Here is a 56,159-nt window from a genome sequence, read left to right as displayed (position 1 = left end):
CCACCCGTCGACGAGAGCTACAAACAGCACCCGGTTTTCACCGCCGAACAAAAGAAGTCGATTTCATTCTGGCACCTGGCGCTCACCTTGGGTGCTGCTGTGCTGGCGTTCTTCTTCGCAGCCCGCTTGGGTGGCATCAGCAATGGCCTGATCTGGGGCGTGGGTGTTATGGCGGGTGGCTACCTGGTGTTGATGCTACCCGTTTTCAAGGAAGTGCTGGCCTCACTGTCTGAGATGCCCACGGTGATGAAGCAGCTCTGGTGGGTGAAGTTTTTCACCTGGTATGGCCTGCCGCTGATGTGGCAGTACCTCTCACTGGCGGTGGCCAAATACGCGTTCGATGCGCCCGATGCGGTCTCGAACAAGGCTGGTTTTGAGGCGGGTACCAAATGGGGTGGCCTTTGCTTTGCCATGTTCAGCGTTTCCTGCGCCGTCATTTCCATCTTCATTCCCCGTATTGCCAAGGCTATTGGAAGTGCCCGCGCCACCCATGCCGTGTTTCTGTGTATCGGTGCCCTGGGCTTTTTCCTTACCCTGACATCCAACGACAAAATGATTTACCTTGTCGGCATGGGTATTATTGGCCTGGCCTGGGGGTCTATCATGTCGATGCCCTATTTGATTTTGGCCAGCGCCATTCCTAAAGAACGGATGGGCGTGTATATGGGCATTTTTAACGGCTTCATCTGCGTACCCCAATTCATCGGTATGCTCACCGTGCCCCTTTTCTACAAAACCCTCCTCGGCGACGACCCCCGCAACGCCCTTGTCCTGGCCGGCGTCTGCATGCTCCTCGCCGCCGGTTCCTGCTTCCTGGTAAAAGCACCGAAGGCAGTGTAGTTTTAGTGTCTGCGTAGGATGTACGATGTACGAATTACGAATTGTTGCTGACGCCAGAGTAATCATGCTCTCGCGTCAGCAACAAATCGTACATCGTAAATCGTAATTCGTACATCCTAAAAAAATCCCTCATGCCCACCTCTCCCAAACTCATTCTCTCTGTCGGCGAGTTGCTTGTCGATTTTATTGGTCATCACGTCTCGGCGAGTTTGTTCGATTCGCCCGATTTTCGGCGGTATCAGGGTGGTAGCCCCGCCAACATGGGTGCCAATATGGCCCGGCTGGGCAATCGCGTGGCCCTGGTGGCCTGCGTGGGCGACGACAACCTGGGCAAATACCTGGTGCAGCGCGTGGCCGAAACGGGTGTCGATACCCAGTACATCGCCACCGACCCCACCGAGCCAACCAGTATCGTGGTGGTGTCGCGCACGTCGGGAACACCCGATTTCATTGCCTACCGCACCGCCGACTGCCAGATTCGCTCTGACTACATGCCCGACTCGCTGCTGGCGCAGGCGGCTATTTTCCACACTACCTGTTTTGCGCTCAGCCGCCAACCAGCACAGCACGCCATCGTCGATGCCGCCGAACGCGCCGCAGCACTGGGTGCGCAGGTAAGCGTCGACGCCAACTACGCCCCCAGCATCTGGCCCGACCGCACGCAGGCATGGGCTGTGTTGGGTCGCTACTGCGCCACGGGGGCCTTTGTCAAGCTCAGCGAAGATGATGCCACCCGCCTCTACGGCGAACCCCAGCCTACCGAGCGCGTCCTGGCCGACCTCCACGGCATGGGGGCCAAACTGGTCTGTTTCACCCTCGGTGCCGAAGGCAGCCTGGTTTCCTTTGATGGGGGTGCCGACACCGTGCGCATCACGGGCCGCAAAGTAGACGTGGTTGATGCCACTGGCGCGGGCGATGCGTATTGGGCGGGTTTCCTCACCGCCTGGCTCGACGGGCGTACCCCCACCGACTGCGCGCAGGCCGGTGCCAATCTGGCCGCCATCAAGCTCAAACAGGCCGGCCCCATGCCTCCGTCGGTTAACCGGGCCGTGTTGTACACGGGACACCTTTAATATGGGTATGCAAAATACAGTGGCAGTAGGCGGTGGCAGTGAGCAGTGGTCTGAGGGTGTGGCTTCGCGCTCTAGGCCGGAACGCCGGACCGCCCTCAACTGCGCTCGGGGTGACAGGACAATAAGCAATCCTCTCAAACTGATTCAAGGTTGTGTCACCCCGAGCGCAGTTGAGGGCGGTCCGGCGTTCCGGCCTAGAGCGCGTAGCCACTCCAAACCAATACTCGTTGCCACCGCCTGCTGCTTACTGTTTCTCGCGGCCTGCCAGACGAAGCCCAAAGCCACCTCAGCTTATGAAACGCTGCGCGACCGGTATCTGGCGGCGTATTATGCCGGTAATCCCGAAACGGCGGTGTACCTGGGTAAGCACGAATTCGACGGCAAGCTCGACATACCCACCCCGGCGCACTGGCAGCAACAACGCGCCGAACTGGCCCATTTCGACTCGGCCTTTGCGCGATTATATACCGCGCAACTGGCTGTTGATGAGCAGATTGACTTTAGGCTGATGCAGGCACACGTGCAAAGTGAGATCAACGACATCGACAGCATCCGCGTGGCCGAAGACCCGCTCACCTACAGCGTCGATTTCAGTTCATACGTAGAGCGTACGTTTGGTACACCCGTGGGCCGGATGAAGTCGGTGACGGAAAAGGCGCAGCTCGTGCCCGACTGGGTGGCGGCGGTGCTGGAGAATATTGGCCCGCACCCCGCCCGCGAACACGTGCTGGTGGCTATTGACGCGCAAAACGGCACAGCCGATTATTTGCTGGGCGAGGTGCAGGCCGCGTTTGCCACAACGGGCACCCCTGAGCAGCAGGCCGACCTGAAAGCCGCTACTAAACAAGCCGCCGAAGCCCTGCGCGGACTGGCCAACCACCTCCAGAAAACGGTGCTGCCGCAGGCCACGGGTTCGTTTGCCATTGGGCCGGGCAACTTCCGGCGAATGCTCCTGCACAACGAACACCTCGCCGCTAACCCCGACAGCCTGCTGACCGTAGGCCTGACCAACCTCCGCCGCGAACAGACCGAATTTGCCCGGGCCGCCCGCGTCATCGACCCCACCAAAACGCCCATTCAGGTGTTTCGCCAAATGCAGCAGGAACACCCCACCGCCGACAAACTCGTGGCCAGCACAAATGCCCATTGTGAAGCCATACGGCAGTTTTTGGTCGACAAAAAGATCGTGTCGATTCCCTCGGAGGTGCGGGCTACGGTGACTAAAACGCCTGAATTTATGGTGGGCGCTACCGCCGCCATGAACACGCCGGGACCGTTTGAGGATAAAGCCGCGGCACAAGCTTATTACTACGTCACGCTGCCTAAAAAGGCCTGGTCGGCGGCCCAGCAAACGGAATGGCTGACGCAGTTTAACCGCTACGTGGCCGAGGTAATTTCTATTCATGAGGCCTATCCCGGCCATTATGTGCAGTTTTTGCACCTCAACGCCTCGCCCGTGAGCGAGGTACGGAAGGTGTTTGGCAGCTACGCCTTCGTGGAAGGCTGGGCGCACTACACCGAGCAGATGATGCTGGAAGAAGGCTTCGGCAACACCGACCCCAAGACCGCCGCCAAATACAAGATGGCGCAACTCTCGGAATCGCTGCTGCGGTACTGTCGTCTGGTGAGTGCCATCAACCTGCACACTCACGGCTGGACGGTAGCGCAGGCCACTAAATTTATGCAGGACAACTGCTATTACGAAGAAAAACCCGCCTACGAAGAAGCCCTGCGCGGCACCTACGACCCCGGCTACCTGTCCTACTCGCTGGGCAAACTGCAACTGCTGGCCCTGCGTGACGAGTACAAAAAACAAATGGGTAAATCGTTTAGCCTCATGGCCTTTCATAACCAGGTATTGGGGCAGGGCGCGCTGCCGGTCGTTGCATTACGGCGGGCGTTGATGGCTCAGCCGGAATAGGGCTTGCGGTAGTTGTCTACAGGATAAAATTCCCCGATTAACGGCTCTTTAACGTCCAATTTTAAGCCATTTGCGTCCTAATCCGGGTGCAAATGTCATACCTTTATACTAGCTTAAATCGTTTTAATCCAGTACGCTAACTAATCTTACTCCTATGAATAGACGCGATGCCCTTATGCGGGTGGCTACGCTGGTGGGTGCTACCGTAGCACTGCCCGCGCTGGGTCATTCCGCGATGGCCGATACGCTCGAAGCTTCGGCCGCACAACGGGTGGCTACCGGCAAACCCGTGCTTTTCACGGCAGATCAGGATGCCCTCGTGGCCGACCTGGCCGACGTTATCATTCCGACCACCAACACCCCCGGTGCCAAGGCGGCCAAGGTGAATGAGATCATCGACGTGGTGCTGAAAGACTGCTATAAAAAAGCTGACCAACAACGGTTTATCGACGGCCTCACCCAGACTCAGAAAATGAGTCAGGATGCCTACGGCAAAACGTTCAGCCAACTCGACGGTGCGCAACGTACCGACATCATGAAGAAGCTCGAAGCCGACGCCAAGCAGCAGAAAGCTGACATGGCGCGTGCTGTGGCTGGTCAACAGGACGTGCAGATTCCCGCCGAAAAGCGGAACGTAACGCCGTTCTTCAGCATGCTCAAAGACCTGACCCTGATGGGCTACTTCACGTCGGAGATCGGCGCGACGCAAGCCCTTGAGTACGTGGCTATCCCCGGCCGCTACGACGGTTGTGTACCCCTCAAACCCGGTCAGAAGGCCTGGGCAATCTAATGAACAATGAACAATGTATAATGTACAATGGCTCTGCCGGTCCGCCGACGCGGCTCTGATTATACTGCCGCACCGATTCGGCGAGCGGCGGATCGGCGAAGCCATTGTACATTATACATTGTTCATTATACATTCTAAAAACATATGAATCTCAATATCGACGCCCAGAAAGACATGACCTACGACGCTATCGTGGTTGGGTCGGGCATATCGGGTGGCTGGGCTGCAAAAGAACTAACCCAAAAAGGGTTGAAGGTGCTGATGCTGGAACGGGGCCGCGACATTAAACACGTGGAGGGCTACACCACGGCCACCAACAACCCATGGGAGTTTCCGCACCGGGGGCGCGTGACTACGCAGGCTGCCGAAGAGTACTGGGCTAACATGCGCACGGGCTACACCGCCAACGAAGAGTGGCGGCACCATTTCGAGAATGATTCGCTGAATCCATACATCGAAAAGCGCCCCATGGACTGGATTCGGGGGTATCACGTGGGTGGTCGGTCGCTGATGTGGGGTCGGCAGAGCTACCGCCACAACGAGGAAGACTTCATGGCCAACCTCAAAGACGGTATTGCCGTTGACTGGCCCATTCGCTACCAGGACCTGGCTCCGTGGTATACGTATGTAGAGGGGTTTGCGGGCATCAGCGGGTCGAAAGATGGCCTGAGCGTGCTGCCCGACGGTAATTACCTGCCTCCCATGCAAATGAACTGCGTGGAGAAGGAAGTGAAAGCGCGGGTGGAAAAAGCCTTTGGCAAACGCCACATTACCATGGGCCGCACCGCCCACCTCACCGACCCCAAAGCGATACATACCGAGTTAGGCCGGGCGGCGTGCCAGTTCCGCAACCAATGTATGCGCGGCTGTCCATTCGGGGCTTATTTCAGCACCCAATCGGCTACGTTGCCAGCGGCAGTAGCTACCGGTCGCCTTACGCTTCGTCCCGATTCAATCGTTGCCGAGGTGTTGTATGACGACAAAAAAGGCGTGGCCACCGGCGTTCGGGTGATTGACCAGAACACGCTGCAAACCCGCGATTATTTTGCCAAAATCATCTTCCTCAACGCGTCGGCGTTTGGCAGCACCTCGATTTTGATGAATTCGAAGTCGAGCCGGTTCCCCAACGGAATGGGCAACGACTCGGACCAACTAGGCCGCAACATCATGGACCACCATCTGGCGGTGGGTGCCTCTGGTGATTTCGAGGGCATGGAAGATCAGTACTACTACGGTCGGCGGGCCAACGGGGTCTACATTCCCCGCTACCGCAACTGGGACGGCGACAAGCGCGACTACCTCCGGGGCTTTGGTTATCAGGGCGGCGCAAGCCGCAGCGGCTGGAACCGGGGTAACGGCGTAGAAGGTTTCGGTGCCGATTTCAAAGAGTCACTCACCAAGCCCGGCCCTTGGTCGATGGGTATCGGTGGTTTCGGCGAAGTACTGCCCAACCCCGACAACCGCATGACCCTGTCGCCCGACAAGAAAGATAAGTGGGGCCTGCCGCAGATCATTTTCGATGCCGCCTACGGCGAAAACGAAAAGAAAATGCGCAAAGACATGATGAACGATGCCGTGGAAATGCTGGAAGCGGCCGGTCTGAAAAACGTGAAAGGCTACAACGACGAGAGCAAGCACCTGGGCATCGGTATTCACGAGATGGGCACCGCCCGCATGGGTCGTGACCCCAAAACGTCGGTGCTGAACAAGTGGAACCAGATTCACGCCGTGAAGAACGTGTTCGTCACCGACGGTGCCGCCATGACCTCGGCCTCGTGCGTGAACCCGTCGCTCACCTACATGGCCCTCACCGCCCGCGCCGCCGATTTCGCCGTGAAAGCGATGAAGCGGAAGGAGATTTAGAAAGGAGTAACGGAGAAAAGGAGTAATGGAAGAAGGGGTGGTTGACGCAAGTGTAATTGTGCGTTAGCCACCCTTTCGCCGTCCTGGCTTTAATAAAGCAGGAATAAATAATGGCAATTAGTTACGTTGGGTAGCTTAGGCCCAGCGGGCCGTAACGTCGGTAGCAAATAGATGATGCTAGAGTCAACTAAGCCCCAGCGGGGCGCAATGTGCGGATACGCGGGCGACAAATTGACAAGCATATAAATGATCTTTATACCTGCCGGTGCGCGTATCCGCACGTTGTGCCCCGCTGGGGCTTAGTTGACTCTAGCATCATCTATTTGCTACCGACGTTACGGCCCGCTGGGCCTAAGCTACCCCACCCGAACAGTTACGAGTAAATGGTAGCATCATCTGGGGAAAGAGCAGCTGTAGACGAGTTTGCACAGTCAAACCGGAAGGGCGTATATTTATGAGTGGATTAGCTGCTAATACTTAGGACAATTCTTAAATCAAATAATCTGTATTGATATGCTTAAATTTGTTCAATTTGATAATTTTCAATTAGTGGAGTTGCCATATTTAAAAGATGAATTAGGCGCAACCGAAAATCCATGTGTTTTTACAGATAAATCAGGGGAAGTTATTTCTATTGAAATCAATGATTTGGATGTAGAAACGTTACAACCTTTATCAAAATTTAAACACCTCCAAAAGTTAACATTGCCTCTCTTTCCGAAGAGGAATTTTTCACTTGACTTTATTGCTAAACTAGTAAATTTAAAACAGTTAACAATTAGTCATAGTGAGATTACTGATATTGAGCCACTAAAATTTTGTACTAAAATTGAAGCATTGTATCTAAATAATAATAAAATTGAAAACATAAATCCATTGTCAAATTTATTTTCTCTTCACACACTTTTTATAAATTATAATAAAGTATCCGATTTGCAGCCGCTTGCGTTACTTAGTAATTTATTGCTATTTGTTGCTAGTAATAACATGATAGAGGATACAAATGCCTTGAAGGATTTGATTAATTTAGAAAACGTTGATTTAAGTAATAATTTAATTAGAGACATTAGTCCTATGAGATATTTGAGAAAAATTACTGACCTGAATTTAAGTGAAAATAAAATTGAAAATATTGACTCTATTGGTTACATGAAAAATTTAGAGGATTTGAGACTATATTATAATTTGATTGAAGACATTCGAGGATTGACTAATTTAACGAAGCTTAGAAATCTGGGTATGACAGGTAACAGAATAAAAAACATACAGCCTGCTGGTAGCTTAATATCTATCGAAAATATGGGATTCGCGGCTAATGAAATAGAAATCATACCTAATTTCGACAAACTTGTAAATCTTAAAAATTTGTATTTAAGTCACAATAAAATTTCTAATATTGACCAAATAGCAAGTATTCATAATCTTGACTACCTAACCTTGCAAGAAAACAATATTGAAAACGTTGACATTTTATCGAATAACTCTATAAAGAATTTGATTTTTTAATTATTTTAGAAATGGACAATATTTGAACAAAACAAAAACAGCGGTAACCAACATGTGCTTATGGCAAGTAAGGCAGATGTAAGTAATGGATCTGTGTTGGCCTAAAATTCATAATGTCTACTCTGACCATAGTGGGGTATGTCCTTATATTTTATAATCCGAAACTTCTAATTAGTCCAGCGATCCGGCTACGCGGCCAACAGGCTCCCCTTCCTAAGCAATATGATATCCCAAATCGTGCTTAATTTCTTTCAGGACGAAGGTACTGTTGAGGACGCCGATGTTTTCGATTTGGGATAGCTTGTTTTTGACGAAATCGTGGTACTCGCCGAGGCTGCCGACGTGGATTTTTAGGAGAAAATCGACCTGCCCGGCCATGTGGTAACACTCCTGCACCTCTTCCAGCTTCTGCACCTCCTCCTCAAACTTATTGATGAACGCCTTGTCGTGGTAGCGCATGGACACCTGGCAAAACGCCATGATCGATTGGCCGAGCATGGCTTTGTCCAGCACGGCCACGTACTGCTTGATGTAGCCCAAGTTTTCCAGTCGCCGGATGCGCTCGTAGATGGGGGAGAGAGTAAGGTTTAGTTGGGCGGCAAGCTCTTTGGTGGTGAGCTTGGCGTCGGCCTGAAGCAGGCGTAACAAGCGCTTGTCGATGTCGTCTAGTGCATCCATGCCGAAAAATTTTCTACCGGGTGATTTCGTGTAAAAGCAATACCGTAGTATTTGTGGCTAAAGTAGCGAATCGGCGGAATATTTACGGTCTGTGGCCAAAAATCGTCGGTTGTTCGTTGTATAGATACCTTTGTGCCGGAAATAAGTAGTGCGCCAAAACGCCCGTTTATGACCGGAATAGAGCCTATTTTCAACGGAATCATCAACCCACTATGCAACGGGACACGGTATTGATTATTGGAGCCAACGGGCAAATTGGTACCGCGCTGCTGCCCCTTTTGCAGGACCAATTTGGCACCGACAACGTGATTGCCTCCGACCTGCAGAAGCCCGACCATGCCACGGGGCCATTCGAGGTATTGGACGCCACCAACCCCGATGCCCTTACTGATTTAGTGCGTCGGCATAAGGTCACGCAGATTTACCACCTCGCGGCGGTGCTGTCGGCGAAGGGCGAGAGCGACCCGCTTTGGGCCTGGGATTTGAACATGAAAGCCCTGCTCAACGTGCTGGAAGTGTCGCGGTTGCAACAGCTGCGCAAGGTGTTCGTGCCGAGTTCCATTGCCGTTTTCGGCGACGATGCTCTCCGGAATAACACGCCGCAAAACAGCGTGCTGAAACCCAGCACGGTCTATGGCATTAGTAAAGTAGCTGCCGAAAACTGGCTGGCTTATTACCACAAACGGTATGGCCTCGACGTGCGGTCGCTGCGATATCCGGGCGTGATTAGCTACCAGTCGATGCCCGGCGGCGGCACCACCGACTATGCCGTGGCCATTTTCCACGAAGCCATCCAGGGCCACGCGTTCGACTGTTTTCTGGCCGAAGACACGCGCCTGCCCATGATCTATATGGACGATGCTCTCCGCGCTACGATGGAACTGATGAACGCCCCAGAGGACAGCATCAGCGTGCGGACATCGTACAACCTGGCGGGCATGAGTTTCACCCCTGCGGAATTGACCGCCGCTATTCAACGTTATTTGCCTGAACTAACGGTGAACTACAAACCCGATTTTCGGCAGGCCATCGCCGAATCGTGGCCCATGAGCATCGACGATTCTGTTGCCCGCCGCGACTGGGGCTGGCAGCCCGGATTTGATTTATCGCGGATGACCGAAGAGATGATTAACCAATTATCAGTAGTGTATCAACCAGCTTAAGTACCACGGACTTCAGTCCGTAAATAGATCATTGTCAGAATTTTACGGACTGAAGTCTGTGGTACGTAAAACATAAACTAGTATGTACGGAGCTATTAAAGACCAGCTGCAAGAAGAGCTAAGCGGCATTAAAGAGGCCGGTTTGTACAAGACCGAACGCATCATTGTCACGCCACAGTCGTCGGTGATTGCGGTGAAAGACGGGCGCGAAGTGCTCAACTTCTGCGCTAATAACTACCTCGGTCTGTCGTCGGACCCGGCGGTTATTCAGGCGGCGCATGATACGCTCGATAGCCACGGTTTTGGCATGTCGAGTGTGCGGTTTATTTGCGGCACGCAGGATATTCACAAGGAACTGGAGCAGCGCACCGCCGAATTTGTCGGGGCCGAAGACTGCATCCTCTACGCGGCGGCGTTTGATGCCAACGGGGGGGTGTTTGAACCCCTGCTGAACGAAAACGACGCGGTCATTTCCGACGAAATGAACCACGCCTCCATCATCGACGGTATCCGGCTGTGCAAGGCGAAGCGATTCCGCTACAAGCACAACAACATGGCCGATTTGGAAACGCAGCTTCAGGCAGCAGCCGGTTCGCGCCGTATCCTGATCGTAACTGACGGGGTGTTCTCAATGGACGGCACCATTGCCCAACTCGACAAAATCTGTGACCTCGCCGATCAATACAACGCCATGGTGATGGTGGACGAATGCCACGCCAGTGGTTTCGTGGGCAGGACCGGCCGCGGTACGCCGGAGTTTCGGAATGTGCTGGGTCGCATCGACATCATCACGGGCACTTACGGCAAGGCCCTGGGTGGCGCGTCGGGTGGGTTTACGGCGGCGCGGAAAGAGATCGTAGACCTGCTCCGGCAGCGTTCGCGGCCTTATCTGTTTTCGAACACCCTGGCCCCGGCCATTGTGGGCGCGTCGCTGAAGGTGCTGGATATGCTGCAAGGCTCAACCGCCCTGCGCGACAAGCTGGAAAACAACACCCGCTATTTCCGCGAGGCCATGACCGCCGCCGGTTTCGACATTCTTCCCGGCGAACACCCGATTGTGCCCATCATGCTCTACGACGCCAAACTGGCACAAACCTTCGCCGCCAAACTGCTCGATGAGGGTATCTACGTGATTGGTTTCTTCTATCCCGTGGTGCCGCAGGGCAAAGCGCGCATCCGGGTGCAGATTTCGGCCAGTCACGAGCCAGAGCACCTCGAAAAAGCCGTTGCCGCCTTCACCAAAATAGGGCAGGAGCTAGGCGCTATCAAGCAGGAAGTAGAAGCGTAATGTATTGGTTGTCAACAAGTAAGCCCCGCCCTGAGTGAATCAGGGCGGGGCTTGTTTGTGCGTATGGTGTGTGGCTTCGCGCTCTAGGCCCCGCGGCGGCGGACCGTCTCGACTGCGCTCGGGGTGACAGGATAATAACCAACTATCCTAAGTTGATTCAAGGTGGTTGTCACCCCGAGCGCAGTCGAGACGGTCCGCCGCCGCGGGGCCTAAAGCGCGAAGCCATACACGACCATATCCTTTACTTCTTCGATTCAGCGTTTGAATCGCTACCTGAACCGGTGGCATTACCCGAATGACCATGCCCGCCACGCTCGTCGGCGAGTTCAGTTTTGGTTTTACCACCCGGCGTTTGCTGACGGCCCTGCGGTGAATGGTCATCCTCTTCGCTTTGCTTGCTGCTGTGCTTGCCGCGTGATGTTTTGCCCTGCTTTTCATCGGGCAGGTTCGTGTTCAATTCGTGCTTCTTGGTGTCGTCGGCAGTATCGCGGACGGTCGGTTGCGTGGTTTGCTTGCTCATGTTGAGTGTCTTTAATGTACATTACGGTCCGCCGCTGCGGTTCATTATACATTGTACATTAAACCCCCTTCCCGCCGGGTTGTTTACCTTTACCGAGGCAGTTGCCCTATGGCTGGCCAGCCTTTTCCATGCACACCAACTATTATTTCTTGCGGCAGGTGGCCCCTGCGCTTCAGGAGCGGCTGCGGGGGCTGTTTTTCGTAGACTGTTTCAGTCAGGACCGCGACGAGGTGGTGCTGGTGTTTGCGCAGGCACGGGGCAAAATCAACTACTACAAACCGTTTTTCATCAAGGCGTCGCTCCGCCCCGAATTCTCCGGCCTGCTCTTTGCCGACGACGTGCGCCGGGCACGCACCAACAGCGTCGATTTGTTCGAGGCGCTCACGTCGGGTGAGTCGGAAGAGGTTGATGAAACAGGTGAGAAAGTGGCCGAGCAGCCTGGAAAAGCCGTTTTGGGGGTGCGCTCATTTTTGAATGAGCGTTGTCTGGCTATTGATCTGACCGACGGCTACACGCTGCTGTTCAAATTTTTCGGCAACCGGCCTAACCTACTGGCGTTTCACGAAAACACCGTTGTTGAACTGTTCAACCACAAGCTGGCAGGCGATGTTAACCTGCGCCTCGACACGCTCGACCGGCCCATCGATCAGTCGGAGGCGGTGTATGAGGCGGCGGGCGGCGACTACCGAAAGCTGTTTCCTACGTTTGGTAAGGTGGTGCGGGCTTATGTGAATCAACGCGCTGAACAAGCCGGAAAACCTGTAGACTGGCCTCTGTTGCAAAGCGTGGTGGCCGAGTTAGAGCACCCAAGCTATAACCTTGTACGGTTTGAGCACAAGCCCGAACTGAGCCTGGTGCCCATAAGCGAACCGCTGCGCACGTATGCCGAGCCGCTGGAGGCATCGAGCAGTTTTTATATTTCGTATAATGGGCAAAACAACGTCGAGCGGGAGCGGGGCGAGGTGCTGCGGCTGCTAGACAAACGCCTGAAACGGGCGCAGGCGCAACTCGACGCCAACCTGCAACGGCTCATCAGTCGCGACGAAGGGCCTAGCCACGAAGAGTTGGGCAACTTGCTCATGGCCAACCTCCACACTATCGACGTGCGGCCCGGCGGACGATCACCGGAGACGATTACGGTGGCCGATTTTTACCGGAACGACAAGCCCGTGACCATCCGCCTCAAGCCCGAATTATCGCCGCAGCGCAACGCCGAAATGTACTATCGGAAGTCGAAAAATGAGCGAATCGAGGTGGACCATATCCACGAGCAGATTGCGATGCGCGAGACCGAAATAGCCCAAATCAAAGCCGACAGGGCCGTTATTGAACCCATACAGTCGTTGAAGGAACTGCGCAAGTACATCAAGCAACATACTCTGCTCGACGTTGCGACTACGACTGACCCGACCGAATTATTCAAAGAGGTAATCTATGAAGGCTTCACGATCCGGATTGGTAAAAACGCCAAAAACAACGACCTACTCACTCAGCGTTACACCTATAAAGACGACCTGTGGCTTCACGCCCGCGACGTATCAGGATCGCATGTGGTGATCAAATACCGGGCGGGTAAGCCCTTTCCAAAAACCGTTATCGAACGCGCCGCCGAACTGGCCGCCTGGAACTCGAAACGCCGCACCGACAGCCTTTGCCCGGTGATTGTGACACCCAGAAAATTTGTCCGCAAGCCAAAGGGACTGGCTGAAGGCCAAGTAGTTATAGAGAAAGAGGATGTGGTGCTGGTGGTGCCGAAGGGGTAAATGATTTACGATGTATGACTTACGAATTACGATTTTTGCTGACGCCAGAGCATCATTCGCTGGCGTCAGCAAAAATCGTAATTCGTAAGTCGTACATCGTAAATCATTTCACTATCTCCTCGCTCATCTTCCCCCAGGTGATATCCCACGAGTTTTCGGCCAGGAACTTGTCGATGGCGTTCCAGTCGGTGGGGTGTTCGCCGTTTAGCGCTTTTTCAATGGCTTCGATAAACGCATCGGCGGTGGCAGCAATCTGGGTGAAGCCTTTTTCGCCGTAGGTGCGCACTACGTCGCGGATGGGCGTAGACACTGTTGGCAAACCTGCTGCCAGGTATTCAGGCGTTTTGGTTGGGCTAATAAACCGCGTCGATTCGTTAAGCGCGAAGGGCAGCATCGCCACATCCCAGCCGCTAAAGTAGGCAGGCAGCTCTTTGTATGACTTCATGCCCAGGTAATGCACGTTATCGCCTTTAGGCAGGGTAGCCGGGTCGATCTTTACTACGGGACCGATGATAACAAACTGCCATTCGGGGCGACGCTGAGCTATTTCGCGCAGCAGTTGCACATCAAACCGCTCATCGACCACTCCCGAAAAACCGATACGTGGGTGGGCAATATGCGCCTGATCTGTGGGGTCGGCCTGGCGTCGGCGGGCTGTTGAAAAGTGAGCAAAGTCAATGCTGCTCGGAAAGGCATGGACGTTAGCGTGACGGTTGCGCTTGGCTTCATAAAGACTATACCCACCCGTGAACACTTGGTTAGCCCGCGAAATCAGTTTCGATTCCAGATCAATTAATTCGCGCGGCGCACCTAAAAACGCCGACAACTCATCCATGCAGTCATAGACGGTGCGGGTGGGCATAAGGTGGTCGCTAAACATAAGCGCCATGGGCGTGTAGTACCAACTGACGAACTCAGTTATACGCTCAGATTCAATAAGTTGATCGATCATCCGGCGCTGATAGGCCAGCACCTCTTCAAACGGTGTACCGTGAGGAATGTGCGGCACCAACACCGTCAGGTTATCGCCTTCCGACCTTACTTCTACCCGTAGCTCATTACCCCAGATAGGCTCTTCCAGAAACCACACGTTCACGCCCTGGCTGGCGCGGCTCATGAGGTGCTGAGGGCGCTGATACACGAAATTCCAGCGCAGGTGCGAAAAGCAAAGTAGATGTTCGGGCAGGTTGCTCTCGGCAGAAACAAGCTGTGTGGGATGAACGGGCTGTTTGACGGCCACCGGCACACGCTTTGTCCCTAGGGAAGACGCATTGGTTTCGATGCTGGCCGACGAGTCGGCGGAGGAGGCTGTGTAGTCACTGAACTTCATGAAAAAAGGACGTTGAGACGGTTAACAAAAGGTCAATTCCGTTATTTAGGGACAAGATCAGTCTACCGAGAAGCGTGCGAGGCTACCTAGCTGGGAATGCTTACCTAAAAACTCGTTGATATAAATGCCTGACTGGCTGTATATGATCACATAACAATGAAACGACACATATTGTTAACCTGACCCAACAGCAACTTAGGGAATGGCCCTTTTACATTAGGTACTGCCTACTTTTTCTCGTTCAACTCCCACAGGTAGCCGTCGGGGTCAGAGAAGTAGATTTGGGTGACGCCGTCGAAGCGTACTTGCTTATGAAAGGGAATATTTTTGGCCGTCAGAAAGGCTTCAGACTTGGCAATGTCGGCCACGAACAGGGCGAGGTGACTACCGTTTTTGTCGTGATTAATCTGTGCTGTCCGCCCCGATAGCAGGTGGATCATCTGCCCGTTATTCATGTCGAACCAGGCGCGGGTGGCCTTCAGGTTGTCGGGCACGGGAATGGGTTTGAGGCCCATCACGTCGCGGAAAAAGGCGGCGCTGGTAGGGATGTCTTTCACATGCAGGGCCACGTGGTTGTGCCCCGTAATGCCCAGACCAGCCTGAGCTACAGCGAGTTGTGAAATAAGCAGGAGAGGAAGGAGGAAGCGCATAACAAGGTTCAATGTTTAACGTCTAAGCGGTCCGCCGCTGCGGGTCTAAAGTTGCTTCACGCACGGCATATCTAGTGCGCGAAGCAACTTTAGACCCGCAGCGGCGGACCGCTTAGACGTTAAACATTGAACCCTCCTTTTCTACTTCACCAGCACCGATGTGCTCTGCGTACCGTCGGGGGTTTGGAGGCGAAGTATGTAGGTGCCGGTGGCGAGTTGGCGGATTGGGACGGTTCGTTTTTGGGCACCCGCCGCCGCGTTGGTCTCAGACTGGGTGGCCACCGTTTGTCCTAGTGTGTTCACCAGCGAGAGCGTCAGCGGACCCGCCGTTTGGATATTGAAGGTGACCGTAAGCTGGTCGTGGCTGGGGTTAGGATACACCTGCAAGGCATCGGGCGTGGGTTCGGTGGCCAATATGGGTGTGGGACCAACGGGCGGCGCTTCAGACGTGGCTGTCTTCAGAATCCAGTTGTCGGGGTCAAGGAGTACACCCGTGACTGGTCCGCTGCCTGTGACAGTGAAGGACTGCACATCCTGGTTGTTAAGGATCGTGATCGTCTGGTTGCCCGCCGCCGACTGCACCGTCACCTGAATGGGCATTGTAAACGACGCAGGGTTGGTATTGGTGGCCTGGCTGATACGCAAAACCGCCTGGTTGGTGTTGGCAATGGGCGCTACCGAATAGGTGTAGCGGGAGTAACCTGCCCCGTAGACCCACTCCTTGAAAAAGTAGTTGAGATCCTTGCCCGATGCCTGTTCCATCACGCGCTGGTAGTCTTCTGTCACGGCGGTGCTATAGGCTGCTGGCGAGGCCACGTAGGCTTTCATACCCCTGAAAAACGTGCTGTCACCCAATACGCCGCGCAGCATGTGCAGCACCCAGGCCCCTTTGCAGTAGGTCCGGTTATAATCGAAAATGGCACCGACGCTGCTTACGTTTTGGGCATATAATGTACCGGAGGCTGCTTTTGCCCGCGTGGCAAAGGTGTTGTTCATGTAGCTCTGGTAGGTTGTCTTGCCCCCAATGGCCTCCTGGTAAATGGCCTCGCCGTAGGAGGCAAAGCCTTCGTTGAGCCAGATATTTTGCCAGTCGCGGCAGGTGATCTTGTCGCCAAACCACTGGTGCATTAACTCGTGCGACACCACGTTCTTGTCGAGCAGGGCGTTTCGGTCCATCGACGAAATGGTCTGGTGTTCCATGCCGCCCTGGTTCTTGCCAAATTCAGCATGGCCATATTTTTCGCGGAAGAACGGGTACAGGCCAAACTTGTCGGAGAAGACCTTGATCATGTTGTTGGTCTCGTCGATAACAGGCTTGGCAACGGCCAGGTCTTCGGGGAAGACGTAGTGTGTCACGGGCATGGTCTGGCCCTGGTAGGTCAGCGGCGTGTCGTACTGGCTATAGTTGGTGCAGGCAATGGAGATCAGGTACTGCGCAATGGGATAGCTGTTTTTCCAGGCGTAGGTCTTCGTGCCGTCGATGTTGTTGGTCACGCGCTGCAACAGGCCGTTCGAGACTGACACAAACGTGGGCGGGGCCGTAATACTCACCGCCGACGAGTCGGCTTTGTCGGCGGGGGTGTCTTTGCACGGAAACCAGTCGGAGGCTCCATAGGGTTCGCTGAGGCTGTAGATCAGCTGGTCGGCGGTGTTATCGTGGGTGGTAAACGCGAAGGCGCCGTCGGCGCTCACGGGCAGGCCCTGGTAATACACCAACAGGCGCTGGGTTTGCCCCACGGCCAGTGTCTGCGGGAGGGTTATCGTGAGGCGATTGCTTACGTGCGAGAACACCAGACGCCCGTTGCCGACCTTTACCGAGTCGACGCGCAGGGCCGAGTTGAGGTCCAGGAAAAGGCTGCTCAGGCTCGCGCTGGCGGGTTTGAACGCCACCGTGGCCACCCCGCGCAGGTATTTGGGTATGTAGGTCAGGTTGAGGTTCAGCCCGTAGTAGGTCACGTCGATGCTGGGGTCTCCCGCCGACTGGACGTCTGGTGCTAATTGCCGGGCTTGCTGCGGGTTGAACCGCCCCGGCTGCCCGAAAAAACGGGCTTTACCCTGGGCACAAACCTCACCCCCTGTCTGCGCTAACGCATTAACACAGAGACAGCAGGCTATCGAGAAAAGAAAAACGTGTTTCATTTAAGTTGAATATGTATCACTTTGTTGTCGTGGCCAATGACCACTTTGCAGTCGGCAAAACTGGGAGCCGACATACGTGGGCGAACATTATTACTAAAGCCATAAGGCTCTTTGGGAATGCCAAGTAGCCGGGTGTCCAGTTTTCCGTTACTATTTATATCATGGTAGGCGGCCAGGGCATACTCACCAGGTTCAACGGCAAAGACGAGTTGTACGCTGCCTTTGGTTGCCGCAATCATACGCGTGTCGAAAGGCTTGGCTTTGTCAGGAAAACCAGCCGACGGTTTAAATAAGCCTAGTTGAATGCGCCCTTCGTTGTCGCGGATGTTGCGGATCTCTACGGTAAGAGTGGCTTTATTAGGTGGGTTGGGTGCCGGACGTGGTAAGGCTAATAAAGCGGCCAGGAAAATAGACATAAGCGAAACTGTTTTGGAAGAAACGAAATTAACTTGCGTACTGATGCTTTGTTCACCCGCCGCATGATTACGCAACCCGTACCACCCTCGAAACGCTGGCTCTTCAAGCCCTTTCCCGACCAAGCCGACGAGCAACAGGCCGTGGCTGATCTGGTACAGGTGCTCAATATCAGTCCGTTTCTGGCGTCGTTGTTAGTGCAGCGGGGGGTATATACGTTCGACGAGGCCCGCTACTTTTTTCGGCCCGAACTAACCCACCTGCACGATCCTTTTCAGATGCGCGACATGGACCGGGCCGTGGATCGGATTACGCGGGCCATGCAACAGGATGAAAAGATACTTATTTACGGCGACTATGACGTAGACGGCACCACGTCGGTGTCGCTGATGTACGGCTTCCTGCGCACCCATTACGAACACCTCGATCATTATATTCCCGACCGCTATAAAGAAGGTTACGGCATCTCGAAGGCGGGTGTTCAATACGCCGCCGACAACGGGTTTACCCTGATTATTGCCCTCGACTGCGGTATCAAATCCATCGACCGTGTAGCCGAAGCCAGTGCCCTTGGCATCGATTTCATCATCTGTGACCACCACCGTCCAGGCGACGTGCTGCCCGCCGCCGTGGCCGTGCTTGACCCAAAACGGGCTGACTGTCAGTATCCTTACAAAGAGCTGACGGGCTGCGGCGTGGGCTTCAAGTTGCTTCAGGCCCTGTGCCAGCGCTGGAACCTACCCACCAACGGCCTCTGGGCTTACCTCGACTTGGTAGTGGTGAGCATTGCCTGCGACATTGTACCTATCACGGGCGAAAACCGGGCCTTGGCCTATTACGGCCTCAAGCGCCTTAACACCGAACCCCGCACGGGTTTTCAGGCCCTCATGCGCGTGGCCGGGTTCATGCGCGACGACGAAATTTGCCCCCACAAAGACAAACACCTCGACATTGGCAACGTGGTGTTTGGGTTGGGGCCGCGCATCAACGCCGCCGGGCGTATTAAACACGCCCGCGATGCCGTGAACCTGCTCCTGGCCGAGACCTTCGACGAGGCTGAAGAGTTTGCTTACTTCCTCCACGCCCACAACAAAGACCGGCAGGATCTGGACAAGGGCATGACCGAACAGGCGCTGGACATGATTCGGCGCAACGACCTGTTAATTAATGCTAAATCGACGGTGTTGTACGACGCTTCGTGGCACAAAGGCGTTATTGGCATAGTGGCTTCGCGGTGTATTGAACAGTTCTACCGACCCACCATCATCCTGACCCAGTCTAACGACAAGGCGGCGGGGTCGGCGCGGTCAGTGGCGGGGTTCGATGTCTACGAGGCCATTGAAGAATGCGCCGATTTGCTGGAGCAGTTTGGTGGGCACACCTTCGCGGCGGGCCTGACCATGCCGATTGAAAACGTCGACGCCTTCCGCGAAAAGTTTGAGCGCGTGGTGTCGGAAAAGATTTTGGACGAATACCTCATTCCCCGCGTGGAGGTAGACTTGCCGCTCGATTTCAGCGAGATCAACGACAAATTCTACCGGGTCATGAGGCAGATGTCGCCATTTGGGCCGCACAACCTGGCACCGGTTTTCTGCACGGAAGACGTGGTGCTGGTGGGCGAACCGATGCTGATGAAAGAGAAGCATGTCAAGTTCACCTGTCGGCAGCGGCGGTCGGGACATCAGTTTACGGCGGTGGGGTTCGGCCTGGGTGCCTGGGCCGACCACCTCCGCCCCGACGAACCGTTTTCGATTTGTTATAACCTGGAGATGAACCACTTCAACAACCGCTCAACCATGCAGTTGTATTTGAAAGACATAAAGATTTAAGGAGCCGCTGTTCGCCAAGCTGAAGCATGGCGTTCAACTGTTCAGGCCCGGAGGTTGAACGCCATGCTTCAGCTTGGCGAACAGCCCTACACTACATACATGATTCTCAGAACCGAACATTTAGTGAAGAAATACGGCAGTCGGCTGGTCAACAACGACGTGTCGTATCAGGTGGCGCAGGGCGAAATTGTGGGGCTGCTGGGGCCGAACGGCGCGGGCAAAACCACCTCGTTCTACATGGCCGTGGGCCTGGTGAAGCCCAACAGCGGCAAAGTCTTCATCGACAATGCCGACATCACCGACCAGCCCATGTACAAGCGTGCCCGGCTGGGATTAGGCTACCTGGCGCAGGAGGCCTCTATTTTTCGCGACCTCACGGTGGAAGAAAACATCCTGGCCGTGCTGGAAATGACGGGCAAATCGAAGGCTGAGCAACGGGCGAAGTGTGAAGAACTGATTGCCGAATTTAACCTCGGCCACGTGCGGAAAAACAACGGCAAGGTCCTCTCCGGGGGCGAACGTCGCCGCACCGAAATTGCCCGGGCGCTGGCCGTAGACCCCAAATTTATTCTCCTCGACGAACCCTTTGCGGGCGTTGACCCCATTGCTGTGGAGGATATTCAGACCATTGTGGCGCAACTGAAACACCGCAACATTGGCATCCTCATCACCGACCATAACGTCAACGAAACCCTGTCCATCACCGACCGGGCGTACCTACTTTTTGAGGGGAAAATCCTGAAGCAGGGCACCGCCGAAGAACTCGCCAGCGATGAACAAGTCCGCCGCCTGTATCTGGGCCAGAATTTTGAGCTGAAACGCAAGTTTGGTCCACCCGCTCAGCCGCAGATACAGCCCCCGCCAGTGGTGTAATCTACCCCAGCACTTCGCGCAAAACGGCCAGCGATTTAACGTCGCCGAGGTTGTCGAAATGAATACGGTAGTAGCCCACGAGGGCATCGAGCAGGTCGGCACGCTGGGCACGGTTCAGGCGCACGGACGTGCCAATGGGCTGGCTCATGAAGATGTTCAGGGCATCGGTCATCACCTCGTCGGCGAGGAAGGGGAGGGAGCGTTCGCGGAGTTGATTTTCGAACTCGTTGGCGCTTTCGGGGCCGAAGCCCAGGTAGGAAGCCAGTTGCAGCAGAAACGCCAGATGGAAATTTTCGTACTGCTCGGTGGCCTCTTCCAGGTAAACAATAGACGTGAGCAAAAATCGGAATAGGTGCGGGTTGCCTACTTCTTCTTTCAGTGTCTTGCTCAGCACCTCGGTCACAAACAGGGCCAGGCTCGATTTAGCCACCTCAAAGGGGATGTGCTGAAACGGATACGGCGTTTTCACTTCCGACAGCCGGTGCAAATCGCGGTCGTCGCGGTGGTAGACCACCATGTCGAGCAGGGTAAGGGGTTGGAATAGGGCAATCCGGTTGGTTTTGTTTTTGGCCGACCGCACCCCGTTTACGATGTAGCTTTGCAGGCCAAACGCCTCGGTATAGACCCGCACAATAATGGATGATTCGCGGTAACGAATGTAGCTAAGGGCAATTCCTTTGGTTTTATAGAGCATGAACAAACGGGTATATACGGCTACTGAAACAACACCAGAACACCGAAAAAAGTACCGGGCAACAATCCGACCTGACCGCGTGTTTGTGAATGCAGTTGCCACCTACTTTTCACGCAATCTTTTGATACGCACCTGTTTAATTAGCTGGTTAGTAGTGGGTTTGCTAACCACCGCCCACGCCCAGCGTGATACCTCCTTCTACCGGACCACACCCATTCCTACGCACCTGCGGCCTATTGAACGGGCACTGGGATCGTCGTCATTAGGAAGCGTTTATTACTACGGTGGCAAAAAGCTTACCGGTGCTTATTCGCTGGAAGTGCCCTTTTTTGAACTGAACGACCCTATCGTGAACCGCCACTACCGCAACTTCCGAATCTGGAACACAGTGAGCAGGCTTACGGCTCTGGTGCCGCTGGTATACTTCATAGCCCGCACTCGGTCAACGGGATTCAATTCTGGCGAGTACTGGACCATCTACGGCGGTAGCGTGGCCTTGTCCATTGGCACCGTCATTGTGGCCAACACGCAGGTGAATAAGTCTGTAGCCCGGTACAATTCGCTGCTTCGTCAGAACTACCGGGTACAGGTTGGTGCTACCCTTACTCCCCTGCCCACCGGTCTGCCCGCGCTGGGTATAGGTGTAGTGGGGAAATGGTAGAGGGGTGAAAGAGTGAAAGGTGAAAGAGCGAAAGAGTGTTGGCGCCGTTGTCACTCGGCTGGGCGCCCCCGGCTGGAGCCAAGCGACAACGGCGCCAACACTCTTTCGCTCTTTCACCTTTCACTCTTTCACTTTAAACTCCAGCAGGATACCTTTTTTGCCGTCGCCTTCGCTGGAAAGGTAGAGGGTACCGTCAGGCAGGAAACAGATGCCTTCGGGTTGGGACAACAGGTCCTTGTCCAGCTTCACTACCGATTTTACCTTGCCCTGCATGGTGCACACTAGCAACTGATGCGACGCCGCTGAGAGTAGGTAATAGTCGTGCGTCTTAGGGTGTACGGCAATACCCGACGGTTTGAATGGCTTTTTGCTCTCACCAAAAGCGGCAATGTTGGCCTGCTTCAGGATGAAGCCCTGAAATAGCGTCTTGTTCTTCAGGCTGTAGAAATAGATCGTTTTATCGTCGGTGTTGGGGCCGTCTTTGGTGGCCAGTAGCAGCGCGTCGAGTTGCGGGTCATAACCCAGGCCTTCCATGTCATTTTTGCCCGGCAGGTCTATCTTGATGTGCCGCGTTTCGGGGCTGCCACCCAGAATCTTGATGCCGTTGCCGTCTTCATGCTCAAAGGCATACAGCTCGCCATCGCTGCGGAGGGCGTAGAGCGTTTTGTCGACGTACTCCACGCCTTCAAAATCGCCTTTCGGGCCAAAAACGTGGTTGTCAACAACCGCCTGTTTCTTCAGGTCATAGATGTAGACCATGCCTACTTCGTCCTGCACACACGCCAGCCGACCCGGCTTGTAGTAGCTCAACCCCGAAATCTCGCGCAAATCGGCGGGAAGTTTCTGGGACTGTGTGGGGTTGGCAAGGTCATACGGAATAGGTGCGCTGACGGCTGTGGTGGTCGATTGGTCGGCTTCATCGGCCTTCTTTTTGCCGGGTTTGCAGGCTGAAAAAAAGGTAATCAGCAACAGGCTGGCAAGAGTAATTCGGTTAAGCATGTCGGGTTAGTGGTTATGAGGGCTAAAGTAGCCTGATAGATTTATTACACCACTAAATTTTACACTCCGATTACAGGATTTAGCCAGCTGGTAGTTGGTATCCAGACAGGAATCGCGGCGGGCAGGGGGTATAACCGCACCTTGTCCGCTTTTTCTTTATTTTTAAGGTGATTTTTCATTCACAAACTCATTCCTATGCGATACCAAATTGGGTCGGTGCTGGTAATAGCCCTGTCCCTGCTACTCAGCGAACGGGCAGCGGCCCAAACGGCTCCGTCGAACTTCAGCGCCAATGACAAGTTCGAGCAGATGGGACCAGCGCTGCCCACGCCCAATACTTTCCGCACGGCCGCTGGTGCCCCCGGAAAAGATTATTTCCAGAACCGCGCCGACTACGACATTAAGGCTACCCTCGACGATGCCCAGCAGAAAATAATCGGCACCGAGACTGTTACCTACTATAACAACTCGACCGATGAACTGCGCTACATCTGGCTGCAACTCGACCAGAACCTGTTTGCCAAAGGCTCGACCGGCAGCATTACCCGCACAGGCGGCCTGAATGAAAACGGCATGAGCTTTTCGCAGTTGCAAAACCTGACGTCGGTGCGCGAACGCAGTCAACAGCAGGCGAGCGATAAGTTCGGCTATAAGATCACGAAGGTGACCACGGCCGGAAAGAGCGTACAGCCACTGCCCTACACCATCAACGAGACCATGATGCGTATTGACCTGCCTACGCCGCTGAAGCCGGGTGCGTCGTTCTCGTTCAACGTGGACTGGAACTACTTCGTCACGGAATACTACGGTCGTTCGGGCTACGAGAAATTCAAAGATGGTAACAGTAATTATTTCATAGCACACTGGTTTCCAAGGCTTTGTGCTTATAACGACGTCAACGGCTGGCAGAATAAGCAGTTTCTGGGGCAGGGCGAATTCACGCTCATTTTCGGCAACTACAAAGTAGCCATCACCGTACCGAGCGACCACGTGGTAGGCTCGACGGGCGAGTGCCAGAACTACAAGCAGGTGCTTTCGGCCACGCAGCAGCAGCGCCTGGCCAAAGCCGCCACGAGCAAAACGCCCGTCGTGATTGTGACCCAAGACGAAGCCACCGCCGCCGAAAAAGCGCAGCCAGCCGATGTGAAAGGCACCAAAACGTGGGTCTACAAAGCTGATAACGTGCGCGATTTTGCCTTTGCCAGCAGCCGCAAATTCATCTGGGATGCCATGCAAACCGACGTTTATGGCGATGGCCGGAAGATCTGGAGCATGTCGTTCTATTCAAAAGAGGGTAATCCGCTGTGGGGGCAGTATTCAACCCGCGTGGTGGAGCATACGCTGAAGTCATACGGCAACCGGACCATCAAATACCCGTATCCGGTAGCCATCTCGTGCCACGCCACGGCGGGCGGCGGCATGGAATACCCCATGATCTCGTTCAACGGCGGTCGTCCGGAGGCCGATGGTACGTACTCGGAAGGCACCAAAGCAGGCATGATTGGCGTGATTATCCACGAGGTAGGCCACAATTTCTTCCCCATGATTGTGAACTCCGACGAGCGGCAGTGGACCTGGATGGACGAAGGCCTGAACACTTTCTGCCAGTATTTGGCCGAAAAAGAGTGGGACTACAACTTCCCCAGCCGTCGCGGCGAACCCCAGTATATTGTTGATTACATGAAGGCTGATAAATCGGTGCTGTCGCCGATTATGACGTCTTCCGACAATGTCATCAACCTGGGGGCCAATGCCTATGCCAAGCCCGCCACGGCCCTGAACATCCTGCGTGAGACCGTCATGGGCCGCGAACTGTTCGACTATGCGTTTAAAGAATATGCCCGTCGTTGGGCCTTTAAATCGCCCGAACCCGCCGACTTTTTCCGCACGCTGGAAGACGCCTCGGGCGTGGATCTGGACTGGTTCTGGAAAGGCTGGTTCTATGGCGTAGAGCCGGTAGATCAGGATCTGGTAACGGTAAACTGGTATCAGCCCAACAGCCAGGACCCGGAGGTAACTAAGGCCGAAGCCCGCGCCGCCTACCAGCGCCGGATGAACACCGTGTCGAAACAGCGCGACGCCCTGAAGAAAGACGAAACGGTGGTAAACCAAGACACCACGATGATGGATTTCTACAATCGCTACGACCAGTTTGCCGTGACGGATGCCGACCGCAAGAAGTACCAGGATTACCTCGCCACGCTCACCCCCGACGAGCGGGCGGTGCTGGAGTCGAAGCAGAATTTCTACACGCTGACGCTGAAAAACAAAGGCGGTTTGCCCATGCCTGTGATCGTGCGGATGGAGTTTGAAGACGGCACCGACTCAACGGCCCGGTTCCCTGCCGAAATCTGGCGGTTCAACAACAACCAGATTGCTAAGGTGATTGCCACCTCGAAGAAGGTGAAGCAGTGGACGCTGGACCCCTACCAGGAAATCGCCGACGTTGATGCAGAGAACAACTCGTTCCCCCGCACTTCGAAGCCCACGCGGTTCCAGTTGTTCAAGCAGCGCCCCGGCGGTTTTGGTCCGCCCGCAGGCCCCAACCCCATGCAGCAGCAACGGCAGGCCGCGCAAACCCCCGCTCCCCCCGCTAAACAGGGGAGCGGCAAGAATTAAAGCGCTCTTCCTTAGCACAAAAAAAGGCCCCTGGCAGTGCGTCAGGGGCCTTTTTTTGTGCTAAGGAAGAGCGCTTCATCCATTCATTTCGGTGATACTGATCCCTATTTTTTTGATAATCTTAAGCAACAGTCCTTTACCAATGTCTTTGTTACCGTGTACGGGTACTGGCATTGTCTCATTCAGGTCTGGGTTGAAATAGATGTGATGGCTCCCCTTGATACGTTTGAGCACCCAGCCTCTCTTCCATCAGTCTGATTAGGTGTTTAGGTGACTGATTCATTTAAGCCGCTTCGAGTTGGTAGGAAGGATCCGTCGATGACGCGGGTTTGCTGATCGAATACTCAATGATATTTGTGTCGTCGGGAATGGGTAGTCCTTCTGCTTCCAGCACTTCCAGTACACCTTCCAGTGCCTCATTGATGTTGGCCATTACTTCCTCAATAGTCTCACCGTAGGCTACGCAATGCTTCAGGGTTGGGATATCGGCAACGTATCCGCCGTCTTCATCTTTCGTGATAACAACCCTGTATGTTCTATTCGGATTAGCGTTTGACATAGCTGTAAGTGTGTTATTGATTGGTTACTGACAAAAGTAATTCACGCCTTATAACGTGCAAGCAACAGCCGCTGTTCGGTTAACGATTCAAAAAATACGCCTTGAACTGAGCCATTTCGGCTTGTTCGATCTCAATGTATTTGGCGAAAATCGTATCGCCAACCTGACTTTTTAACGCCGAAATGCCTACGTCGATAAGGCGCAAGCCTTGTTCGGTTAGGAGGATGTTATCGAAAGCCAGGCCGTCGAGGTCGGAGGGGCGTTTCAGGTCGCGGTGGACGAAACCACTGGCGTGGAGTTGAGTCAGTTCATCGGCGAAAACGTCGAACCATAGTTCGCGGCGCTCTACTTCGTAGGCCCGGTAGTCGATAGGGCGGATGCGTTCCATCACCAGCATTTCAGCTTGTAGGGATTCATTGTAATCGAGGCGAATAAACCGCACAACCAAGTCATTAATGGTATTGGCAACCTTCATTTTCTCAGCCTCCGAACCAATGTCTGAGCGGGTATCGCCGGTAAAGAGCTTGGCAGCCTCCGTCTCAGACAAGACAATAACCGTGTTCTGGTCACCTGACGAAAGACGAAGGGGGTATTTCATGGAAAAAGGCTTTTAAAGCCTACAATAGCACGTTATCGTGATGAGTAGCCGGGCCTTATTCCGGCGTTTGATGAATGCGTATTCACGCGGCTTCTTTTGTAAAAATAACCTATTTCCATGCATCAACAAGTACTAAAAACCCGGCGCGGCACCTTGCTGCTTGGGCTAACTATGTGCGCGTCGGTCGTGCTGGCGCAGAACCGGCCCACGGCTCCTACGTCGGCTACGACCACCCCACCCGCTGGCACTACGTCGGCTTCACCCACCGCCGCCGGTCCGCCGCGCGTGGCCATCAAACCCTACCGCGAGGTGATTACCAAAGCGGCCAAAACCAGCAAAGGCCTGTTCACAGCCCACCAGATCGACGATAAGTATTACCTCGAAATTGCCGACTCGCTGCTGGGGCGCGAGTTCATGGCCATTACCCGTATCGCCAAAGCCCCCACCGGCGCGGGCTACGGCGGTGAACTGGCCAACCGGCAGGTGCTACGCTGGGAACGTGGCCCTGACAAACGTCTGTTGCTCAGGGTAGTTAGCTACATCAACGTAGGCACCGCCGGGGGCGATACCCTGCCCATTTCGCAGGCCGTGCGCAACTCGAACGTAGAACCCATCGCGGCGGCGTTCGACGTTCGGGCTATCCGCAAAGACTCATCGTCGGTGATTGACGTGACCGATTTCTTCCGGAACGATAACCAGGTAGTGTCGCTCACGCCCACGACCAAGTTCCGCTACCGGATTACAGCAGCGGCGGCGGACCGGTCGTTTATTCAGAGCGTGAAATCGTACCCGATCAATACCGAGGTGCGGGTGGTGCGCACATTTACGGTCAACACCACACCCACACCGCCGTCGCCCACGCCCTCGCCGCTGCCTACGGTGAGCCTGCCGGGCGGCAACGACGCCGGGGCCGTGACGATGGAGATCAACACGTCGATGATTCTGCTGCCGAAAGTACCCATGCGCAAACGCCTGTTCGACAGCCGGGTGGGTTACTTTGCCAACAACTATACCGTCTACGACGACAATTCACAACGTACTGAAGATGAGACCTTTGCAGTGCGGTGGCGGCTGGAGGCTAAAAGTGAAGCCGATGCCGAACGCCAGAAAAAGGGTGAGTTGATTGAGCCGAAAAAGCCCATTGTCTATTACATCGACCCCGCCACGCCGACCAAATGGCGCCCTTTCCTGAAACTGGGTGTGGCCGATTGGCAGAAGGCGTTTGAAAAAGCGGGCTGGAAAAACGCAGTTATCGCCAAAGACTGGGACAATCGAGATACGACTCTAAGCCTGGAAGACGCCCGGTATTCGGTGATCCGCTACTTCGCGTCGGACATTGAAAACGCGTATGGTCCCAACGTCAACGACCCCCGTTCTGGTGAGATCATCGAGAGCCACATTGGTTGGTACCATAACGTGATGAACTTACTGCGGAAGTGGTATGTGGTGCAGGGGGCCGCCGTAGATGCCCGCGCCCGCAAACCCAAATTTGACGATGAGCTGATGGGGCAACTTGTGCGGTTTGTGTCGAGCCATGAGGTAGGCCATACGCTGGGGCTACGCCACAACTTCGGGTCGAGCCACGCCACGCCGGTAGAAAAACTGCGCGACAAGGCGTTTATTGCCCAAAATGGCCATACTGCCTCTATCATGGACTACGCCCGGTTCAACTACGTGGCCCAACCCGAAGACGGCATCACCGATTTGTTTCCGCGCATTGGTACCTACGACATCTGGGCCGTGGAATGGGGCTACAAACCCATCTACGACACCAAAGACGCTACCGCCGACAGGCTGGTACTCAACGAGATGGTGAAAAGCCATGAGAAAGATCCACGCTACTGGTTTGGCACCGAAACCAACCCGATGGACCCCCGTTCGCAGAGCGAAGACCTGGGCGATAACGCCATGAAGGCGAGCGAATATGGGATTAAAAACCTCAAGCGCATCATGCCCAATCTGCCCGAATGGACGCGCGAGGAGGCCGAAGACTATGACAAGTTGCGTGAAATGCACGGCGAGATCGTAGGGCAGTTCCGGCGATACATGGGCCATGTGACCAAATACATTGGCGGCATCTACGAAACCCCCCGCACCTACGACCAAACCGGCCTGACGGTCTATGAACCCACGCCCCGCGCCCTGCAAAAAGAGGCCGTAGCGTTCCTGAACGCACAGTTGTTCCAGACCCCAACCTGGCTGCTCGACCCTAAAATTCTGCCGCTGGTACGTCCCGATCAGGGCGTGGATTATATTCGCACGTTGCAGGAAAACACACTTAACAGCCTCACCGACGTGGGCCGACTGTCGCGGCTGATCGAGACGGGCACGGGCAAGATGGGGCAGGCAACGGCACCGGGATATTCGCTGATCGAGTTCATGACTGATTTGCAGAACGGCATCTTCAGCGAACTTCCCACCGGCAAGCCCGTCGATTTGTTTCGCCGGAATTTGCAGAAGGCCTACGCCGAAAAGCTGATTGCCGTGCTCAACACCCCGGCCTCGGCGGGTGGTGGGGCTACTCCGTTCAGCGGGGCCGGTTTCCGGTTCAATCCCGGCCCGGTTACCGACATCCGCAAATCAGATATTATGTCGGTGGTACGGGGGCAACTGACTGGTTTACAGCGTAGTGTGACCGCCGCCATCCCCCGGCAAACCGACGCCATGAGCCGCTACCACCTCGCCGATTTGCAAGCCCGGATCAAACAGGCGCTGGAGCCGGGGAAATGAATGAATAATGTACAATGAATAATGTACAATGCACAATGACCGTAGCAGTCGGAATATTTGTCTTCCGGGGAGTCATTGTGCATTGTACATTATTCATTGTACATTATCTTTGTATCACCAAAACGGGATGTAGCGCAGTCCGGTAGCGTGCTTGCATGGGGTGCAAGAGGTCGTGGGTTCGAATCCCGCCTTCCCGACAGTAGTAGACCCTGTTTCTCTCGTAGAAACAGGGTTTTTCTATGTTTAACATCATCTCATTAACAGAACGATTAACATTTACCCTAATGGATTGCCAAAAAGGGGCTAATTCCGAGCCAATACCCTATAAACCCTGTCGGCTCTATCACTTCGATTATTCCACCCGCAAGCCGTGGCGTTTGGTCTATTCACAGTGGAACGTGAAGACCGGTCAGCTACACCGCCGACACTTTACGGGATTCAACAATATTCCAGACGTGAAACTCCGACTGAAGGAGGCCCGTCACTGGGAACGGTTCATAAATGAACAGTTAGTATCTGGCAAGGTCTATAACCCTGACCTGACCAAAGCGGCTCCTACCCCCGTGGTTGCTCCGGCCTTGCCAACGTTCGCGGATGACTTCGCCGCGTTTACTGCTGCGAAGTCGGCCACGTTGTCGAGCGACACCATAGACGCGTACAATACGTTTTTTTGGTGGTGGGAACGCTACATGGAACAGGTTAGTATTAACCACCTGCTGACCGTCGAAATCACTCCTGCACTCTGTCAGGGATACCAAGACTTTCTGATTAACCACAACGTAACCGACAAAGAACCGTTGGCTCCTAAAACGATTAATAACTATGTGGGGACATTAAAAGCGGTGCTAAACTATTACTGCAAACCCGCCCGTAAACGGTTTGAGGTAAGCCCCGCCTTGCACGTAGATAACCTACCTGTCGAATCAGAACCCGATGAACCCTTTAGCCCTGAGCAAGCCGCCGCCGTGTTGGCTGAAATCGAAAAACGGGAAGAATGGCAGTTGCTTTTATTCGTGTATCTAATCCATTACACGTTTGCCAGACCGGGTAAGGAAATTCGGTTCTTGCGGGTCAGGGACATTCGGGAACGTACCATAGTGTATAAAGTCTCGAACGTGAAAAGCAACGCCCAAAAGGCCCCGACTATCCCTAAGCCCTTGCTTGAGTTGATAGACCGGTTAGGCATCCGGGACCATGACCCCGAACTGTTCGTTTTCAGTCGTTCCGGCAAGCCCGGCACTAAGGCCGTGGGGAACGTCTACTTTTGGCGCAAACACCGCGCCGTACTGGACCATCTAAATATTGTGGGCAAGTACACGCTGTATTCATGGAAGTATACGGGTAACATTAAACTATTCAACACGGGAATCAATCTCAAGAATATCCAGATGCAGAACGGCCATACGACGCTAAGGACTACTGAGAAGTATCTAAAGAGGTTAGGCCAATTTGTTGATAATGATATTTTTGAAAAGTTTGTCTAACGCGCTCAACGAATGAAAACGCTATTACTTCTGTCCCTTTTGAGCCTGTCAGGCTGTAACGAGATTCGGGAAGCACAGTCTAACCAAGTTCTAACCGCGCCAACTCGTGAGGCCGATCAACCCACCAAGCCCAACAAAAAACAGTTGCGGGCCTACCTGAACCGGGTAACGGCCCGCGTCGCTCAGGCCGACATAAACAGCACATTTGGGGGCATCACTAACGTGTTGATTGAATTAGATAACCCTACGCCGATCACGTTCCACATGGTGGGGGTTAGTGTTACCTACGTGCTGAAAAGTGGGGAAGTGTTCACCACAGAGCCGGTACTATTTACCGACGTTCCGGCCAATGGTAAACTACTTGCCACCGCCCCGAATGCCAGCCGTGGCACACGAGTAGTGGCCAATATCACTGAATACGAATCCGAGCAACTACCGCCAAACCTTAACAAGCGGTTGGGCGTAGGCACGATGATTAACTAGTTGTCTATACAAAGGGGCATAAGAAAGCCCCCACTGGCTACCGATCAGGAACCAGTGGGGGCTTTCTTATGCCCCTTTGTATAGACAACACTTGATCTACCGCTTAGCCTTGCCCTTCTTAGACAAAAGCACCGCTGCCAGACCTAACCCGCCGATGAGCAAAACGTTGTTCGATTGCCCCCCGCTGCCAGACGCTACTAGCCCGTTTTTGCCACTGGTGGTTTGAACCGGATACTGTGCGGCCAACTGTTGCAATTTGGCGTATTCGCTGCCTAGCATCTGAAGTATTTTCGTGGCATCGCTGGTAATGGCCGCTATATGGTCTTTCTTCTTGTTGCCTGAAAAGGCATTACCGAGCAAGCCGATCAACGGACCTAATGCCAACCCCACAACAGGTATAAACGTTGCCCCTACTGCTGCGGCTGAAACGGCCCCATCGGTTGCATTAAAGTTGGCGGCTCCGTCTGTAGACTTCTGCGCCACTTCCTTGATATAGGTCGTTTCGTCTACTAGGGCTTGCATTGCTTCCTGAATCCGCAAGGGAATGTTAGCGTTACGGATGGTGCTGGTGCTAGTTATCAGGCCACCCGCCCCGCCAATGGTAGCCCGTATTTGGTCGGCTGTATCGAAGTCGGTGGGGAACACCCGGAAATACGTCGTTATGTCGTATCCGTCACCAATGTAGCTTGAGCGATCTTTGGTCAGCATGGCTTAGGCGAAGTATAAGGCTAGTTCTTTACTCCGACGTACCACAAGGCCCGGCAATACCCGCCCTTTGGCTTTCACCCACAACATATACTGTTGGCGTACTGCCTTGCTGGTGGGGTCCTGGTTGATCTCCTTTGCCAGCGTGGAACGTGAAAACGCGGTTTCGCCAATATTGTAAGCCAGCGATACTAACGCGTCAAACTGGTTCTGTGTCAGTGGCTTACTAATGGTGTGGTTTACGCACGTCTCGAACCGGGCCACGTCATCTAGCAGTAAATCCGTGGCGTGTTCTTGCGTAATGGTCAGGCCCTCGTGAACATCATGCCCGGTGTGGCCGTAGCCAATCGTTAGCACGTTAGCAGGACAGTAATAAGCCGTTAAGCGCAACTGTTCAAAGTACTTAATCAGGTCTAACCCTTTCTTTGAAATCTTCATAACTACCTGTGTTTTAGGTTTTCCAAACGCTCTGTAAATCGGTCGATAGCTCCCCGCATTTCCTGAATGACTTTGGTATTTTCTACATACTTCGCCAATAGGTCAGCTTTTTCTAGGCACATACGTTCAATCTGTGCCGCGTGGTCCTGACGCTGGTAGTAGAACATCACAATCATTACCCCTATCGTTGGGCTTTGCTCAGCGAGTTTCTGAATGACTGTTTCCATGTCTACAGATGCTTAATGGTGTGCAATTCGACAAGGAAGAACAGCCACCCCAACACCGCTGCAAATAGGGCCACGATAGCCGCCGTTCTCCAGCCGGTTTGTGGCTTCTCGAACACGTTGCGCGTGGTTACTGCCAGTGGCACCCGTACCTGTTGATAAATCGTATCTGGTAGGCAATCCGCTTGCACCCGCGTAACCTGCGGGGTCCGTACATACGTCACCACCGCCCGCCCTTCCCGCACGATCTGAGTAAGATAGGTCGTGTCGGTCTTCACCTGAAACCCCGCCGTAGCGGCTGGTACGGCTACCGTATCCGTTCGCTGTATATACGTGGTATCGGTATGTGTTGCTGTCTGGAACTTGTCCTGACAGCGTTTGTAGGTCACGCAACTTGCGAGTACACTACACAAAAGGAGTGCTGAAATAAGTGCTTTCATTAGAATGATGCTGGGGGAGTAAAAGCCGCTGTGTAGACCGCTGACCGTGTAATTTTTGCGTGCATATAGCCCTGATACACGTCAACCGCACCGCCCGTGACTGCCGGGAATCCTGCGATGTTCAAGGGCTTGTTTGCGTTGTTAGCTTCCATGCTCAGCGTACCCGCCGCCGTGCCAATCAGTACGCCGTTCTGATACATTCGCCGTGTGCCGTTCTGAGATACGAGGGCAACGTGTACCCACTGATTCAAGGGCAAGTCTGCCGACGTGTTCAGGTTTTGCGCCTGATAGCCGCCCTGAGTAATGAACAGTTCGGTACGGTTGGCCGCGTTTGGAAAGCACCAAACCCATTGGTTTGCGCTACTGTCACCCCGCGAGAACAGGCCGGGGTATCCGTTGCCGTTGCCGGTTTTGTACAACCATGCCTCAATGGTAAAATCAGCCGTGCCAAAGTCAAAATCAGCACTTGAAGGCGTGGTCAGGTACGTACCCGCCGACCCATCGAAATACATCGAACTCGTGCCGAATTTGGCTTGTGTCGTACTAATTCGGGCGTTGCCCTGCGGGGTCATTGCGTGGCCCGCTTCGTCGGTGAACGTGGTTGCGTTGTTGGCCCCTTGCCCGCGCAAGTTCAGCACAACGCCGCCCGGTGCGGCTGGTGGGGTTGGCGTAGTGCCACCGCCCGCTGTTCCGGTTGAACCTGACAAGAGGAACGCAATAGACTGCGGATTGAAACCAGTACGCACGAGGGGGGCTGCTTTGGCCGCAATGAAGTTGCCCATCTTCACGTAACCGGCATCATTCAAGTGCGTACCATCAGGATAGGTTAAACCCGGTATGGTGTCCACGTCGGCCAATACGTCGGCAAATTGCAGGTAATTGGCCCGTATGTAGCTGTTCACCACTTGTCTACGGCTCTCGAACTCACTGGCAGAAATGCCCGAACCAAAGAACGAGGTGCGCGGAAATACCGTAGTAGCAATGACTAAAAACCCTTTGGCCCGACGTGCCTTGCAGTACGCCACGTAGCTATCTATAGCCTGTTGAGCCGTTGCGCCACCGTCGGCAATATGGTTGGTCACTTCACCCGATATAATCAGGTTACGGTCATAGGTAGCAGGATTGAACAGCGTATCTACCCGCCCGGCATCGTTAATCATGGTCGGTGTCTGCCTACCTGAAACGCTAAAGTTTTTCTTGGCAAACGTGGCACCGGGAAACGCTGCTGACAGCGCATTCATCATCGTGACCGGGAACGGCCCCGGCGTGTAGTCATCGGGGTTGTTGATCTCGTGCGATGAACCCCGCCCGGCTCCCAGACTGTTAAAATCAACAATGATCTGTGCGGCTCCGGCATAGTCTACGCCGCCGCTACCGTCTGCCCCTTTTGGCCCGGCTACCCCTTGCGGCCCCTGTGGTCCGGTTGCGCCGGTGTCGCCTTTGGGGCCTTGTGAGCCGGTTGCACCAGCAACGCCCTGTGGTCCCTGTGGTCCGGTTGCGCCCGCAATACCCTGCGGCCCTGTAGCACCTGTGTTGCCCTTTGCACCCTGCGGACCGGTTGCGCCGGTGTCTCCTTTTACACCTTGTGGACCTTGCGGACCTGTTGCGCCCTGCGGTCCGGTTGCACCTTGCGGCCCGGTGTCTCCTTTGGGGCCATTGGTCCCCGGACTATCTGAACCGGTGCGGGGGACTTCCTTAATTTTTGCTTCGACAAACAGCACGAAGTCAGAGGGAATATTACTCATCTGTTGAGCGTTTGGAGCGTTGGTATAGCCAGTAGCCCCCCGCTAGGAGTGCCACCGCGCCAATACCGACGCTGGTTGTTGGTTCGACGTACCCACTTGGTACGTACTTTCTGATTGTAGCCTGAATGTCAGCAAGGGTAATGTACCCCTTCTTACCCCTGTCTAAGGGTGCGTTGGCGGCATAGGCCGCTGTACCTTTTCGGTGGATGACTGAGGCCGGATCACGACCGAGGTAGGCCGGGGCGAAGACGATTGTATAGACATCTTCTAGGCTGTGCATCTTACCGACTGCCTTCCACGAGACGAAGTACTTTTCTACGTAGTCAAGCTGTTGAATGGCCGTTAGCTTGCTGAGTGCGTCTTTCGTACTGCCTACCTGACTTGCCCCCGCGCTGGTGAACTGGATAAGCCCCACCGCGCCCGATGACGCGTAATAGCCCGGCTTGAACAGCCCCGCTGTCTCGAAATTCATTACGATCATCAGCCAATCAGGCTGAACGCCCAACCGACCGGCAATTGCAATAACCTTCCGCCCGAACGCGTCCCGATCTGTGGGGACGCGTTCGAGATAGGCAAGGGCCATTTAGAACTGAATGGCAAAAAAGGTGGTCTGTGAACCGTTCACCGCCCCTAAATCCACGTTTTGCCCGTTAATCTGCACCTGAACGTTTTCGGTCTTGTGGGGGGCAATGTTGTAATTTAGATGCACATATGCCGCCCGGTTTTTCGTGGCATCATAGGCCACGTAACCCCACGAACGTTTTGCCCGGTGGCGTTGCACCACGTAGGCCCGGTCATCATAGGTCGGGCAAAAATCCGCGTCACCCTGACCTTTCACCGAGGCATACGAGAACACTTTACCCCGACCGACCCAATCACGCACCTTGATTGCCAAATCTTCTGCGTCATAGATCACATCTCCCGTGCCTTTGGGTTGCACAGGATAGGCCACCAGTACGTTATCTGGTTTGTACTCATAGGCGGGCTGTGCCGTGGGTGGGTTGCCCGTGCCGAAGAAACCCATATCAACCCCGCTTTCGTTGTACGTCGGTGCGTAGGCCCGTGGCTGGTGGTCGAACTTGCTGGTATCGTCCCAGTCATCAATGATGCTGCAACGTTGTTCCAGAAAGGCAACCGCGTTAACCCCGCGCATCATGGCCCAACTATTCGAGGCAAACGTATTGCCCTGTACATAGCCGTTTGGCACTGCTACCCGCGTAAACTCATTGGGGCCACCTACCCCCGCTGTCAACGCGTTCCACGTAAACAGGCAAATACGCCGAGCATTGATCTTGTCCCGTTGGGCTTGCGTGTGGTAGTAATTGCCGTTGGTGTCTTTTTCTTCCGCTAAGGCCCGTAGGCCCGCCCGGCAAGCCGCAATACCAAACGCGGTCTGCGCCACGATGTAGGAGGCTGGAAAATTGGCCTGCACGTACATCTGAACTAGGGGGGTCATATAGAGGGCCTGGCCCCGATAGGACACCCCGCCCGCGTTATGGGGCTGAAAGGCCAGATTTCCGAAACTAGCCCCCTTCGTGCGTAGCCAGTTCAAAGTCGCCGCATCACTGGCAACGTCGCTTAGGCTTAGCCAATTGGACATTAGCCCTTCAAAGCGCACCGCCCCGTCATACCCACCCACGTAGTACCACCCCTTACCGTCCTGATACTCACCAATCAGTTTTTCAATCAGTAGGCTGTTGGCGTTGCGAGTGATATAGTAGGGGTCGTTATCGCTGCTGGCCCCTTCGCCCATTTGGGAGCTAAGGAAGCCCGCGCCGGGGTCGCTGCCATCAGTACGCCGCCGTGACGTGGCCAGCTCTAAAGCCAACTCTTGGCACTGTGCGGGGGTTAGGTTTGGAACGCCCGTGTTACGCGCCTGACAGTACGCTTTTACGATGTCATGGGTTAGACACGTTGACCGGTTGGCCGCTGCCACTACCGAGCCAATGCCGGGGTTTTCGTCGATGTATTCAACACCCGTTGCCAGTACGTCGGCATCATGTACGTGAGCTTGCTTGTTCTGCTTAGTAATCAGCATATCAGCGGGCTTGTTGAGCCGGATACCCTGACGCGTTGCAGTCGGCACGGCCCCCGCGTTGATATTAAGCGGGCTAATTTTCTTGAACGTCGTTGCCATAGTTAGACGGGGTAATAGATTTCTTGTTTGGCCTTGAAAGTGCCGTTAGCAATCAGGTTCAGGTCATCGTCATTACTGTTGACCTCGTAGAGTTTGATTTGCAGCCGTGAACCAACCTCGTAGGTTTGCGACCCATCCAACAGGTGCAAGTCTCTGTCGATGAAATTATCTACCACTGTGAGCAACATCCGACCGTTACCCGGTTGCACGTTCGAGGTAGCCGTAAGTGCAAACCGGCCGTTGGTCACTGCGCCAATCTGGATAGTCAGCGCCGGGCTATCCATAAACACTTTGGTAGGAGGCCCGTAGGTAGTGGCTACGAAGTCGGCAAGGCTGTTGATTGTGCCGCCACCGTTGCCCCCACCATTGCCACCAGTACCACCACCAGTGCCACCCCCCGTATTTTGCACCGGCCCGGCAATCATGGTAATCGTGCCGCTGGTTTGGCCCATCGTAACCGATACCTGATATACGTCAAGGGGTGTGCTGGTGCGGCGAACAGACAATGTATATACACCGTCTGCCAACCCTACGCCCGTACCCTTGTTGTAGGATTTGCGCCCGGTATAAGGTGCGACTATGAACCCATCAGTAGCCACGTTGTGCCAGTTACCGAGCGTCCAACCGTCGCCGCTTAACGTACTATTGCCTTGCTCCAACTTCACTTGCAACAGGCCCGTACCGATCAACCAAATATTCGTATCCCGGCTGGTGGTGTCGTGACTATACCCCACCTGCGTAAGCCACGTCGGTAGGCTGGTGGTAATCGTTTCGGTTGTGCCTGCCGGTGGTGTTGGTGTGGTGTCACCACCCCCTGACGAGCTACCGCCCGACGAACTACCACCGCTGCTAATAGGCCGGTTGGGGGCTATGCCCTGTATTACGCCTTGCGGTGCTTTGGGTCGCGTGAAGTACCATACGGCAAGCACCGCAAGGCCCAGCAACAACCAGTTTAAAGGACTCATTTTCATGTTGTTAAAGCGTTAAACTAGATAGACCGTGTAGGGGTCTGCATAGTGAATTTCAGGTGTTGAGAACAAACCGGGGGGGCTGTATTCGTAGACCACTACCAGTTTACCGTTGTAGATTTTCCAGCCTTTAGCGGCACCTAACGAGGTGCCACCGGCAAACACCCGTTTGGGGTTTACGTTGGTGTGGTACACCGTTTTCCCCCGCAATACCTTCACAATCTTACCCGTAATGGAAGGTCTTCCCGGCACTTGGTAGGGGTCAGGATTGAGCACCGTTGGCGTAAGTGGCCCGCCCGACGAACCACCCGATGAGCCGCCCGATTGGGCGTTAAGCAGTAACAGAAACTTTTGAAAATCCGCGTTACCTAGCTCTTTGGTTAGCCGCTCGGTCAGGGGTTCGGCGTACAACTGCTGGTAGGCTTCCTGAACGCCGCTCCATCCGCTTTTGCCGATCTGTGGGGCAAGGGCAAACAAAGCATCTTCGTCGGTCCCGTCGTAGTTAATCATCCAATCGTTGCCCGATGAATTACAGGCTTGCCGTACCGCTATGGCCTGTTGTACGTAGGGATTAGAGGGGGCATCTTGTAGGGCCTGTTCCCGCTTACTGGCATCGCTGCTTTTCTTAAGCACCACATACAGCACCGCGAAGAATACACCCAGTACAATCTTGTCCCACGTAGACGAACTGATACCACCACCGCCCCCGCCGCCGCTGTCGGCATCGTCTCCGTTGCCCTTCTTCTTGTCCTTTCGGGTCAGGAAGAAGCCTAGTATGATGAAGATGATATTCCACATACTAACCGAAGATTTTAATGGCTTCTGACATCATGCCGGGGTAATCAAACAGGCCCGGTTTGGTACCCTCGTATTTGGCGGCTAAGGCCATTAGCCGAACCTGAATCACGGGGTTTGCCAGCTTGCGGGCGAAGTCAGGCCGTTGCAGAATCAGGCCGGTAATCGTCTGCAACAATTGTATGGTTGGGGCAACGCCTACGGTGTTTATAGCCGTTTGCATGAGGTCAAGGCTTGCCGTTTGCAAGTCGCTGGCTTGTTGGTCTGTCAACTCCATTAGTTACTGGCTTTTAAGGTTTTTAATCATGTCGCCAAAGCCGCCCATTGCCTTGCCGATGTCGGCTATTTTCTCAAGGGCTGGTTTGTCGTTCGTATCGTCGTCGTCGGTCAATTCCTTCACGGCCTTTTGTAGTTCGTCCGTGAGTGCTTTCAGGGTCTCAAAGCCCTTTTCGAGTGCCTGTAAGCGGTGTTCAATACTGGCATCACGTTCGCCCTGTTTGCGGGCTGTTTCAAGCATTTCGGTAAGCGTAGGGCCTACGGGCTGGTGCTGGGATTGCATGGGGGTCTGTCTAGTTGTTTCGCGGCTGGTTGGAATGACGAAATCCAAATGCCCTTGCCCCGCGTCACCCGATTTGGTGTCTTTTACCTTTATCGTGTACCGGCCCGGCTCAAGCGTACTTAGATAGTCCTGCAATTCGGCTTCCGCGTCGGCTACATCGTCACCCCCAAACTCGTGTATCTTTTTACCGTCCTTTTCTAATTTCCAGTACGGTTTATTCTTAAGTCGGAAGTAGTCAAGTGCCTTCATGGTCGATCTGATTTTGTCTATACAAGTAGGGGCAGGTTTGCACCCACCCCCCTATGATCTGGCAATCGGGCGAACTACTTCGCTTTCATTTTCTTGACACGCTCCACAACCTTTGCCCGTTCGGCTGTCTCCTTGTCGATGCCGTCATTGAATTTCTTCACGTCAGCGCATTTCTTTTCCCATGCCTTGAGTACGTCAAGGTTTTTGCTCTTAGGCTTAGCGGGGAATGATTTTTTCTTAGCCACTGTGTTTAAGTGTTTATGAGTGAGATAATTAGCAGTCCCCTACAGATTTAGTTATACGCGACAATCAAATCTGTAGGGGGCTGCGTGGGCTAGGCTACTTCTTGCCCTTCTTGCCTTTCTTCTTGCCGCCAAACCAGCCGAACGGGTCAAGGAAATAGACCGCTGCACAGATGATGATGACAATCAGAATGTTGTTCTGAATCAGGTTAATCAGGTCATCTACGACACCGATACCCGTAATGCTGGGGGCTACGCCTTGCGGAACACCGGCCATCATAGCCAGCGAGGCCGGGGTATAGATCACGTCAGCCGCCGAGTTGTCGTAATCGGATACCGTGTCCCCTTTCAGGCTGAAATACGGCGCACCCAAATAGGCTTCGGTCAGGTTGTCGTTCAGGTTCGTTACCGGTACCTTACGATAGCCCGTAGCCACCGGGGGCGTACCCGTCGTTTGGGCTTCGGTGTAGGCCGGGGCCTGTGCGTTGTCGAGCTTGGATACGTCTACCCGGTTGTCGAGAATTGCGCTTTGCGTGGCAAGCGAAGTCATCAGGAAGTCATACGGAACGTAGACGATTTCTGACCCCTTGCGGAAGGCGGTGAAGGATTGCCCGTCCGCGTCACCGATGAACAGGTTTTTTTTGTCGCCGCCGATAATAATCATACCGACGTTGTACAGAATGCGTTTGGCCATTGCTGGAAACTGTTGATTGTGAAAGAATTAGAGTTGGATAAAGAATTGACTGTCAGATTACTTAAGTAGCAGATAGAGCGCAACGCCCCCGCCGATAAGTAGCAATGTGGTACTGTCGATGCCGCCCCCGCTGCCACCATTGCCGGGAGTGTCACTCCCCGCGTTTTGGTACTGGCTAGGGTCGAACTGTGGTAGTTTGGCCTGTTCTTTGGCGGTCTGCCAGTCGAGTACCTTACCCGCCGTGCCGAATACGGAATCTACCAGCTTGCCCCAATCGAAAGGGTTCTTAGTGGTTGCCGTGCCAGCGGTCCCCGACGTGGCCGGGGTGTACGGTTTCGGTATCGTGGGTAGGGTATAGACCGGGGTCTGAATGCCCTTTGGCGTTAATGGTTGGATGATTGCACCCATTAGAAAGAGAGGTCTGGGAGTTGATAATTATAGAGGGTCTGGCTTACCGGAATTGTGAAGCCTTCGGCCCGTACTACGCCCCCGTACCGTACCCGTAACTGTTTGGCTTTGATCTGCTGTCGGAACTCAGGGAAGGCAGTTAACAGCCGCGCAATGGAGCAATTGACTTGGACGGGTAGCGTAACCGAACCGTTGGGGGGAACCTTGAACAACCCCGCAAAAAACGCCGTGCCGATGGGTGTACCGTTTTCGGTCTGGAACTGCATATCAGCCCCGCGAATGGTGAGCGGTGTTGCCGTTAGGTTGGTCAGTACAATTGGCTGAATGAAGACTAACCGGAAATTGTCTATACGTACCTGTTGGGGCAAATCCCAATCAATCATCAGGTTATTCGCCGCCCGTGCTTTGTTGCCGACCAACCAGCCGAATACCAGCAACAGGACTAGAACCGCGCTGCTCATCGGCTAAGGAGTTTATACAGCCCAAACCCCGCCCCCGCCAACACGAGCCAGCCGGTGTAATTAGGCTTTTGCGAGGCGGTAGGGGCCAAACTATCCATCGGCAAACCAAGCCGGGCTTCTGCTTCATGCCGCGCCCGCATTTCGGCCAGAGCCTTGTTAGCTTGCTCCACCGTAATCATCTTACCACCCGGCTTAATCATGCCGCCCGTAGTATCGGCTAAATCAGGTACGTTAAGCGGTTCAAGGATACCACCGCCTACTGGTGGTACTGGTTTTTGGAAATACATAGCCCGTCAGTTAGTTGAATACTGAAAGAGGGGGGTAACGCTGGTTGCTCTCTTGTTTCCGCACTACCGAGCCGTTCCCCGCCCTTTCGTTGTACAACATTACGATGGGTTTAATTTTGAGTTTACTATTTGGCTAACTGCCTTACTAATTGTATCTTACTGTCATAAACACGCACTAAACGGCATAGCTTTTTCTAACCAATGAAGGTCAACGGGTCATTAAACAAGAGTGATTTGATACGTCTATACAATAGTGATTACCGCGCTTTCGTGGTAGCCATTGCCGAAATCAAAGAGGAGATAGGATGGAGGGACGGTAAGCAACGGTTCTTTACAAAGCAGATACGGCGCATTTACGAGCATTTAGGCCCGCCCATACTGGATATGCAGACCGAAACCATTTAAGGCCCTACAAGGGGCCTTTTTTAGTACCATATCAGGCACCATTTACCGGACCATTTGCCGCACCATATCCTGACCATAGGAAATTTGGGACACGACAGTTTACGACACGACGCGGAGTTATCTATATAAGGGGTTTTTGTCGTGTCGTGTCGGATTATTATTTGGTTGAAAGCCTTGTCGACACTACTTATGCGGAATATTCTTTGGTTTGGGGTGTGGCAATGGGGCCACCGTTGGGCAATAGTGCCGTCTTCTTGGACAAGTACTATTGTCGGATTGTCGGAAAGTTTACGACACGACACGACAACCGACCCTATATATACCTTTTGTCGTGTCGTGTTATAGGGGGGGCTACCGTACCACCCACCTATAACTGTAAATAATGCAATAAAAAAACCGGCCCATGTCGAGCCGGTCTTTATTATTAAAAAGTCGTGGCTACTCAATACACCGGCTGTGCTACGTTAGACTCCCTAACTGCATCTGTAATCTGCTCAACAGCCGACTGAATGCCAGTGGTAAACCCTTCATCCCAATCCTTCATGTTTTTATTCATAGGTTCTTCTTCCTTTATCATCGCGCACCGAAGCACGATTAGAGCCTTTCGCGTCCTGTTAAAAAAGTCACGTTTTCTTAGTAGCTCTATTCGTTGGTTAGCCGCCCGTTGTAAGCAACCCTTTTCAGCGTCAGACAAACACTGGTCAGCATCAAAGCAACGTATAAGCTCAAATACTCCATCCTCAGTTTGTGTATTCTGGATAAGATCACAAAACTGTAAAAAGTCATAGTTTTTGTTAATATTCATTGTGGTAGTTAGTTGATTGTGAGTCAATTAAGGTGCATACTGTAGTATTCTGCCTTTCGTTGTGGTCTGCCAGCCACCGCCCGCGCAATGGCCTGTAAACGCGTCTCGTGCTTATCCGGTCCAAAATGGAGCATCAGCCGTTGGCTCATGCGTGTACTGTAGATGGTGCTACCGTCCCAATCGAACGCGTCCAACATGGGAAATTGTAGGCTGAGTTTAGTTTGATGGAGCTTCATTGGTTGTAGGAAGTTAGTAGGTCATCCATTTCGTTCTTCATGCGTATATACGCATCCTTACACCCATCTAGGTAGCGGAGCTTTTCGGCTTCATCTGGGGTATAGTCAGGTTGGCCGCTGAACAATGGGCGTTTCTTGGCATCGTCCCGGATCATCTGCTTTTCTGTGATGCATGACTGAATGTTATTTGCTAGACGTTGGCGGTAATCCCATACGTGCCTACCTAGTTCAATCATTGTCATACCCATGAACAGCACATCAGCCTGTGATCTGCCATTAAGTTTTTTCTCTTTGCGGATAGCGCATATTGCGTTAAGCCGGTCGATTTCGTCTTGGGTTGCCCGTACAGCAAGTTGCTTGTCGCGCCCCATTTTGTGTTGTTTGGGTTTCATGTCGTTGATCTGAGAATGTATAGACAATTAGAACGGGGTTGGTTTGTTGGGGTCCTGATCTGGCTTGAAGTCTGGTAAATCCGAGGTGGGGAGTATATGGGTTGTTTTGCTGTAAATGGCTTTCTTGCCCTTGCCCTCTTTGGTCAGGTAGCCGTGGGCTACTGCACTTTCTACCTTGCGTTCATAGGTGCGTTCAGATGCCCCCGGTTCTATCTCTTTCAACCGGGCAAGTAATATTGGGTACTCCATCTGTGTAATGTCGTTCATGGCTTCAAGTACCTGCGCTACTCCTTTATCTGTCTGCTGTTCGGCTGCTTCTTTCTTGAGCGATTCGGTTGTTACGTCATCGGCTAGTACCATGCGTTTGTGTTCGTCGGACCAGTGGAAATATTGCGTCTCGAAATCGTCACCGACACGGATAAGGCGAGATTCTATACTGTGCATCTTCTGTTCACGATTTTTCTTAATCGACAGCAACCCCGCGCATTTGCGCTCTATCTGTGAGCCGAGATGCCCCCGCACCGAGCCGCCCCCTTTGTTCTCGTGAATGACCACCAACACACACGCATTGTGCTTGCTTGCCAGTATCGACAGTTCGTCTATAAGCTGGTTGCTTTTCTCTTCGTCGTTGACCGATGTCAATACGTCGGCTAACCCATCCACTACAATCAGGTGTAGGTCTAGCTTCTCGAAACAGGTTAGAATAGCGTCCCGACGTTGATCTAAGGTGTATTCTAGTAGGTTGAGAATATGAAGGTTATCGGGCTTTTCCTCTAGTCCTGCATACCTTAATACCTTGTCGTGTAGGTCTTGCGTACTGCTTACGTGCTGCTCAAAATCGAGGTAAACCACGTCGCGCCCTTTGGCAAATGAGGAAAGCACATTCAGCGACTCTTTAGGGTCGCTGGGATGGGCAAAGCAGGTAGAAAGAATGTAGCCAATTACAGTTGTCTTACCCGATTTGGGGGGGCCTGTCAGGGCTGAAATCATGCCCCGTAGGCCAAAGTTTGAACCGGCAATCTGTATCACGTCGATTGGTGCGGGGTGCTTGGTTTTGTGGCTTACGCCTTTGCTCAAGAGGGTTTCAAGGTCTAGTCGTGGTTTCGTGTTTAGTGGTAAAGTTCCTGCTGCATTCAGCGTAAGCAGGTTGGAAACGTCGCTTTGGACTTGCATTATTTAGGTCGAGTAAGAAGGGTATGTAAGTGTAAGTGATTGGCTGAGTTGAGCGCCGCCCGTTCTGTTTCACAGTCGAGAAGTAGGCTCAATCGGTGGTTTGTGTTGGCTAAGCGGTCGATCTGTGCTTGTTGCTCTTGCAGCTTAGTATCGACCGCCAATAAGTAGGCAATCAGCGTGGCTATGTCGGATTCTAACAGATTCAGCGACCGGTTACGGTCGCTGGTGGGTTCTTGGTCCTGTTGCTGTATCAGGTAGTTTTTGCGTCTTACCGCCCGCTCTATATAGGCTACCAGTTGCCCCCGCGCCTGCTGGTAGCCTACGGCTTGGGTTGCTGCATTCATGCCATTTTAAGGGTTTGCAGACGTGACAAGGCATTGTCGTTGCTGTCTATTAAGTGTTCCCGTGCGGCTGTAGCAATGGCATCAGGAACAAGCCCTAGTACGGTTGCAAACTGCCAAGTATCCTGAAAGCGGCCCATGTAGTCGATTTGGTCACGCTTCCCCGCTGTGATGAGTGTAGCCCGAAACAGTAGTTTCTTTTCTGTATCTGCCGTTGCATAGGCTTGGCCGTAGGTGTTTTTAAACTTTTTCATATACGCTTAATCAAAGTGTTGTTGTTGATTTGGTTGTTTTTCCGTTATATCGGAAAGTTTTTCCCGTCAATCGGATAGACAACATTACGAGTGACCACCAACATAAGTCAAGCAAAAACACAACTAAATTTTAAACCTAATGCATCACGGACAGAAACTAGCTCAGATTTTTGAGGCTAAGGGCCTGAAACAAAACGCTGTAGCTGAGCTAATAGGGGTCAGCAAACAAACGGTACATAAGGATGTACACGCCGATACGATAAGCCGGGATGCATTAGGTAAGTATACCGGTCCGTTGAATTTCACGCTGACCGAGTTCTACGACGATGCGCCGATAAGTGTACCCCAGCGGGAACAGGTCAGCGCATGGGACCTGTTGAAGGTGAAAGACCAACTGATAGACGAGCTTAGGAAACGGCTTGATCTACAGGACCAACTACTAAATTTTACAAAGGCGGGAAACTCGGTTAACAATCTGTTGCCGCGTTAACAGTAATAACAATCAATCAGAGAGTGAAACAGGCTCTATTACTGTCCTTTTGAACTATTGTCGGCAACGCCGCTTGGTTCGAATCCCGCCTTCCCGACTCAGTATAAAGCCAGTCAATGTTGACTGGCTTTTTTTGTGGATTGATAAGTACCCATACAGCATTGAGGCTCGGCTGATGCAGGCACGGGCAAACATCTGTTGGGGGCGGCGGGTTAATAAGGTCAGAATTAACTACGCAACGATATGGACAGCATCAACCGCCAACAGCCGGAAGACAACCACAAAGACCTTCAGGCCACCGAGGCCGGGAAAAAAATTAAAGAGCTCGCCGAAAAGGCTGGTACTTGCTTTTTCTGCACTGATATTCAGACCGGTAGCCCACTCACGGTGCGTCCCATGTCGGCTCAGAAAGTAGACGAAGCTGGCAATTTCTGGTTTCTGAGCGCCAACGACAGCCACAAGAACCAGGAAATTAAGCACGATAGCGCCGTTCAGTTACTGTTTCAGGGTTCGTCGAACTCCGATTTTCTGAGCATCTATGGCACGGCTACCATCTCAACCGATAAGGCGCTGATTCACGAATTGTGGACGCCGCTGCTGAAAACATGGTTTACCGAAGGCGAAGACGACCCGCGCATTACGGTGGTGAAAGTGACTACGCAAGAGGGCTACTACTGGGACAACAAACATGGTGACGCTGTTGCCCTGCTGAAGATGGCTGCTGGTGCCCTCATAGGCAAAACCCTCGACGATTCTATCGAAGGGCAGTTGACGGTGTAGAGATGCCTCGCCAAGCAACGCGATCTGATAAAAGCCCGGGCGGGGCGTAACATGTATTTCTTTCACAGAAACGCAGGTTACGCCCGCCCGGGCTTTCTACTAGAACGGACCACGGCAGACTATTGGGTAGTACACCGTAGTAAGTTAACCCTTCCCTATTTTCCCGATGCCTTCGGCGCGACGGCTTTGGCGGTGCCAACCGACTTTGGTGCCGCCGTAGCAGCGGCCTGTTTGCGTGTAAAATTCAGAAAGTCAGCCACTTGCTCTACTGGCAGGGCGCGGGCAATGATTGCCCGATTTTTGTCGAGGACGTATATCGTGGGTGTGGTAAACACGTCATACTGCCGCCGAAAGTCGATCTGCTGCTTATGGTCATAGCCATTGACCCAACTTGTGAGCTTGAATTCGCGGATGAATTTCTTCCAGTCGTCTACGTTATCTTCAATGGCAATGGCGACCACTTTCACGCCTTTGCCTTCGGGCGAATCGGCAAAGGCTTTCAGTTTGGGGGCGGCTTCGCGGCAATGGCCGCAGTGGGGGGCATAGAAAAAGAAAACGGTGTAGGCCGCGCCCTGCGTGGCAGTCACCAGGTTAATGGGTCGCGCCAGGGTGTCGCCCACGGCGGGCAGGGGCAAGGGCTTACCCACCTGCAACGGCTTCAGCACCGCCACCCGCTCAGACACACTTTTCAACGTGGCCGAATCTATGCCGGGCAGTTCTTTGGTGAGCCAGTATTTTTCAATCATGTGCACAAACAGGCCGTCGGTACCCAGCACTTTGGGCCGCTCATACTGACTTGTGATGTACCAGATCACATACGACTTCACGTCTTTGTTGGCACTCGCTTTTTTCACCAGAAAATCGGCCTCCTTCGTCAGCGAATCCACCTGCTGCACGGTTAGCTCTTTCAGGTACCGGTCTATCTTGGGCTGAATCATGGAGGTCCGCAACATGCGGTCGTCGCTGAAGTCGAAGTTGTCCCAGTAGTGGTTTTTATAGTAGTTAAACTGCCAGATTGAATCGGGGCGACCGTTGGCGGCTTTGGGCGGCGTGGGAATTTCGGGGTCGGCCGAGGCGCGCAGGATTTTGGTGGTAAACAACTTGTCGTTTTTGACCAGAAAATCGGTGCGGTACTGCCCGGCTTCTTTTTGCAACGCCCGCAGCTGCTGCGTAATAGCCTCCGACTTGGGTTGCTTGTCAAGCTTGCGCATCCCGTCGAAGGCATCGCGCAGGCGGTGCTGGTATTCGTAGAAGGCGATGTTCTCGGGTGAACCTGTCACCTTCATGTTTTTCCGGCCCGAATCGGCGGTGTCGGTCTCGAACGAAAACTGCTGTTCTACCACCATCAGGTCGAAAAACTGCCCTTTAGGCATTACCACCAGATAGAGGCCACCGGGCAGCGGTTTCTTGCCCTGAAACACGAAATTCCCCGCCGCATCGACGCGGGCTGTATCTTTCGGCACGTAATGCGTAGCGTCGTATTGGTAGTGGGCCAGGATCACGGTCGTATCGGCCAGGCCCTTGACTCGGCCCGCAATTCGGTGTCCGGCTGTTGACTGCGCCGCTGGCGTCTGGGCCACGACCAGCCCCGGCATCAGCCCGAGTACCAGCCAAACAAGATTACGTAGGTTCATTGTACAAAAATAAGATTCAGGCCACAGATTCTGGATACGTACCCAAATCTGCCCACGAGATAACGTTTTATGTTCTACTTTTTGTCGAAAACGGCCGGGTATTTTCTAACGCCCGCCGGGTTGTTGCTGGCCTGTTTGGTGGGGGCGTTGCTGTTCAAGCGCTACCGGCGCAACCTGATCTTAATTACGTTAGGCCTGTTTTGGCTGCTGGGTAATGGTTTTCTGGTCGATGAGCTGGCCCGCATCTGGGAAGCAAGCCCCACCACCACGCTCCCCCCGCCCGACTCCACCGCCCGCGTGGCCGTGGTGCTCACCGGCGGCATGGTCAATGCCAATTTGCCCGTAAGCCCCGTCCGACCGTTGCTGGGCGGGCAGGCCGACCGGCTGGAGCAGGCACTGTATCTCTATAAGACACGGCAGGTGCAGAAAATCCTGATTAGCGGCGGCAGCACGTCGCTATTTTTTCTGGGTAAAGAAGCCATGCACGAAGGCGAACAGTCGATGCAGTTTTTGCATCTGGCGGGTGTTCCCGTGGCTGACCTGCTGTGGGAAACCCGGTCACGCAACACCCGCGAAAACGCCCTGTTCTCGGCCTCGGTGCTGCGCAACCGGTATCATACTAATAGCTGTGTGCTGGTTACGTCGGCGTTTCATATGCGCCGGGCCGAAGCCTGTTTCCGCAAGGTAGGTATACGCCCCCTGCCTTTTCCGGCCGCATTTATCCAACAGCCCCGCGACACAGCCCCCATCACCGATCTGCTGGTGCCCCATGAGCAAACCCTGGCCGAATCGTTACTGCTGATCCGGGAATTATTTGGCTACACAGCCTATCGCGTGGCTGGCTATTTATGAATGCCTGTTTTATTTAAATCGTTCGATGCTGTAGGCCGATGAGGTAAGGCTGGCGGGATTGCCACTGGCAGCGGCCGCGCCCACTTCGCCAATGCGGGCGTTGAGGGTGTAAATTTGCCCATTTACCACGGTGTTGGTCGTAGACTCTGCGTATCCCGCCGCGTCTGTTTTCACTACCGATGCCGTAGCCCAGTTGTTGGCCCCGCGTAGCTGCGTTACCTGGCTCCGCTTATTGACCACGTATAAGTCATTGTCGATAAGCACCATCCCATCGCCCCCCGTCAGCGGCTCGAAGCCTGTAACTTCGGAGATAGCGTTGCCATTGGCCAAATCTATTTTGTATAGCTGACCTGTGGCGGCCTTCACCACGATCAGGTAGTTGCTAGGGTGAAACACAATGCCGTTGAGGCCAAACTGACCTGTTGGAACGGCAAAACGCGGGTCGTTTACCAGCACCGTGGGTGTGCCGTCGGCGGCAACGCGATACACTACCGGCGAAAACGAGTCGGTCACGTAGGCCACGCCCTGCGCGTCAAGCACTACATCGTTGGCTAGGTGGGGCGCACCGGGCAAGAGCGCGGCCAGATCAGTGCGACGTTCTATCTGCTTGGTTGTCAAGTTATAGACGAATAGCCCAGCCGTTTTTCCGGTGGCCTGCGGGGTGGTTTTAGTAGCTACAACCTGAGCCGCATTGCACACGTAGACTTTACCGTTTTGCACCTTAATGCCCTGCGCCGAAATCAGTTGCGGGTCAGTGAAGAGATCCGCATATTGCCCGCTTACGCTCACCGTGCCTACTTTACCCTGCGTGAGCGAGGTGACCAGAAACTGGTTGAGCGTGGAGGCGTAGGCAATGCCTTCAGGGTACTGCCGGTCGGCAGTGAAGGCCGTGGTTCCGGCAAATGCCGGGGCGTTGGGGTCAGTGCCGTTGTTTTTGCAGGAAAAAGCCAGCAAGCCTAGCAGGGCCACGTGGGCTGCATTTTTCAGTAAGGTTTTCATCGTTGACTAAAGCATGTACCTACCGATAAGCCGTGCACTGAATTGATTGTTCTGCTAAACCTATCTGGTAACTTACTATTTATCCACGTGCCGCTCCATCACTCGACTCGTGTGTGGCGAACAACTGCCCCCCTGCGGGGTTTACTAGCTAAAAAACATATCGTTATGAACCACTTCACCACCCTCACCGAAGCCATGCAGGATTTGCATAAGCGCGGGTATACCGAAGAACTGGCCCCCGCTGGCGACTACCTCAAAGTGACCAGCCACGACGACATCAAGCTCCGTAACGATGAGTTTACGGTCGATGAGTTTCACCGGTTCGAGGGCACATCTGACCCCGGCGATGAGATGACACTCTACGCTATTTCGTGCAAAAACGGCATGAAAGGCCTTTTTGTAGCTGCTCAGGGCACTTATTCCAACGAAGCCTCGCCCGAATTGATGGCCAAATTCAACGTCTCGGACCGCGCCAACGTCAATACCGAAGGTGCCGTACAGCCAATTACGCCGACGACGGGCCTTTAAGTTATGTGGTTTGTAGTTAGTGGTTTGTAGTTGCTTCGCGAGGTAGGTTGCTGTCGCGAAGCAACCACAAACCACCAACTTCCCCCTTCCCTACACTTTCCATACTTTAAATTTGTATCTTTGCAAAATTCCCCGTATTCTATTAGCTTGTTTTCAGGGGAGTGTATATATGAAGCTATCTGAATTTAGATTTGACCTCCCCGAAAGTCTAATTGCCAAATATCCCGTTGAACGGGGCGAAGCGCGGCTAATGGTCATCGACCGCAAGGCAAAGACAATTGAACACAAGAAATTTCCTGATATCCTAAGCTATTTCGCCGATGGCGACGTGATGGTTATCAACAATACCAAGGTGTTCCCCGCCCGGCTCTACGGCAACAAGGAAAAAACGGGTGCCAAAATTGAAGTGTTCCTCCTCCGCGAGCTTAATCGCGAAATGAAATTGTGGGACGTATTAGTTGACCCCGCCCGGAAAATTCGGGTCGGTAACAAACTGTATTTCGGAGACAGTGACCTGGTGGCCGAAGTCATCGACAACACCACCTCACGCGGCCGCACCATCCGGTTTCTCTTCGACGGCAACCACGACGAGTTCATGAAGGCTGTGGACCAGCTCGGCGAGATGCCCATTCCCCGCGAAATCATGCGCGAATCGGTGGAGGCCGACCGGGAGCATTTCCAGACCGTTTTTGCTAAGCATGTGGGTGCGGTGGCGGCCCCCACGGCAGGGCTTCACTTCACCCGCGCCATGATGAAGCGCATGGAGATAAAGGGTGTTCATTTTGCGCCCGTCACCCTGCACATTGGCCTTGGCACCTTCCGGCAGGTAGACGTGGAAGACCTCACCAAGCACAAAACCGACTCCGAGAATTTCCGGATCGAGTCAGACGCAGTGCAGATCGTAAACAAAGGACTTGACGAAGGCAAGCGGGTGTGTGCCATTGGCACCACCGCCCTGAAGGCCCTCGAATCGTCGGTGTCGGCCAATGCGCGGCTGAAACCCGTAGAAGGCTGGACAGACCGGTTTATTTTCCCGCCCTACGACTTCAAGATCGCCAACTCGCTGCTTACTAACTTCCACCTGCCCGAGTCGGTATTGCTAATGATGACGTCGGCCTTTGGTGGTCATGAACTCATCAAAGAGGCCTACAAAGTGGCTATCGAAGAGAAATACCGCTTCTTCACCTACGGTGATGCGATGTTGATCATTTAAGCAAGCGAGTGGTTGACACTGCGGAGCGTTTACTTACCTGTATGATAGCATAGCTTCTGCCAGTTTGCCTGCATCGTTTATCGCGTACTTGCACCCTTTGCGGTTGATAAATCGTACGTCACACCTCGTAATTCGTAAATCTGTTTGCTATATTTGCACTCCCAAACGGCCTTTACGGGCCAATTTGGGCGTTCTGCTTCCGTAGTTCAATGGATAGAATTTCGGTTTCCGGTACCGACGATAGGGGTTCGAATCCCTTCGGGAGCACTAAAAAATACCAAAGGCTAACTCGTCACAGGTTCACCACCAGCGAGTTAGCCTTTTTCTTTGCTCGTTTTTACGGCGGTTAAAGCGTCTACAATTCATGTTAAACCAATTCCCAATCGGTTAGCTCGTGGAGGTCTTTGATGGAGCCGAAGCCGATGAGTTCTTTGACGGGGTTTTCGGGGTTGAGTTCGGTGGCGCGCATGAGGGTTTTAGGACCGAAGCGGTCGTTGATGGCGTAGAGCGTTTGCCGGAACTTGTCTTTGCGGGTGTTGTCTTCAAACAAACCATACTGCACCCTGTTGGCGGGTATGAAATCGGTGACGCCCACGCCTAGCTGCCGCACGTCGGGGTTGAGGAGTGGCTTGCCTCCATGGGCCTGCTGGTAGTTGGTCATCCGGCCACACAACACCTGGAACATGTCGATGCCGTCCTGCATGGGTACGCTCACCGCTAGCTCGTCCTGGTAGCATTGGCCATTCCAGTACCGCACCCAACCATGTAGCCGTCGGCAGAAGAGTTGCTGCCGCACCATGCGCCGTTCCAACGTGAGGCAGAGGGTGCGCAAAATCGTTTCCAGCATCTCGACCGACTGCCGTTGTGCGCCCGACACTGACCGGATGGCCTGCATCTGTTTATACGCCTGCGTGGCCATGTCTACCTCCCCGCCGAAGTTGAGCCGCAGGTGCCAGTGCCAGCCCACAATGCTTTTGCAGACCAGCTTGAGGCGGTCGGGCGAGGCGTAGCGGAGTTCCAAGGGTGTGTTGATGCCGCCTGCCCGCAAGCGCGTGGCCATGCCGTGGGCAATGCCGGGAAGGTCGGTAAGGGCGAGCTTGCCCAGCACCTCGTCGATGTTAGCAGGCGAAATGATGCTCAGGCCGTCGGGCTTTTGGAGGTTCGAGGCCAGTTTGGCCAGAAAGGCGTTGGGCGCAATGCCGATAGAGCAGCGCAGGTAGTCGCCCACGTCGGTGCGGATGGCCTGCTTGATGCGCCGGGCCACGTCGGTCATGCTGGAGTAGGCCAACTGGTAGCGCGTGAGGTCTACCACGGCCTCATCAATGCTCTTAGGCAGCACCTCATCGGCGAAGCGTTTAAGTACGCCAATGATCTTGACGTGGTAGTCGCGGTAGCGGTTGGGATGTGTTTCCACGGGCACCAGATCGGGGCAAATGAGCGTGGCTTCGTCGAGACGCATACCCGTTTTCACGCCCCGCTGCTTGGCCTCAACAGACGGCGCAATGACGCAGCCCTGCTTGCCGGTATAGACGCACACGGCCACCGGCCTACCGCGCAGCCAGTAGTTATCCTGCTGTTCGCAACTGGCGAAAAAGCTGTTCATATCAATAAAGAGCACCGTTGGCTCAGTATGCGTACGCAGGCGATTAGCATTCATCAAAAAGCGGCTAAAAAGTAGGTCATTATGCTTTCCTTTTGATAGTAATTGTCGTAAAATTGCAAGAGGACGGTGCAATATATTTTACTTATAACATACTATCCAAATTTCATAACATAAAAATGGACGAGTGCGCCATGAACATCGAGGCAGTGGAAACGATTCAGGACCGGCTGAAACAGGTATTTGACGGTCTGGGTCTGACCATCTATCAGATTGCCAAAGACTTGGGCGAAAATCCGTCTAAGTTCTACAACATATTGAGTGGGCGGGCCAAACCTTCTTATGATACCATCATGAGTTTGCTGGCCTGCTACCCACAGATCAGGGCCGATTATTTGCTGCGGGGTATTTTGCCCGTGCTGGGCGAAGGCGGCAGCGAAGGCAACAGCCGGTTTATCGTATCGGAAGAAAACCTGATCGAGGTACCGTTTGTACCCATTAAGTTCTACGCCAGTTTTGTGGAGACCTACACCGAAGGGTTCCGCAAAATGGACATGGAAACCTACCGGGTGCGCAACGCTTCGCTCCGGTCGAATAAGCCGGTGGTGGTGATCGAGATTTCGGGCAACAGCATGACCCCGCAGCTAAGCAACGGAGCCAAAGTGCTGGCCGAGCAGGTAGACCAAAGCAACTGGGAGTACCAGTCGGGCGGGATCTTCGCCGTGATGTACCGCGACTTTTTCGTGGTCAAACGCATCCGCGACAACGAGTTGATGACCAAAAAATACCTTACCCTCCACTCCGACAATCCGCTGGGTGGCAGCGTGACGGTAGGCCACAAAGACCTGCGTGGCATGTGGAAGATCGTTTCCATCGTCGACTCGCCAGTAGAGTAGGGAAGCGGGTAGTCGTAACTTCGCAGCTCGTTCTACTGCGTTCATGCTCTTCACGCTTGTTTACTGGCTCTACATCACGCTTATCTGCTATCTGGCGGGTCAGGCGCTGCTGACGCTGGTTGCCCGTTTTTTTTCGGACCAACATACGGACCAATCCTGGCCGCTGACGTGCCTGCTGGGGGCCGCCGCGTTGACCACTTCTTTGGGCTATGCCTATCTGTGGACACCCATCAACGGCGTCGTACACGCCGTTGTGGTGGTTCTTTTAGTGGGTTATGCAGGCTGGAAAAGGCCTTTCTCTTACCTACCAGATAATACGGGTTCACGTCAGCTTTGGCCCGTTTTGCTTGCCCTACTGTCCCTTACCATCCTCATTCGCAGTACGCAGCTACCCCGCCTGAACGACACTGGCGGCTACCATGCGCCCATGATCGAGTGGATCAGGCACTACGCCGTGGTGCCGGGGCTGGCTAACCTGAACTACCGGTTTGGGTTCAACAATTCGTGGTTTTTGCTCAATGCCTTTTTTGCGTGGCCGCTGCCCGGCGCACCCCTGCCCAACGGCCTGCCGGGCTTTGTTTCACCCTGGCATGGGCTAAACGGCTGGCTGTTGCTGCTAGGCTTCGCCCTGGCTATTGTGGAGCGAAAAAAGCCCCTGGCATGGCTCTGGGGCGGTTTTATGGTGGGTCTGCTGCTCATTTTCCACTGGACACTAGCCTCGCCCACGCCCGATCTGCCCGCCCAACTCTATGCCGGGCTAGTGGTATTCAGTTGGCTCCGCCACGATGGGTTTCGGGCAAAACCGCTGGGCATCGAAGCCTGGTTGTGTTTGTTTTTCGGGCTGGTGGCCATGACTACCAAACTCAGCACGGTGACGGTGTTGGCGCTGCCCGCGCTGCTGTTGCTGTCTGCGTTGCGGCGGCGGTCATGGCGGTATCTGGCGGTGGCGGTCCTAACCATCGGGCTGGCAACGGGCTACTGGTGGGCGGGCAACATTATCCTGTCGGGTTACCTGTTCTACCCCAGCCTCAGCCCCCTCGCCGATCTATTTAGTGTTGACTGGAAAGTGCCACGCTATCTCATAGAGCAGGGCCTGTTTAACCTGACCGACGGCACCAAAGCGGGCTATGCTGGCCCCACGTGGCACGTCTGGGCCTGGGTGCCCCACTGGTTTGCCACCCGCCCGCTGCTGGAACAAGCTACGGCCCTACTACTGGCGGGCGTACCTGTCGCAGTGCTTTTCGGTCAAAAGAGCAACGACAATACCAGCCAATACACGCTCCGCTGGGCCATAGCCACGGCCACGTTAGGAGTACTTTTCTGGTTTTTGCTGGCCCCGGATCTCCGCTTCGGCGCGGCGAGTGTGTTACTGTTACTGCTGCTCAGCTATGCCCCCCTGGCCCGTCGGCTGGCGGCCCTTTTCCCCGAAAAACCACGTCAACGTGTACTTCAGTTCACTGCTAGTCTGTTGATAATCAGCTTACTATTTGCTGCTCTGAAGCGTGAGCCTAGCTCGTGGTTACTGCCCACGCCGTATCCAAATCCACCTCTGACAACAGTCAAACTGGGCAGTCAAACCCTCTATATCGCCACCGACCGCACCGACGAAGCCCATGGCATCCGGGGCTACTGGAGCAACTGCTACGCCGCCCCGCTTCCCTGCGCGCCCTACGTCCCGCCGGGGTTGCGGTTGAGGGGGAAGGAGTTGGGGGAGGGGTTTAGAATGTACAATGCACAATGAA

59 protein-coding genes and 2 tRNA genes (1 of these 61 running past the window's edge) are annotated in these 56,159 nt (G+C 53.9%); 25 read left to right on the top strand and 36 right to left on the bottom strand.

The features are described from left to right. From J2I48_RS26735 to J2I48_RS26710, 6 genes are all read left to right on the top strand, one after another. Positions 1-840 carry the 3' portion of an MFS transporter gene (locus J2I48_RS26735; RefSeq protein WP_207338599.1) on the top strand. 663 nt of this gene lie to the left of the window's left edge, so only the last 840 of its 1,503 coding nucleotides appear in the window; its start codon lies off the left edge, out of view; it ends in the stop codon at positions 838-840. 131 nt (positions 841-971) lie between these two features. Next, entirely contained in the window at positions 972-1,913 is a 942-nt protein-coding gene (locus J2I48_RS26730; protein ID WP_207338598.1) for a carbohydrate kinase family protein, read from the top strand. A gap of 7 nt (positions 1,914-1,920) precedes the next feature. Next, on the top strand, positions 1,921-3,834 hold the full coding sequence (locus J2I48_RS26725) for a DUF885 domain-containing protein (protein ID WP_207338597.1): 1,914 nt from the start codon (positions 1,921-1,923) through the stop codon (positions 3,832-3,834). Positions 3,835-3,988: 154 nt separating this feature from the next. Further along, positions 3,989-4,624 carry a gluconate 2-dehydrogenase subunit 3 family protein gene (locus J2I48_RS26720; protein ID WP_229376820.1) on the top strand — a complete coding sequence of 212 codons (636 nt, stop codon included), beginning with the start codon at positions 3,989-3,991 and terminating at the stop codon, positions 4,622-4,624. 144 nt (positions 4,625-4,768) lie between these two features. After that, entirely contained in the window at positions 4,769-6,487 is a 1,719-nt protein-coding gene (locus J2I48_RS26715) for a GMC oxidoreductase (protein WP_207338596.1), read from the top strand. Between the two features lie 513 nt (positions 6,488-7,000). Beyond that, positions 7,001-7,993: a leucine-rich repeat domain-containing protein gene (locus J2I48_RS26710; protein ID WP_207338595.1), complete on the top strand. Its 993-nt coding sequence runs from the start codon at positions 7,001-7,003 to the stop codon at positions 7,991-7,993. Positions 7,994-8,206: 213 nt separating this feature from the next. On the opposite strand, the gene J2I48_RS26705 is transcribed toward J2I48_RS26710, so the two are convergent. Further along, positions 8,207-8,671, bottom strand: coding sequence for an Lrp/AsnC family transcriptional regulator (locus J2I48_RS26705; RefSeq protein WP_207338594.1), 465 nt, complete (start codon positions 8,669-8,671; stop codon positions 8,207-8,209). A 212-nt stretch (positions 8,672-8,883) separates the two neighbouring features. Between J2I48_RS26705 and J2I48_RS26700 the strand changes: the two genes are divergently transcribed. Both J2I48_RS26700 and kbl read left to right on the top strand, forming a co-directional pair. Beyond that, on the top strand, positions 8,884-9,834 hold the full coding sequence (locus J2I48_RS26700; protein WP_207338593.1) for an NAD-dependent epimerase/dehydratase family protein: 951 nt from the start codon (positions 8,884-8,886) through the stop codon (positions 9,832-9,834). Between the two features lie 82 nt (positions 9,835-9,916). Beyond that, complete coding sequence (kbl, locus tag J2I48_RS26695; RefSeq protein ID WP_207338592.1) at positions 9,917-11,122, top strand: glycine C-acetyltransferase; 1,206 nt, start codon at positions 9,917-9,919, stop codon at positions 11,120-11,122. Positions 11,123-11,363: 241 nt separating this feature from the next. Here the strand turns inward: kbl and J2I48_RS26690 are convergent, their stop codons facing one another. Continuing rightward, positions 11,364-11,642, bottom strand: a complete 279-nt coding sequence (locus J2I48_RS26690; RefSeq protein WP_207338591.1) for a hypothetical protein — start codon at positions 11,640-11,642, stop codon at positions 11,364-11,366. A gap of 128 nt (positions 11,643-11,770) precedes the next feature. Between J2I48_RS26690 and J2I48_RS26685 the strand changes: the two genes are divergently transcribed. Further along, positions 11,771-13,405 carry an NFACT RNA binding domain-containing protein gene (locus J2I48_RS26685; protein WP_207338590.1) on the top strand — a complete coding sequence of 545 codons (1,635 nt, stop codon included), beginning with the start codon at positions 11,771-11,773 and terminating at the stop codon, positions 13,403-13,405. A gap of 103 nt (positions 13,406-13,508) precedes the next feature. On the opposite strand, the gene J2I48_RS26680 is transcribed toward J2I48_RS26685, so the two are convergent. From J2I48_RS26680 to J2I48_RS26665, 4 genes are all read right to left on the bottom strand, one after another. Further along, positions 13,509-14,735, bottom strand: a complete 1,227-nt coding sequence (locus J2I48_RS26680; protein WP_207338589.1) for a glycosyltransferase family 1 protein — start codon at positions 14,733-14,735, stop codon at positions 13,509-13,511. A gap of 227 nt (positions 14,736-14,962) precedes the next feature. Next, entirely contained in the window at positions 14,963-15,385 is a 423-nt protein-coding gene (locus J2I48_RS26675; protein ID WP_207338588.1) for a VOC family protein, read from the bottom strand. 141 nt (positions 15,386-15,526) lie between these two features. After that, on the bottom strand, positions 15,527-17,524 hold the full coding sequence (locus tag J2I48_RS26670; RefSeq protein WP_207338587.1) for a M1 family metallopeptidase: 1,998 nt from the start codon (positions 17,522-17,524) through the stop codon (positions 15,527-15,529). Further along, positions 17,521-17,940, bottom strand: coding sequence for a DUF2141 domain-containing protein (locus J2I48_RS26665; protein ID WP_207338586.1), 420 nt, complete (start codon positions 17,938-17,940; stop codon positions 17,521-17,523). Before J2I48_RS26665 ends, J2I48_RS26670 begins: the two co-directional genes overlap by 4 nt. 63 nt (positions 17,941-18,003) lie before the next feature. Here J2I48_RS26665 and recJ point away from each other — a divergent pair, with 63 nt between their 5' ends. Together recJ and lptB are read left to right on the top strand one after the other, a co-directional pair. Further along, positions 18,004-19,767 carry a single-stranded-DNA-specific exonuclease RecJ gene (gene recJ / locus J2I48_RS26660; protein WP_207338585.1) on the top strand — a complete coding sequence of 588 codons (1,764 nt, stop codon included), beginning with the start codon at positions 18,004-18,006 and terminating at the stop codon, positions 19,765-19,767. Positions 19,768-19,866: 99 nt separating this feature from the next. Then, complete coding sequence (gene lptB, locus J2I48_RS26655) at positions 19,867-20,640, top strand: LPS export ABC transporter ATP-binding protein (protein ID WP_207338584.1); 774 nt, start codon at positions 19,867-19,869, stop codon at positions 20,638-20,640. A gap of 1 nt (position 20,641) precedes the next feature. Here lptB and recO read toward each other — a convergent pair whose 3' ends face one another. After that, positions 20,642-21,334: a DNA repair protein RecO gene (recO, locus tag J2I48_RS26650; RefSeq protein ID WP_207338583.1), complete on the bottom strand. Its 693-nt coding sequence runs from the start codon at positions 21,332-21,334 to the stop codon at positions 20,642-20,644. Positions 21,335-21,455: 121 nt separating this feature from the next. On the opposite strand from recO, the gene J2I48_RS26645 reads away from it, so the two are divergent. Further along, positions 21,456-21,995 carry a hypothetical protein gene (locus J2I48_RS26645; RefSeq protein ID WP_207338582.1) on the top strand — a complete coding sequence of 180 codons (540 nt, stop codon included), beginning with the start codon at positions 21,456-21,458 and terminating at the stop codon, positions 21,993-21,995. Positions 21,996-22,115: 120 nt separating this feature from the next. Here the strand turns inward: J2I48_RS26645 and J2I48_RS26640 are convergent, their stop codons facing one another. Continuing rightward, positions 22,116-22,994, bottom strand: a complete 879-nt coding sequence (locus tag J2I48_RS26640; RefSeq protein WP_207338581.1) for an SdiA-regulated domain-containing protein — start codon at positions 22,992-22,994, stop codon at positions 22,116-22,118. A 195-nt stretch (positions 22,995-23,189) separates the two neighbouring features. On the opposite strand from J2I48_RS26640, the gene J2I48_RS26635 reads away from it, so the two are divergent. Further along, a complete protein-coding gene (locus J2I48_RS26635; RefSeq protein ID WP_207338580.1) occupies positions 23,190-25,613 on the top strand; it encodes a M1 family metallopeptidase in 2,424 nt (807 codons plus the stop codon). Positions 25,614-25,688: 75 nt separating this feature from the next. Here the strand turns inward: J2I48_RS26635 and J2I48_RS28410 are convergent, their stop codons facing one another. From J2I48_RS28410 to J2I48_RS26620, 3 genes are all read right to left on the bottom strand, one after another. Further along, positions 25,689-25,847 carry a type II toxin-antitoxin system HicA family toxin gene (locus J2I48_RS28410; protein ID WP_310587316.1) on the bottom strand — a complete coding sequence of 53 codons (159 nt, stop codon included), beginning with the start codon at positions 25,845-25,847 and terminating at the stop codon, positions 25,689-25,691. A gap of 49 nt (positions 25,848-25,896) precedes the next feature. Next, the gene (locus tag J2I48_RS26625) at positions 25,897-26,172 is read right to left on the bottom strand and encodes a type II toxin-antitoxin system HicB family antitoxin (protein WP_207338579.1); all 276 of its coding nucleotides are present in this window, start codon (positions 26,170-26,172) and stop codon (positions 25,897-25,899) included. A gap of 79 nt (positions 26,173-26,251) precedes the next feature. Continuing rightward, positions 26,252-26,770 (bottom strand): protein kinase family protein, encoded by a 519-nt coding sequence (locus tag J2I48_RS26620; protein ID WP_207338578.1) that lies wholly within the window; start codon positions 26,768-26,770, stop codon positions 26,252-26,254. A gap of 117 nt (positions 26,771-26,887) precedes the next feature. On the opposite strand from J2I48_RS26620, the gene J2I48_RS26615 reads away from it, so the two are divergent. From J2I48_RS26615 to J2I48_RS26600, 4 genes are all read left to right on the top strand, one after another. Then, on the top strand, positions 26,888-29,500 hold the full coding sequence (locus J2I48_RS26615) for a zinc-dependent metalloprotease (RefSeq protein ID WP_207338577.1): 2,613 nt from the start codon (positions 26,888-26,890) through the stop codon (positions 29,498-29,500). 123 nt (positions 29,501-29,623) lie between these two features. Further along, positions 29,624-29,697 (top strand) — tRNA-Pro (locus tag J2I48_RS26610). Between the two features lie 87 nt (positions 29,698-29,784). Then, positions 29,785-30,984: a tyrosine-type recombinase/integrase gene (locus tag J2I48_RS26605; RefSeq protein ID WP_207338576.1), complete on the top strand. Its 1,200-nt coding sequence runs from the start codon at positions 29,785-29,787 to the stop codon at positions 30,982-30,984. A gap of 12 nt (positions 30,985-30,996) precedes the next feature. Continuing rightward, the gene (locus J2I48_RS26600) at positions 30,997-31,467 is read left to right on the top strand and encodes a hypothetical protein (protein WP_207338575.1); all 471 of its coding nucleotides are present in this window, start codon (positions 30,997-30,999) and stop codon (positions 31,465-31,467) included. 96 nt (positions 31,468-31,563) lie between these two features. Here J2I48_RS26600 and J2I48_RS26595 read toward each other — a convergent pair whose 3' ends face one another. The 22 genes from J2I48_RS26595 to J2I48_RS26490 form a co-directional block, all read right to left on the bottom strand. Further along, on the bottom strand, positions 31,564-32,175 hold the full coding sequence (locus J2I48_RS26595; protein WP_207338574.1) for a hypothetical protein: 612 nt from the start codon (positions 32,173-32,175) through the stop codon (positions 31,564-31,566). Between the two features lie 3 nt (positions 32,176-32,178). Then, the gene (locus J2I48_RS26590; RefSeq protein WP_207338573.1) at positions 32,179-32,610 is read right to left on the bottom strand and encodes a lysozyme; all 432 of its coding nucleotides are present in this window, start codon (positions 32,608-32,610) and stop codon (positions 32,179-32,181) included. Between the two features lie 2 nt (positions 32,611-32,612). After that, a complete protein-coding gene (locus J2I48_RS26585; RefSeq protein ID WP_207338572.1) occupies positions 32,613-32,837 on the bottom strand; it encodes a hypothetical protein in 225 nt (74 codons plus the stop codon). Positions 32,838-32,839: 2 nt separating this feature from the next. Next, positions 32,840-33,223 carry a hypothetical protein gene (locus tag J2I48_RS26580; RefSeq protein ID WP_207338571.1) on the bottom strand — a complete coding sequence of 128 codons (384 nt, stop codon included), beginning with the start codon at positions 33,221-33,223 and terminating at the stop codon, positions 32,840-32,842. A gap of 50 nt (positions 33,224-33,273) precedes the next feature. Further along, positions 33,274-35,019 carry a LamG-like jellyroll fold domain-containing protein gene (locus J2I48_RS28595; protein ID WP_207338570.1) on the bottom strand — a complete coding sequence of 582 codons (1,746 nt, stop codon included), beginning with the start codon at positions 35,017-35,019 and terminating at the stop codon, positions 33,274-33,276. After that, entirely contained in the window at positions 35,012-35,602 is a 591-nt protein-coding gene (locus tag J2I48_RS26570) for a hypothetical protein (protein ID WP_207338569.1), read from the bottom strand. The genes J2I48_RS28595 and J2I48_RS26570 overlap by 8 nt, the downstream gene beginning before the upstream one ends. After that, positions 35,603-37,156 carry a hypothetical protein gene (locus J2I48_RS26565; RefSeq protein WP_207338568.1) on the bottom strand — a complete coding sequence of 518 codons (1,554 nt, stop codon included), beginning with the start codon at positions 37,154-37,156 and terminating at the stop codon, positions 35,603-35,605. Between the two features lie 2 nt (positions 37,157-37,158). Next, on the bottom strand, positions 37,159-38,127 hold the full coding sequence (locus tag J2I48_RS26560; protein ID WP_207338567.1) for a hypothetical protein: 969 nt from the start codon (positions 38,125-38,127) through the stop codon (positions 37,159-37,161). 12 nt (positions 38,128-38,139) lie between these two features. Continuing rightward, positions 38,140-38,922, bottom strand: a complete 783-nt coding sequence (locus tag J2I48_RS26555) for a hypothetical protein (RefSeq protein ID WP_207338566.1) — start codon at positions 38,920-38,922, stop codon at positions 38,140-38,142. 1 nt (position 38,923) lies between these two features. Beyond that, positions 38,924-39,196, bottom strand: coding sequence for a hypothetical protein (locus tag J2I48_RS26550; RefSeq protein ID WP_207338565.1), 273 nt, complete (start codon positions 39,194-39,196; stop codon positions 38,924-38,926). Between the two features lie 3 nt (positions 39,197-39,199). Further along, positions 39,200-39,727: a hypothetical protein gene (locus J2I48_RS26545; RefSeq protein WP_207338564.1), complete on the bottom strand. Its 528-nt coding sequence runs from the start codon at positions 39,725-39,727 to the stop codon at positions 39,200-39,202. 74 nt (positions 39,728-39,801) lie between these two features. Continuing rightward, entirely contained in the window at positions 39,802-39,972 is a 171-nt protein-coding gene (locus J2I48_RS26540) for a hypothetical protein (protein WP_207338563.1), read from the bottom strand. Between the two features lie 94 nt (positions 39,973-40,066). Further along, positions 40,067-40,663: a hypothetical protein gene (locus J2I48_RS26535; RefSeq protein WP_207338562.1), complete on the bottom strand. Its 597-nt coding sequence runs from the start codon at positions 40,661-40,663 to the stop codon at positions 40,067-40,069. 57 nt (positions 40,664-40,720) lie between these two features. Beyond that, positions 40,721-41,071 carry a hypothetical protein gene (locus J2I48_RS26530; RefSeq protein ID WP_207338561.1) on the bottom strand — a complete coding sequence of 117 codons (351 nt, stop codon included), beginning with the start codon at positions 41,069-41,071 and terminating at the stop codon, positions 40,721-40,723. Next, positions 41,071-41,532 (bottom strand): hypothetical protein, encoded by a 462-nt coding sequence (locus J2I48_RS26525; RefSeq protein WP_207338560.1) that lies wholly within the window; start codon positions 41,530-41,532, stop codon positions 41,071-41,073. The genes J2I48_RS26530 and J2I48_RS26525 overlap by 1 nt, the downstream gene beginning before the upstream one ends. After that, on the bottom strand, positions 41,529-41,819 hold the full coding sequence (locus tag J2I48_RS26520) for a hypothetical protein (RefSeq protein WP_207338559.1): 291 nt from the start codon (positions 41,817-41,819) through the stop codon (positions 41,529-41,531). Before J2I48_RS26520 ends, J2I48_RS26525 begins: the two co-directional genes overlap by 4 nt. A gap of 847 nt (positions 41,820-42,666) precedes the next feature. After that, positions 42,667-43,029 (bottom strand): hypothetical protein, encoded by a 363-nt coding sequence (locus J2I48_RS26515; protein ID WP_207338558.1) that lies wholly within the window; start codon positions 43,027-43,029, stop codon positions 42,667-42,669. A gap of 23 nt (positions 43,030-43,052) precedes the next feature. Then, positions 43,053-43,265, bottom strand: coding sequence for a hypothetical protein (locus J2I48_RS26510; protein ID WP_207338557.1), 213 nt, complete (start codon positions 43,263-43,265; stop codon positions 43,053-43,055). Beyond that, positions 43,262-43,657, bottom strand: a complete 396-nt coding sequence (locus J2I48_RS26505; RefSeq protein WP_207338556.1) for a hypothetical protein — start codon at positions 43,655-43,657, stop codon at positions 43,262-43,264. The genes J2I48_RS26510 and J2I48_RS26505 overlap by 4 nt, the downstream gene beginning before the upstream one ends. Before the next feature lie 27 nt (positions 43,658-43,684). After that, on the bottom strand, positions 43,685-44,734 hold the full coding sequence (locus tag J2I48_RS26500) for an AAA family ATPase (protein WP_207338555.1): 1,050 nt from the start codon (positions 44,732-44,734) through the stop codon (positions 43,685-43,687). Between the two features lie 95 nt (positions 44,735-44,829). After that, positions 44,830-45,174, bottom strand: coding sequence for a hypothetical protein (locus J2I48_RS26495; protein WP_207338554.1), 345 nt, complete (start codon positions 45,172-45,174; stop codon positions 44,830-44,832). Then, positions 45,171-45,425: a hypothetical protein gene (locus tag J2I48_RS26490; protein WP_207338553.1), complete on the bottom strand. Its 255-nt coding sequence runs from the start codon at positions 45,423-45,425 to the stop codon at positions 45,171-45,173. The genes J2I48_RS26495 and J2I48_RS26490 overlap by 4 nt, the downstream gene beginning before the upstream one ends. A gap of 139 nt (positions 45,426-45,564) precedes the next feature. Here J2I48_RS26490 and J2I48_RS26485 point away from each other — a divergent pair, with 139 nt between their 5' ends. Both J2I48_RS26485 and J2I48_RS26480 read left to right on the top strand, forming a co-directional pair. Then, complete coding sequence (locus tag J2I48_RS26485; protein ID WP_207338552.1) at positions 45,565-45,915, top strand: helix-turn-helix domain-containing protein; 351 nt, start codon at positions 45,565-45,567, stop codon at positions 45,913-45,915. Positions 45,916-46,158: 243 nt separating this feature from the next. After that, positions 46,159-46,695 (top strand): pyridoxamine 5'-phosphate oxidase family protein, encoded by a 537-nt coding sequence (locus J2I48_RS26480; protein WP_207338551.1) that lies wholly within the window; start codon positions 46,159-46,161, stop codon positions 46,693-46,695. A gap of 155 nt (positions 46,696-46,850) precedes the next feature. On the opposite strand, the gene J2I48_RS26475 is transcribed toward J2I48_RS26480, so the two are convergent. Next, positions 46,851-48,329 (bottom strand): TlpA family protein disulfide reductase, encoded by a 1,479-nt coding sequence (locus J2I48_RS26475; protein WP_207338550.1) that lies wholly within the window; start codon positions 48,327-48,329, stop codon positions 46,851-46,853. Positions 48,330-48,398: 69 nt separating this feature from the next. Here J2I48_RS26475 and J2I48_RS26470 point away from each other — a divergent pair, with 69 nt between their 5' ends. Next, positions 48,399-49,181: a YdcF family protein gene (locus tag J2I48_RS26470; RefSeq protein WP_207338549.1), complete on the top strand. Its 783-nt coding sequence runs from the start codon at positions 48,399-48,401 to the stop codon at positions 49,179-49,181. A gap of 9 nt (positions 49,182-49,190) precedes the next feature. Here the strand turns inward: J2I48_RS26470 and J2I48_RS26465 are convergent, their stop codons facing one another. Beyond that, entirely contained in the window at positions 49,191-50,180 is a 990-nt protein-coding gene (locus tag J2I48_RS26465) for a gluconolaconase (protein WP_207338548.1), read from the bottom strand. Positions 50,181-50,345: 165 nt separating this feature from the next. Between J2I48_RS26465 and J2I48_RS26460 the strand changes: the two genes are divergently transcribed. The 3 genes from J2I48_RS26460 to J2I48_RS26450 all read left to right on the top strand — a co-directional run bounded on the left by J2I48_RS26460 (position 50,346) and on the right by J2I48_RS26450 (position 52,188). Then, the gene (locus tag J2I48_RS26460) at positions 50,346-50,708 is read left to right on the top strand and encodes a hypothetical protein (RefSeq protein WP_207338547.1); all 363 of its coding nucleotides are present in this window, start codon (positions 50,346-50,348) and stop codon (positions 50,706-50,708) included. A 169-nt stretch (positions 50,709-50,877) separates the two neighbouring features. Then, a complete protein-coding gene (queA, locus tag J2I48_RS26455; RefSeq protein ID WP_207338546.1) occupies positions 50,878-51,921 on the top strand; it encodes a tRNA preQ1(34) S-adenosylmethionine ribosyltransferase-isomerase QueA in 1,044 nt (347 codons plus the stop codon). A 195-nt stretch (positions 51,922-52,116) separates the two neighbouring features. Continuing rightward, positions 52,117-52,188, top strand: a tRNA-Arg gene (locus J2I48_RS26450). Positions 52,189-52,288: 100 nt separating this feature from the next. Here the strand turns inward: J2I48_RS26450 and J2I48_RS26445 are convergent. After that, positions 52,289-53,578 (bottom strand): DNA polymerase Y family protein, encoded by a 1,290-nt coding sequence (locus tag J2I48_RS26445; RefSeq protein ID WP_207338545.1) that lies wholly within the window; start codon positions 53,576-53,578, stop codon positions 52,289-52,291. Between the two features lie 137 nt (positions 53,579-53,715). Between J2I48_RS26445 and J2I48_RS26440 the strand changes: the two genes are divergently transcribed. Next, positions 53,716-54,417: a LexA family transcriptional regulator gene (locus tag J2I48_RS26440; RefSeq protein WP_229376817.1), complete on the top strand. Its 702-nt coding sequence runs from the start codon at positions 53,716-53,718 to the stop codon at positions 54,415-54,417. 43 nt (positions 54,418-54,460) lie between these two features. Further along, on the top strand, positions 54,461-56,158 hold the full coding sequence (locus tag J2I48_RS26435; protein WP_207338543.1) for an LIC_10190 family membrane protein: 1,698 nt from the start codon (positions 54,461-54,463) through the stop codon (positions 56,156-56,158). Position 56,159: the final 1 nt, after the last annotated feature.

This window comes from Fibrella aquatilis, from assembly GCF_017353255.1.
GTDB classification, from domain to species: Bacteria; Bacteroidota; Bacteroidia; order Cytophagales; family Spirosomataceae; genus Fibrella; species Fibrella aquatilis.
The sequence above is the reverse complement of the archived record's forward strand: the minus strand, read 5'-3'. Positions and strand labels throughout refer to the sequence as shown.

Excerpts from the sequence above, each read along its gene's own strand:
- J2I48_RS26730 (WP_207338598.1), top strand. The coding sequence starts at position 972 with ATGCCCACCTCTCCCAAACTCATTCTCTCTGTCGGCGAGTTGCTTGTC.
- J2I48_RS26725 (WP_207338597.1), top strand. The coding sequence starts at position 1,921 with ATGCAAAATACAGTGGCAGTAGGCGGTGGCAGTGAGCAGTGGTCTGAG.
- J2I48_RS26720 (WP_229376820.1), top strand. The coding sequence starts at position 3,989 with ATGAATAGACGCGATGCCCTTATGCGGGTGGCTACGCTGGTGGGTGCT.
- J2I48_RS26715 (WP_207338596.1), top strand. The coding sequence starts at position 4,769 with ATGAATCTCAATATCGACGCCCAGAAAGACATGACCTACGACGCTATC.
- J2I48_RS26710 (WP_207338595.1), top strand. The coding sequence starts at position 7,001 with ATGCTTAAATTTGTTCAATTTGATAATTTTCAATTAGTGGAGTTGCCA.
- J2I48_RS26705 (WP_207338594.1), bottom strand. The coding sequence starts at position 8,671 with ATGGATGCACTAGACGACATCGACAAGCGCTTGTTACGCCTGCTTCAG.
- J2I48_RS26700 (WP_207338593.1), top strand. The coding sequence starts at position 8,884 with ATGCAACGGGACACGGTATTGATTATTGGAGCCAACGGGCAAATTGGT.
- kbl (WP_207338592.1), top strand. The coding sequence starts at position 9,917 with ATGTACGGAGCTATTAAAGACCAGCTGCAAGAAGAGCTAAGCGGCATT.
- J2I48_RS26690 (WP_207338591.1), bottom strand. The coding sequence starts at position 11,642 with ATGAGCAAGCAAACCACGCAACCGACCGTCCGCGATACTGCCGACGAC.
- J2I48_RS26685 (WP_207338590.1), top strand. The coding sequence starts at position 11,771 with ATGCACACCAACTATTATTTCTTGCGGCAGGTGGCCCCTGCGCTTCAG.
- J2I48_RS26680 (WP_207338589.1), bottom strand. The coding sequence starts at position 14,735 with ATGAAGTTCAGTGACTACACAGCCTCCTCCGCCGACTCGTCGGCCAGC.
- J2I48_RS26675 (WP_207338588.1), bottom strand. The coding sequence starts at position 15,385 with ATGCGCTTCCTCCTTCCTCTCCTGCTTATTTCACAACTCGCTGTAGCT.
- J2I48_RS26670 (WP_207338587.1), bottom strand. The coding sequence starts at position 17,524 with ATGAAACACGTTTTTCTTTTCTCGATAGCCTGCTGTCTCTGTGTTAAT.
- J2I48_RS26665 (WP_207338586.1), bottom strand. The coding sequence starts at position 17,940 with ATGTCTATTTTCCTGGCCGCTTTATTAGCCTTACCACGTCCGGCACCC.
- recJ (WP_207338585.1), top strand. The coding sequence starts at position 18,004 with ATGATTACGCAACCCGTACCACCCTCGAAACGCTGGCTCTTCAAGCCC.
- lptB (WP_207338584.1), top strand. The coding sequence starts at position 19,867 with ATGATTCTCAGAACCGAACATTTAGTGAAGAAATACGGCAGTCGGCTG.
- recO (WP_207338583.1), bottom strand. The coding sequence starts at position 21,334 with ATGCTCTATAAAACCAAAGGAATTGCCCTTAGCTACATTCGTTACCGC.
- J2I48_RS26640 (WP_207338581.1), bottom strand. The coding sequence starts at position 22,994 with ATGCTTAACCGAATTACTCTTGCCAGCCTGTTGCTGATTACCTTTTTT.
- J2I48_RS26635 (WP_207338580.1), top strand. The coding sequence starts at position 23,190 with ATGCGATACCAAATTGGGTCGGTGCTGGTAATAGCCCTGTCCCTGCTA.
- J2I48_RS26625 (WP_207338579.1), bottom strand. The coding sequence starts at position 26,172 with ATGTCAAACGCTAATCCGAATAGAACATACAGGGTTGTTATCACGAAA.
- J2I48_RS26620 (WP_207338578.1), bottom strand. The coding sequence starts at position 26,770 with ATGAAATACCCCCTTCGTCTTTCGTCAGGTGACCAGAACACGGTTATT.
- J2I48_RS26615 (WP_207338577.1), top strand. The coding sequence starts at position 26,888 with ATGCATCAACAAGTACTAAAAACCCGGCGCGGCACCTTGCTGCTTGGG.
- J2I48_RS26605 (WP_207338576.1), top strand. The coding sequence starts at position 29,785 with ATGGATTGCCAAAAAGGGGCTAATTCCGAGCCAATACCCTATAAACCC.
- J2I48_RS26600 (WP_207338575.1), top strand. The coding sequence starts at position 30,997 with ATGAAAACGCTATTACTTCTGTCCCTTTTGAGCCTGTCAGGCTGTAAC.
- J2I48_RS26595 (WP_207338574.1), bottom strand. The coding sequence starts at position 32,175 with ATGCTGACCAAAGATCGCTCAAGCTACATTGGTGACGGATACGACATA.
- J2I48_RS26590 (WP_207338573.1), bottom strand. The coding sequence starts at position 32,610 with ATGAAGATTTCAAAGAAAGGGTTAGACCTGATTAAGTACTTTGAACAG.
- J2I48_RS26585 (WP_207338572.1), bottom strand. The coding sequence starts at position 32,837 with ATGGAAACAGTCATTCAGAAACTCGCTGAGCAAAGCCCAACGATAGGG.
- J2I48_RS28595 (WP_207338570.1), bottom strand. The coding sequence starts at position 35,019 with ATGAGTAATATTCCCTCTGACTTCGTGCTGTTTGTCGAAGCAAAAATT.
- J2I48_RS26570 (WP_207338569.1), bottom strand. The coding sequence starts at position 35,602 with ATGGCCCTTGCCTATCTCGAACGCGTCCCCACAGATCGGGACGCGTTC.
- J2I48_RS26565 (WP_207338568.1), bottom strand. The coding sequence starts at position 37,156 with ATGGCAACGACGTTCAAGAAAATTAGCCCGCTTAATATCAACGCGGGG.
- J2I48_RS26560 (WP_207338567.1), bottom strand. The coding sequence starts at position 38,127 with ATGAAAATGAGTCCTTTAAACTGGTTGTTGCTGGGCCTTGCGGTGCTT.
- J2I48_RS26555 (WP_207338566.1), bottom strand. The coding sequence starts at position 38,922 with ATGTGGAATATCATCTTCATCATACTAGGCTTCTTCCTGACCCGAAAG.
- J2I48_RS26550 (WP_207338565.1), bottom strand. The coding sequence starts at position 39,196 with ATGGAGTTGACAGACCAACAAGCCAGCGACTTGCAAACGGCAAGCCTT.
- J2I48_RS26545 (WP_207338564.1), bottom strand. The coding sequence starts at position 39,727 with ATGAAGGCACTTGACTACTTCCGACTTAAGAATAAACCGTACTGGAAA.
- J2I48_RS26535 (WP_207338562.1), bottom strand. The coding sequence starts at position 40,663 with ATGGCCAAACGCATTCTGTACAACGTCGGTATGATTATTATCGGCGGC.
- J2I48_RS26530 (WP_207338561.1), bottom strand. The coding sequence starts at position 41,071 with ATGGGTGCAATCATCCAACCATTAACGCCAAAGGGCATTCAGACCCCG.
- J2I48_RS26525 (WP_207338560.1), bottom strand. The coding sequence starts at position 41,532 with ATGAGCAGCGCGGTTCTAGTCCTGTTGCTGGTATTCGGCTGGTTGGTC.
- J2I48_RS26520 (WP_207338559.1), bottom strand. The coding sequence starts at position 41,819 with ATGTATTTCCAAAAACCAGTACCACCAGTAGGCGGTGGTATCCTTGAA.
- J2I48_RS26515 (WP_207338558.1), bottom strand. The coding sequence starts at position 43,029 with ATGAATATTAACAAAAACTATGACTTTTTACAGTTTTGTGATCTTATC.
- J2I48_RS26510 (WP_207338557.1), bottom strand. The coding sequence starts at position 43,265 with ATGAAGCTCCATCAAACTAAACTCAGCCTACAATTTCCCATGTTGGAC.
- J2I48_RS26505 (WP_207338556.1), bottom strand. The coding sequence starts at position 43,657 with ATGAAACCCAAACAACACAAAATGGGGCGCGACAAGCAACTTGCTGTA.
- J2I48_RS26495 (WP_207338554.1), bottom strand. The coding sequence starts at position 45,174 with ATGAATGCAGCAACCCAAGCCGTAGGCTACCAGCAGGCGCGGGGGCAA.
- J2I48_RS26490 (WP_207338553.1), bottom strand. The coding sequence starts at position 45,425 with ATGAAAAAGTTTAAAAACACCTACGGCCAAGCCTATGCAACGGCAGAT.
- J2I48_RS26485 (WP_207338552.1), top strand. The coding sequence starts at position 45,565 with ATGCATCACGGACAGAAACTAGCTCAGATTTTTGAGGCTAAGGGCCTG.
- J2I48_RS26480 (WP_207338551.1), top strand. The coding sequence starts at position 46,159 with ATGGACAGCATCAACCGCCAACAGCCGGAAGACAACCACAAAGACCTT.
- J2I48_RS26475 (WP_207338550.1), bottom strand. The coding sequence starts at position 48,329 with ATGAACCTACGTAATCTTGTTTGGCTGGTACTCGGGCTGATGCCGGGG.
- J2I48_RS26470 (WP_207338549.1), top strand. The coding sequence starts at position 48,399 with ATGTTCTACTTTTTGTCGAAAACGGCCGGGTATTTTCTAACGCCCGCC.
- J2I48_RS26465 (WP_207338548.1), bottom strand. The coding sequence starts at position 50,180 with ATGAAAACCTTACTGAAAAATGCAGCCCACGTGGCCCTGCTAGGCTTG.
- J2I48_RS26460 (WP_207338547.1), top strand. The coding sequence starts at position 50,346 with ATGAACCACTTCACCACCCTCACCGAAGCCATGCAGGATTTGCATAAG.
- queA (WP_207338546.1), top strand. The coding sequence starts at position 50,878 with ATGAAGCTATCTGAATTTAGATTTGACCTCCCCGAAAGTCTAATTGCC.
- J2I48_RS26445 (WP_207338545.1), bottom strand. The coding sequence starts at position 53,578 with ATGAATGCTAATCGCCTGCGTACGCATACTGAGCCAACGGTGCTCTTT.
- J2I48_RS26440 (WP_229376817.1), top strand. The coding sequence starts at position 53,716 with ATGAACATCGAGGCAGTGGAAACGATTCAGGACCGGCTGAAACAGGTA.
- J2I48_RS26435 (WP_207338543.1), top strand. The coding sequence starts at position 54,461 with ATGCTCTTCACGCTTGTTTACTGGCTCTACATCACGCTTATCTGCTAT.